Consider the following 57,049-nt stretch of genomic DNA (forward strand, 5'->3'; position numbering starts at 1 on the left):
GCGCGCCTGCGAAGTATTCGGGCGGCAGCGTGGCGAGGAACTCCGAGAAGCCCGAATCGCCGCCCGGGGAATGTTCAGCCATGGCCGCCCCGGCGGCGGCTTCGTCGCCCGACAGCAACGCTTGCGCCAGCTTCTGGTGATCGGCAATTGCCTTCTCGCGCCGGCTTGGCGCCAGAAACGGCTTGGGCCTGTAACGTGAAATCAACCGGCGGATCGAGCGAATCTGATCGGCCAGGTAATCGTTATGGCAAGCATTGCAGATGACTTCGTGGAATGCCGAGTTGGCGCGCGCGAAACCTCGCGCATCATTTTCCTGCAATGCGGCCACGCCCTGGTCAACGGCCTTTTGCAGTGCTGCTCGCTGCGCGTCATTCATGCGCCGCGCTGCCAGGCGCGCCGACACGATCTCCAGCTCGCTGAGCAGCTCGAGCACGTCACGCAGCTGCGGCACCGACATTTTGTTCACGAATACACCCTGCCGCGGCACGATCTGCACGTACTGCTGGGCAGCGAGCTGCTGCAGCGCCTCGCGGATCGGCGTGCGCGACACATTGAAGCGCGCCGCCAGCGCCCGCTCGTCAAGCGTCGCGCCCGGGACCAGTTCACCGCGCTCGATTTCCGCTTCGAGAAGCGCCTTGATTTCGGCCGATCGGCTCAATTTCGGGACCTGATTCATCGAATGAGAATCACAAACATGAGAAGTTGAACGAGATAATGCGCACGCGAGCGTGCACTCCTATGATACTCCATTGGTATACCAGATGTTGAGTGCCATCCGATCGAACATGCAAAACGGCGTCGTGCCTGGACACGACGCCGTCGGGCAATGCTCGCCGAGAAAGCTTAGCTGTTCTTCAGATGACGCTGCGCGCAGAAGTAATGCACGGCCGACCAGAGCAGCACCACGGTCACCGCCAGCATGGCATAGCGCACACCATTAGCCGAGGCGTCGTGACAGGCCATCGCGAGCGGACCCTGCAACGTGGCCGCGGCACCATGCACCCCCTTCGGCACAGTGCACACCTCATGGAAATTGCCCTGCGTGAACAGGTGCGAAGCAATACGGTCGCTCAGGAAACCGACCACCGGCGTACCCAGGCCCTGTCCAATCAGGTTCATCAGCAGGAAGACAATTGCCGACGCGGTAGCGCGCATGCGCGGCTCGACAATGCTTTGCACCACGGCAAAGGTCGGACCGTTCCACAGGTTGAGCGCGATCGTACCGACGAATAGCAGAGCGACGCTCACCTGCCACTGGTTCGAGATAAACGCCAGCGCCAGCGCCGGGAAACCCAGCGCGGTGCCGATCGCCGGGATCCGCGCATACCAGCGGCGGTCCTTGGCGCTGGCCCAGTCCGCGGACACGCCGCCGAGAGTATTGCCGATGATCCCGCCCACGCCGAGCACCAGACCGAAAATCAGGCCGGCCTGAGCAAAGCTCATGTCGTAGGCGCGGATGAAATACATCGGGATGAACAGGTTGATGCCGTACTGCGCAAATGCACCGATCACCGTACCGAGCAGCATCTGCACGAAGGCGCGGCTGGAGATCAGCAGCTTGAACACCTGACCCATCGGTGGAGCACTGGTACTCGTATCGGCAGCAACACCATCAGCGCCGCCGCGCTTGGGCTCGCGCAGCGTGAGCCACGCCAGCAGACCCAGCACGAGACCCGGCAGCCCCACCACATAGAACACCGGACGCCAGCCGAGATGCTGCACCAGCCAGCCGCCGCCAAGCGCGCCGGCCAGCACGCCAATGGGCGGGCCCAGCGCATAGATCGCGAGCGCGCTTGCCCGGCGGCGCGGTCCAAACTGGTCCGCGATCAGCGAATGCGAGGTCGGTGTGCTGCCCGCTTCGCCGATCCCCACGCCGAGGCGGTACAACATCAGCTGCCAGAAGGCGCCTGCCGTGCCGCAGAGCGCAGTCATCGCCGACCAGGCGATGATCGAGATCGAGATCAGTACGACGCGGTTGAATTTGTCAGCCAGACGCGCGATTGGCAGGCCGAGCACCGAATAAAAAATGGAGAAAGCCAGGCCGCCGAGCAGGCCGACCTGGAGATCGCTGAGGCTCATCTCGGTCTTCACGGCCTGCCCAACGACCGCCACGATGATGCGATCAACGAAGCTCGACGCATAGATCAGCACCAGCACCAGCAAAAACCAGCTGCGATACCAGCCGCTGCCCGACCTCGCACTCACTTCCTGGGCAGTAAGTTCTCTCATCTAGATGTCTCCATAAGCTCCGGCAATCCCGCTGGCCCTGCCAGCTTGACGGTTGTCGCTGAGCTATTTGTATACCACGGAAACCTATGTGGAATTATAGGTCGATTTTCATGCATAAATCCCAGCCACGCAATAACCAAGCAGAGGCGCACGCGTCAAGGTTCCCACCTGGCCACGCGTGCTCGCATGCACCGGCCCGCGCGCACCGGCGCGCCGCGAAACGTTAGAAGAGGTGGCGGATGCCGACCTGCACAGCCAGCTGGTTGGCCGTGGTGGAAGCGTTGTTGCCAAACAGCGCGCCGCCAGGGCCCGGCACGGAGTAGGGGGTCGACACGAGGAAGTTGTCCGCGTGCTTCTGCCCCGCGAACGCGTGCTGCAAGACGCCAAACACGTACACGTCGGTGCGCTTCGAGAGTCGATAGTCCACGCCTGCCGTGTAGAGGTCGTACTTGCCGAGCTTGTGCTGGTCCACGTAGGTGAAGCCACCGCCCACCGTAAGCGCCGGCCCGAACCTGTAGGTCGTCCCCAGTTCGTAGGCGCCTACGGTCACCACGCCGCGCGGGCTTTGCGAAGCATTCGTGTAGGTGTACACGCCATTGATCGACCACGCATTGGTCAGGCTATACATGCCGCCCGCCGCGATCGTATAGATCGATTGCGCGTCGAGCGCGACCTGCGCCATCGTGCCCACGCCGCGCGCCGCGTTGCCACCCTGCGTCTTCGTGAAGGTGAGCGCCCCCGAGTAAGGCGCGTTGAAGTTGCCGGTCGGGCTGTACTTCACGCCAGCGCTGATCACGCGCGGGTTGCCCGTCGGCGTACCGCCGAAGGCGCCAGGAATGTTACTGAAGCCGTACATCACGCCCGCGGTGACGCCGTGCCAGGTCGGCGTTTCGTAGCGCACCATGTTGCTCACCGGCTCGCCCGCGAGACGGTCGATGTCGTACGCACCGTGGAACGCGTAGGACGGCGCAAACTGGGCGACGTTGGTGTAGTAAGAGGCGTAGTCGTAGATGAAATCGTAGTCGTAGCCGGCGATCAGCGTGCCGAACGTCGAACTCTGCAGCCCCACGAAAGCGCGTCGCCCGAACAGCGCGCCGCCGTGGCTCGCGGTACCCGTGTTCAGCGAAAAGCCGTTCTCCAGAGTGAAGATCGTCTTCAGACCACCGCCGAGATCCTCAACCCCGTGCAGGCCCCAGCGTGACGCCTGGTTGATGCCGTCATCGAGCTTCACGAACGAATGGCCACCCGCGTTGTTCACATAGGTGAGGCCATCGCTGACGATCCCGTATAGCGTCACACTGCTCTGCGCGTGCGCGCCTCCCGCCACTGCGGCCGCTATCGCGCCCGCCAATACCTTCTTCTTCACTTGACGATCTCCGTGTATTGCGGGCTTTGGCGCCCGCTTTTATTGCCGGTCTATTTCCTTCGGCTGCCGACAGCTACGAACGACTTGCTGCAAGCGCGGTGACGCGAGGCACGGAAGTCATGCGCGGCCGGCCACACCGCACCACGCCTACAGCCAGCAACGCGTAGCGAATTCCGTATGCCGGGGCGTCATGGCACGCCGCTGTGAACGCTCCCAGCGGCGCGAGTGCCGCGCAAACCAACTTGAACTGTCCCTCCGTCCCGAAGCGCGAGGCAGGTCGATCGATCTGGAATCCTGCCTTTCTGCGGCCAGCAAAGCCCCGGTCCTCGAAACTCACGAGCGGTAACACGCGGGTGAATTCCGTGGCTCGCATATCCGGCGCGACGATGCCGTGCACCACGGCGAAGGTCCGACTGTCCAGCATGTTCAGCGTGACCGCGGCGATGAAAATCCGCGTGACGGTAAAGGCCGAGTAGCCAATAGAGCTTCAGATTGACCTTCGTTGCTTGATCCGCGACGGCAATGACGACCCGGTCGACGAACCGGGCTGCGAGATTCTGCGCTGTCAGCTCTTTCATTTGTGGTGTCTCCGAGGCGGGTTCCAGGTAGCTTACGATTCGCTTTTTGTATGCCACAGATCGTTTGTGGGATTTTTTTACGGATTCTGAAGCATAAATTTTCGAGGCGCAAGACTATCTCGCGTCGAAGGCATACTCGTTTTCACCAGGAGAACTTGTCTGATCAATGCATCGGCTAGAGCCAGGGACAAGTCGGAGCGGGCGAGCGCCCGCGGGCCAAGGCGCTAACGGCCGCAAGGCGCGAGGATCGAGGTTGCAAGCCACGGCTAACAGCAATTCGTTGTTCGCGCAACTAACATGGTGCGTGGACCGAGTCGCTTATCTGGCACTACTTCATGCGGCTCTGTCGCGGTTGATGAGAAGCCTGCTGTGATGCGCGTTTTCGAATGTCTGCATTACGCGCTGGATGTGAACCTGATACGTGCGTGATGGTCTGTGCGTCAAACAGATCCGGCGACCCGGCTTTACACGGACCGCCGGAATCCCGCCGTGAGGGAGCAGGTCATCGGCGGGATAAAGCGTCAACCCCTAGCCTGGCTGACCGCGTAAGTCGAAACGAAGACCAGACGCACCGTGTCGCCGGGGCGCACATGCCCAAGATCCACGTCCTTCGCGACTTCAACCGTCACCGGTTGGTAAGCGCCGCGAATCCGCAGCGTCCGGTCCTTGAGGTTGACCGCCTGCACCGTCGCCTCAGCCTCGATCTGATGGGCGACCTCATAGCCCGATGCCTGAAGCAGGAAGACGCCGGTGTCGACACGCTTACGAATACCGTTGACAGGTTCGTCGAGCTTTTACACGTCGACCGCCACAGCGTCCTTGTAATGAACGTCGATCATGGCGCCCGGGGTCACGGCTGCTGTACCCGCCTTTGCCGAAGCCAGGAGTGGCATCTGCACCAGGTTGCCCATCGGTCCGCGAACAGTCATCGTGTTCGATGCGTGATCCACGGCGACGACCTGACTGCGAATCGGAATAGCGGGAGACTGGGCGACGACCTGCTGAGTCGCTGTGGCAAGCGCATCCTGTGCGCAAGCCGATACGGCAACGGACACGCCAAGCAGCAATGCGGCGGCAATGGTGGAAATTTTCATTTCGAACTCCTTGATAAATGGACTGGATTCAGCGCTGGCGAAGGGTCAGCCCGGCGTGGGCCGGCCAACACGCGCGTTAGTTCGCTGCAGGGGTCTCGCAAGTGAATGTAATTTCGCGCCGGTCTGCTTCGGGCTTCGAATCCCCGGTGGCCGGCTGGATCGACGCCAGTTCGTGCACGGCCTTGTCGCCGCAGACTTTCTCAGCCTGCTTTACACACGTCTTGCTGCTTTCGAATAGTCCATGGCACTGCACACGAAACAACTGCGTGCCGTTCTGCGATTTGAGGATGTCGGTATTGTGTGTCGGGCCCGACGCTGTCGAGCAACCCGCGGCCAAAGCCACGCACGCGGCGACGAGCAGGATTCGGATGTTCATGATTCTCTCGCTAGAATTTTCCGATGCCACGACAAAGCGCGTAGCATCCCTGGTGTTCTTTAACGGCCTGGCTGTGCGCAGTCCGGCATCGCTGTGCAAACTGCGCCACATGGCCACGTATGTTTTCCTACCACTGATACGAGGCGCCAATGCCCACCGTCGTACCTCCGGAACTCAACCCGGCGCCAACCCGCAACTTGATGTTCTGCGTGACGCGTGCAGTCGCTCCTAGCGCCGTTGCCTGGTAGCCCCTATAGGTTGCAGCGCCAACACCTACCGCGATCATCTTGCCGAGATCGACATCGGGGATCATGGAAAGCGCAGTGGCCGCCGCAACTCCTGAATAGGCGTTACGTCCAACGTCGTTGATCGCCGTGCGCAGTCCGCCGACCTGCTGGTCCGTGTACCGCTGGGACTGGGCAGAGGATGCCTTCAACTGGTTCACGTTCACGGCATCGGTACCTTCCGTGCCGGCAGCGACATTGGCCACCTGCCGCTCGCCCCCGGCGCTGCCGACCGATACCGTGTTCGAACGGTCCGCCACCGAGTTCGCCCCGAGCGCGACCGAGTTGTCGGCGTTCGCTGCCGCATTGGCGCCCATTGCCGTGGAATGCGTGCCCGTTGCGCTTGCCGCTTCGGTCTGCCGGTCACCATCGCCCACGAACAGGGGATTCGTTGCGCCGGCCAACGAATTGTTGATCACGCCAAGTGCGTTGTTCAGCTGGTCGACGTTCACCGCATCCGTGCCCTCGCTGCCGGCCGCCACATTGTGGATCTGGGTACCGCCCGTTCCACCGCCAGCGTCACGTTGCTGTAGTCCGTCGAACCATCGGGATTCGTGTCGTAAGTCACGGCGGTCTTCGTCGTGCCGTCGCCGTTGACGAGGCCTGCGCTCTTCAGCTGCGAAACGTTCACCGCGTCCGTATCGGCTGTGCCGGCCGCGACATTGGTGATCTGCCGCTCGCTGCCTGCGGCACCGACCGATACCGTGTTCTCGCGGTCCGCGACCGAACCCGTGCCAAGCGCAACCGAGTTGCTCGCACTCGCCGCCGAGTCCGAGCCCAACGCCCAACGCCACTGCACCCGAGCCGCTCGCGATTGCCGCGCCGCCCGCGGCAACGGAATTCACACCGATTGCCTGCGAATCCGCTTGCGATGAGTTCGCATGGAAATACTTGATGCCGCCACCGTTGTTGATGTTGTTGATCGTGCCGTTGATCGCGTAGAGCTGGGAGCCGTTCACCGCATCGGTGCTGGTCTCGCTCACGTCGCCCTCAGCCACGTTCGTGATCTTCCTGCTGGCGGCGTCGATGCCACGCTTCGTGATGCTCGGGCCGCCGCTGATGGTGACGCCATTGCTATCGATGACCGTATCCCCAGTCGTCACGGAGTCGAAATCCGGATTGGCGGACACGTCGATCTTCAGGCTCTTCGTGTCTGGGTCATAGCTAGCGGTCGTGTTGCTTCCGTCGACCACATTGAGTGTTTCGTTCGGACCAATCTTGTCGGGCGAACCGTGACTTGCGCTAATGTTCCAGCCCGCGTTCGCCACGTCGCTCACAGCATCGAGCTGAGACTTGTTCACGGCGTCATCGCTGTTCGTGCCGTCCGCAACGCCGGAGATCCTGCCGCTGCCGTTCCTGTTGATTGTGATATCGCCGAACTTCGGCGAATCGGCCATCTGCAGCTGCATATCGCCGTTCCCGTCGGTCACGGTTTTCAGATTGCCGCCTGAATACGCGCCCGCGGTCGTCGCGGTGCCGGCGATGCTCATGGTTTCGCCGAGCTTGCGCGACGCCGGCGCGCCAGCATTTCCGGCGAACACGAGTGGCTTCGAGACCGCATCGTTGAGTAAATCGAGTGCCTGATTGGTCACATAGAGCTGCGAACCGTTCACGGCGTCGGTGCTGGTCTCGCTCAAGCGCCCTGCTGCAACGTTCGTGACCGTGCGTTCGTTGCCCGCTCCGCCTACACTCACCGTGCTCTGGGGATTGCTGCCGGCGAAGGTGTACGCATTGCCTGCGATGGTTGCGCCTGGCGTTGCGGCGGCAGCAGCCGTAGTCGAACCCGAACCTAGCGCCACGCTCTGGTCGTTGCTCGCAACTGCACCTGCGCCGAGCGCCATCGCCGATGTCGCGCTCGCGCTTGCACCGGTACCCACCGCTATCGAATCCGTGCTGGATGCGACAGTCGCTGTGCTGTCGCTGTCGCCGCCGCCAATGGCCAGCGACCGCGTGCCGGACGTGCCGCTCAAGGTGGCCGCACTGCCGATCCGCATGCTGCCAGTCGGGGTGCCCGTCTGGCCGCCGCCGAGACCCAGGTTTCCACCATTGACGAAAAGTTCGCCGCCCAGCGAGAGGGACGTACTCGAAGCATCCTGCCCGCCTTTGGGGTCGCTGTAAAAAAGTACACGGTTAGTTTGTGAAGCTTTGTCGCGCGAAAGGCAGGCTGAATTCGAGGTTATGTTGAGAAGTCTGCTATTTGCGCCGAAGCTTACTGTGCGGCCGCTACCTGTCCCGGTGATCGAAGCATCATTCGGCAACGAATAGGCTTCGTCCGTAATTAGCGTGCAGCCGTTGTCGCTGCCATCATTGATGAAGATTCCAGTACCCGCAAATGCGGTCTGTGCAAGAAACGGTGAAGCGATTAGCAGCATCGAGGCGATTGCGCCGCTGATCGATACACGGCGAATCGTGTCCACCACGTCACTGTGCTTGCCGCTGCCTTTTCCCATTGCGCGCGAAGACTCGCTCGCTACCCCATAAGCATTGCGCTTCCTGTTCCATACCAGTCGATAGATCTTGTTCACGACGCTTGCTCCGATGAAAGTTGCCAGTGGCAACGAACTTCGGCTCTTCCGGTTCAATGCCACGTTGATGACGGAACGCGTCGTTGGTGAGGAGAGCTGCTCGCCAATGCGGCAATAGCCAGTTCACACGGGACGTCCGTCGATGCAACCGAACGTCACGCTCACTGAGTGAATGGTCCGTATCGGTTGCTTGCGAAAAGGATCGCACCTGGCAAGTCGGACTTATATTGGGCAAACGCTGTGATGGCGCCGGGATAATGCTTAAGCGTGAACTGCGCGACGCGCGGGCGCGGGTGCATGAACCGGCTCAAAGGGCTTTCGTGGTGAGCGGCGATGGGCGGTTGACGCCGGTGCGCCTTCGCTAGCGGCCCCGTTCGCTATTTCGCCGGAGAACGGGAGGACGCGTCTGCTTCCTCATGCAGCGGATACGAGAAAACGCATCGTGACGCTCGAAGTGCCCTGTTTGAATTCTGTCGTTGTCAGCGAGCCGCGCATGAGCTCGACAAACCTGCGGCAAAGGAGCCAGGCAAGATGGCTGCCGGCCTCGCGAATCGGCTCATCATGTTGAGGGGCTGCAGCGACCGGTGACTGTGTGATTTCAAGCGTCATGCGGTAGGTACTGGACGTCCAGTTCCGCACGTCGAGGTCTACCCTCACGGCACCGCCCATACACGTGACGATCTGACGCCCGAGAAGCAGATAAAGGGCCTTGAAAAACCGCTCGCCGTCGAGCATGACGGGTACATCGGCATCCGCGTAAGCGTTGAGTGTCAGGGTGCAGCCGCGAGCACGCGCGCCAGGCTGCAAGGCATCCACGACGTCGCGCACGACGGTCTGTGGCGAGATCTTGCCGAATACGAGCCTATGCGCGCCGTGTTCGAGCGCAAGCAGGTCGGTGATGGACGGAACGAGGCGTTCCAGCCGCCCAGCGGCAAACGCCGTTTGTTGCTCGAGCGCCGAATTCCCAACGCCACCTTCCACGAAAATCACCTTATGCAGCGTTCTCAGCAGCGCGCCGATCGTGCCGAGTTCTTCACATAGCGCTTCGAGCATGCGTGTGGCCCCTTCGGCGACCGCCTCGGCGCCATCCCGTTCCAGCGCGAGGAGACTTGCAAGCTCTTCCCGTCCCGTCAGGTCGATCGATCCGCATATCATGCCCAGCAGTTCACCGCGTTCGTTTCGATACGGGGTCATCCAGACATGCATCGATGTTTGCTGGCCATTGCGCCCCCACCGCCGGTCGGCCGCCATGGGCTTACCCGCTGCGACATAGGTTTGATAACGCTCATCCATCTCCCGGGCGGTCGACTCGTCGAAACTCGACAGGTCTCCAAAACGTGTTCCCGCCGCAGCTTCGAACGTGGTGTGATGCAAGTCCAGGAACGTCTTGTTACACGCCACAAGCCGCCCTTCGGTATCGCGAACATGAAGCGGGAGCGGCGTGCCATCCAGCAGATTTTGCAGGACAGCGTCATCCCGTTCGGAAACGCCATGGAGTTGCGGGCCGCCTACGGCAGCGGCCGCATTTTCGCCCACCAGGCCAAAACGTTGAGCGATTTGAGCCAGATCGATTATAGAACGCACGCCAAGCTTTGCGATCAGGCGGCTGCGATGCGCGCTCACCGTCTTGTGGCTCAGCGCAAGCTCGTTGGCAATCTCTCCATTGCTCATGCCGCGTGCGAGGTAGGCCATGACTGTCTTCTCGCGCTCCGTTAGCACGGCAAGAGGGTCAGCCGCATCGTTCGGTTTGCGTCTCGTACCAGCCAGGCCGTCGCGGCGCGGAAAATATCGATGACCGCTCAGAATCGCGGCCACAGCCCGGCGCAGTTCCTCAACGTTCTCGTGGCGACCGACAAAGCCGTCAACGCCGGCGTCAAAGGCCCCCCGAACCAACAGCTGTGCTTCCTCGTCGCCGTAGAGCAGCGTCCTCGCTCTCGGGCCGGACGCTTCCAGGCGACGCACGAAATCGGGCGCGTTGAACATGGGCAAATCGGCGGAAACGACGATCAGAGCAGGGTTCAGGTACCGCTGGAGCGAGAGTGCTTCGCGCGCGGTATCGGCTTCTCCGACGACTTCGTGACCTGTCGCCCGAACGATGTCAGCAAGCGCGTTGAGTTCGACCGGCCGACCACTCGCGACGATGATTCTTGCCATTTTCCTTCCTCCGTGGACCCTGCGCGTACCGGGGGAGCGTGAGCGCCCGCGTACAGGTCGGGCGCACTGAAAACCATCGGAAAAGATCTTAGCGGAACCCTCGAAATGGCGAATCGCACTGGCCAGGAAAGGCCTCGGTCGCCTGAGTACGTCAAGCAGTTCTGTACGCAACGAGGACAATCGATTCTTGTCGCTTTGAAGGGCAAAACCGATAACTCGCTGTTACGAATCTCGCATCGCCGTTTCACCTGTGTCCAGGTCCGCCACCTACACTCCGAACCGTGCTCACCAACAGGGCACGCAACTGAGCAGGAGTAGCGGAAATGAACAAGGCGATTCTCGGGATGGTATTGGGCGCGGCCGCATTGGCGGCGTCGACGGCGGCAAGCGCGCACGTGGATGTCGCATTGGGGCTTGGCGTTCCCGGCATAGCCTACGCTCCAGCTCAACCGGTATATGTTGCGCCTCCGCCTGTTGCTTATGCACCCGCTCCGGTTGCGATAGCGTATCGCGACGATGATGGCTGGCGCGCACGCGAGTGGCGGGAACATGAATGGCGGGAACACGAACGCCGCGAGCACGAATGGCGCGGGCGCGAGTGGCACGAACGTGTCCGCTGGGGCTATTAAATCGACTCAACATGTCATGCCACGCAGGTGTCAATCATGAAACTGAATCACCAGGTTAGTACGTTCGTTGCGGCTGCCGCCTTGGGACTGGCGCTTGCCGGTACCGCCAAAGCCGCCGGCTGCCTGAAGGGCGCAGTCGTCGGCGGTGTAGCCGGTCACTACGCGGGCCACCATGCGGTCGTTGGAGCCGTCGGTGGCTGCATTGTCGGGCATCACGTCGCCAGGAAAAACGCGGAGGAACGTGCAGCCCAACGTCAGGCAATCCGTGAGCAGAAGCTGGCCACGTGATAACTGGCCGCGCCCTTTTTCCGCCCTCGCCCACCCTGCATGAATCATCCGGCGCGTCACCGTGGGACCCGGTGTAAATTAACTCTTCGCATAGAATGAACTCATCTGAGCAACATGTGAGGCGGTCGTTCTGCAATGGAACAAGAGAAGTACAAGGGTTGCCTGTTGTGGGGGCACGCCATCGCGCAACGGGAAGAACTCCTGGAGCCGGAACGGTATGCCGCAAGCGGCACCATCACCCGGGACAACAAGCTGATTGAAGCGTCAGGCGTACTCGGCTTGTTCGATACAGAGCAGGAAGCCCAGGAGGTTGGCCTTGCCTGGGCCCGCGCGTGGGTCGACGCCCATCTGTAATGAGGGTTACCCATGGCTAAGGCGCAGGAAGACGATGTGTTATTCTGACTGCATCCGGCTTGCATTTATCTTCTTACGGTATGCATGCCGAGCGGAGCATATCTGGATGGACGAAAGAAAACGTGAAAGCATTGTCGCCTACCTGCGGCGACGGATGGCAGAATTTGGGATCAAAGCGGACGACGTTGCCGCTTCCATTGCGGCAGACCAGGAGCGGCAGCGAGCTGCGCGATACCGCGATGCATTTGGCCACACATGGGACGGCAAAGGCTCAGCACCTCAATGGGTTGTGCAAGCGACCAGCGCCGGGCAGTCGCTCGAGCATTTTGCTATCAACAGGTCGCCGGAACCGGACTCAGGCAAACGCCCCCATGTGGATTGGCGTGATGACCCATTTGCTGGCACCAGACTAGCGACAATAAAAGCAGAACCCCTCAGAGCCGCCTGACCGACCATTTTCTCTCGCCGGGCGGCATCGCTCGACGCTGGCATTTTCGAGCGGTTCACGGCGCCCTTCGACTGCACGCTTCATTCTCGTGCCGCTAACTCTGTGATTCAGTCAGTCTGCGATACGCACTCAGATGCCGTATCAGGCCCTGCCTGTCGCCACGCGTCTCGAGCAACATAGCCAGGTTGTGGTGTGCGTCCGCATAAGACGGATCGAATTCAAGACACTTCTCGTAACTTCGCTCGGCATCCTCGAGTCTGCCCACTTCTTCAAATGCAACGGCGCGGTTGAAATGCAGGACAGCGTCTTCGGGGAAGTGGGATAGCGCTGCCTCGAATACATGAAGCGCATCCTGGCAACGTCCCTCAAATTCACACAGAAGCGCGCCCAGGTCAACGTAGGCGGCATAATAGGGTTGCGGCGAAAGCTCTATCGCCTTTCTATACGCGCGTTCCGCACCATGCACGTCGGTTGTTCTTAGCTGCTCGCCGAGGTCGTACCATTCCTCTGCCTGGTGCACCAGGTTCTTTTGCACAGGTGCAGTATCAAGGAACACGACATCGCCCTTGATTTCAGCTACTTCGAAGTCGAGCAATTGCTGCCCTGTAATCGCATCCCACTGTGAGGGGCCCGTCCTCACGACCACATCGTTGCCGACCGCAGATACTCGAATTCCCGTCAATGGCAACTCATCTGGCAATGCTTCTCTCAGCCGTGAAAGGGCCATGATGATTTTGCGCGGCGGTATGCGCGCGGCGCGCAACTGCAAGGCGGTGCGCAACAGGACGACGTCCTGGAACGTGAATCGATATGCGTTCCTCGGCCCGCGCGATGGGTTCACGAATCCGGCCGCAACCAGACCGGAAACCACGCTGCGGGAGACCCCGAGCATCGCTTGCAGCTCGCGCATCGAAATCTCGCGCGCTGTGACTTGTGGTGTCACTTGCGTGCCCGGACCTTTGCGGGTGCTTCGTCAGGAGCTTTGCTCGCGCGCGCCGCCGGCTTGCGCGTTTTGGGCGCTACAGGAATCTCAGCAACGGGTTCAGGGCTCTTGCGCCTCGATGCCGGAGCGGCTTTCGTTTTTGCATCACCCTTGAGACTGGCGCGCAAGGCGTCCATCAGGTCAATGACCTGCCCACCGCCACGCGTGGATTCCACGGCCTCCTGAGTGACGACCTGCTTGCCCTCGATTTTTTCGTCAATGGCGGCAAGGATGCGCTTCTTCTCTTCGTCCTCGTAGGCTGCCGGGTCGTAGTTGTCTTCAGCGCCCTGCTCGATAATCTGCAATGCGAGCTTCAGCTCGGCATCGGACACCTGGATGCGTTCGACGTGCAGGTCACTCAGTGAGCGAACCTCATCCGCATAAAGCAACTGCTGGAAGACGAGCCCGTCTTCTTCGGGGCGCACCTGCACGATCCGCGTCTTGCCTTTGAACGCCCATTTAGCCAACGCACAGCGGCCGCTTTGAGCGAGCGCCTGCTGCAGCAAACTATACGGTTTGCCGCCTCTTTTGTCGGGCGCGATGTAATACGCCTTGTCGTAGAAAACGGGGTTGACCGCCTTCTCTGGAATGAAAGCGAGTATCTCGACGACGTGACTGGCGCCATCCTCCAGCGCCTTCAACTCATCGCTGGTGAAAACCACGAATCTGTCCTTGTCGAATTCGTAGCCCTTGTTCATGGCCGAGCGCTCGACGACCTCCCCCGTTTTCTCGGAAACGTACTGCTGCTTCACACGCGAGCCGTCGGGCGCGAGCATGTGAAACCTGACGTCGGACGAACTCTCAGTCGCGGTGTAGAGCTTCACCGGTATCGAAACAAGCCCGAAAGAGAGCGACAAGGAAGCGATTGAGCGGGCTGGCATGGACTTCTCCTCGCGGATAGGCGCGTTCAGCACGTCGCTCACGCAAGGCGCGTGCCGCCGCCAGCGATGAAAAATTTCATTTTAGGCGCTTTATGGCCGACGCCAACGACTGGCTCGCCGACCAGTACGCTGCCCACGGGTCCCGAGACTGGAAGCTCAGGTACTCGCGTGCCGTCTGCACCGTCCACTGCGCCCCACTCTTCAGGTCGGTCAGTTGCTCCCAGGAAACCGGCATGGAGACACCCATCCCCGGCCGCGTCCGTGCAGAGAATGCGGACACGGTCGTTTGCCCCATGCCGTTTCGCAAGTAGTCGACATAGACCTTGCCAATTCGGTTCGAAGCGCCAGCGGTTGCAGAAAAACGCTGTGGAATCGTTTTTGCGAGGTGCCGAACGAATGCCTGCGAGAATGCCTTAACCGCCTCGTAGCCAAGCCGCGGCGCAAGCGGCACAACGACATGCAATCCCTTCCCGCCGCTCGTCTTCAGCCAGGCCTCGAGGCCGAGCTCCGACAACAGCGTGTGAACAAGAAGCGCCGCCTCCTGAACGTGTCCCCATTTCACACCTTCGCCCGGGTCCAGGTCGAAGATGACCCTGTCGGGCTTCTCGAGTCGGCGAACCGTCGAATTCCACGTGTGGAACTCGACCGTATTCATCTGCGCTGCCGACAGCAAGGCATCCGCCGTATCAACCGTCAGCAGCGGCGGATGTTTTGGCCACAAGTCCCGGTCGTGAACCATCAGCCCTGGCATGTTCGTGCTCTCCGCATGCTTCTGAAAGAACAGTTCGCCGGCGATGCCGTCAGGCGCTCGAACCATCGCAAGGGGTCGTGCCTTCAGATGGGGCAGCATCCACTCCGCGACGCTCGCGTAGTAGCGAACGAGGTCGGCCTTCGTGACGCCAGTCGAGGGGTCGACGACGCGTTCCGGATGGGTAATTTTCAGCTGCGGCAGAGCACTCGGTGCCTGGGTCTTTCCTCCTTCCCGGACGACACCGCGCGCGGGCTTGTCGACGCGCAGTCCCTTAAACGACGCCTGTCGCACCAGGCCATCGGTGGTCCAGTCTGCGAATTCCACTTCCGCGACCAGCTCGGGACGAACCCAGCGCTCACTGCCCGCGGCACGCCGTGACCATCGGCGCTGCTTGGCTGCAGTCACGTCAAAAGGTGCCGCATCCATCTCGAGCGGCGTGAGGCGCGCCCACAGATTCCGCGCGGTCCTGGCGTCCCAGCCGGTGCCGACGCTGCCCGCGTCGTGAAGCTGGTCGCCGACGTAATACCCGAGCATCAGGCTGCCGATTTCACCGGGCTTGCCGCCTCGCGCAGTGAAGCCGCAGATGACAAGCTCTTGCCGCAACCGGCACTTCGCCTTCAACCAGGTCTGCGTTCTGCCCGATTCATACCGCGCGTCGCGGCGTTTGAGCATGAGGCCTTCGAGGCCCAACCCGGCGGCAGCTTCAAACACCTGGGCCGGCGGCGCCTCAAAGTCCTGGCTGAAGCGAATCCGTTCGCCGCCACTCTCGAGCAACTGCGCAAGCAGCGCGCGCCTCGCCCACAGCGGGACGTTCCTGAGGTCCTTTCCGTCGACGTACGGAAGGTCAAAAAGGAAAAAGACAATGCCCTGGTTCCTGGCATCGTCCATCGCATCCTGAAGAGCACCAAAATTGGGGATGCCGTCCTTGAGCACGACGATTTCGCCATCCAGCCAAGCGTTCGAAACCGGGAGTTTTTCGACCTCTGCAGCAAGACTGGCGAGCGTCTTCGTCCAGTCGTGCCCGCCGCTCGTGAAAAGCCTCGCGCGGCCCTTATCGACACGCGCGAGCAAGCGGTATCCATCCAGTTTGGCCTCGGTTATCCAGTCTCCCCGCGTCGGCAACGAGGGGGCGAAGGTCGCGCGCTGCGGTTCGAGCTTCGCGGGAAGCGGCGCCAAGACGGCCGCCGACAGGTCAATCATCGGTGACTCCTCACGGCGCGCGGGTCGCGCCACCCTCGGCTCCCGTTCTTCGATGAGCCCGAGCGGCTTTGCGGTGACGCTGTCGGGAAGCGCCTTGATGACATCGTATTCCGCCAATGGCTGCGCCCACTCGTCGCGCTTCTTGAAGAGCATCCACGGGTCTTGCTTGTCGTCGGGCTTCGATATTCGCACCAGTTCCCACAGTCCCGCGAGCTTCTCGCCATGAAGGCGAAAGACGAGCTTGCCCGACTTCATCCCTTCCTGCGGGTCGCCAACGGGCTCCCATGTCCCGCGGTCCCACACCATTACCTTGCCGGCGCCATATTGCCTCGCAGGAATCGTCCCCTCAAAGTGCGCATACTCGACTGGATGGTCCTCCACGTGTATCGCCATCCGCTTTTCCTTCGGGTCATAGCAGGGACCTTTCGGAACCGCCCAGGACAGCAGCACCCCATCCAGCTCGAGACGAAAGTCGTAATGCAGCCTGCCAGCCCAATGCTTTTGCACGACGAAGCCGAGCTGTCCGCCGCCAGATGGGCTGGCAGCCGCCGGGGCCGGTTCGGGCGTGACCTGAAAATCCCGCTTCTTTTGATAGCGGGACAGCGGCGGAGATGTCGGGTCGCGTGCGGAGGCCATAACACTAGTCCAGGAATAACTTTCGTCTTTTCGGGACGCAAATAAGACACCTGACCTTGGTCGTGGCCTCAATCCGATGTTCGGCCGCCTGACTATCAAGCTCTAATTTTCTGCGTGCTTTCTATCCCGCCCGCAGCACAATGCCCACGCTCGCCGGCCAACTTCGGCACGACACGCGAAAACGAAGCTATTCTGGAGGATCGTCCTTCAAAGGATAGGCAATGCTGCATACGCTAGAGGCATCAGTGGTCGTTCTGGTGGACCTGCAAAGGCGACTGATACCCGCAATACATGAAGGAGCGATGGTGGTAGCTCAGGCTGCCCGGCTGGGAAGAATCGCGCAGTTGCTCGACGTGCCCATCATCGGCACCGAACAGAGTCCCCAGAGGCTCGGTGAGAATGCGGAGACTATCAAGGACCTCTGCTCGAACACGGTCGTCAAGGACCATTTCGATGCGACCGCTGAAGGACTCGTCGACGCGTTGCCTGCAGGGCGAACGAGGATCATTGTTGCTGGCTGCGAGGCGCACGTCTGCGTACTGCAAACGGTGATTGGCTTGCTGAGCCACGGCTTGCAGGTCACGCTCGTCAAAGACGCAATTGGTTCGCGTAAAACTTCAGACCGTGATACCGCGATAGACCGGCTCGCCCGGGCGGGGGCCGATGTGTCGACCGTGGAAATGGTTGCATTCGAGTGGTTACGCTCCAGTCAGCATCCGCAATTCCGCGACGTGCTGCGCCTCATCAAATAGCAGGCGATGCTTACCGTATCAGGCATTCGTGCCCGGCAGTGCGAGAAATCGAATGTCTCCACTCTTCGCATCCCCGTACACGTTTGTTCGTGCCGCAAGCAAGTATCCAGCGGTCAATGCACGCAGCGCGGCATCGACGTCGTCAATCGACTTCAGCAAGTCGCCCCTCGCCCGCTTCGGACCACAAGCAAGGGGCGTCTATGCGGCCTGCACATTGTCCTCAAGACACGCATCGAGCAAGTCGCGAGGCGCACGGCTCTGCACTTTGAGCAAGATGCCCGCGCCCTGCAGGATGACCAGATGGCAGCCTTTCTTTTGTCCGCCAACATCAATCCCCGCCACCGGCATGCTGCTCACAATACGCTCACACGCGGATATCAGATTGTGGCTTAGACTGCGGCCGGGGCACCCGTGACTTCGGTAGCTGCCGGCGAGACTCCAGCTTCGACCGGCGCGACTGACGGCACAGTTCCCTTCCTGACACGCGCCTTTCGGGCGACGACTGGTTTGACCGCGCCACTCTTCGTTGAAGATTTTCGCGATGCCGGAGCAGCCTTATTGACGGCAGCCTTCTTCGTCGATGTGACCTTTTTCGCGGCCACCGGCTTGTCCGTTTTCGCCTTCTTCTTTGCCGCAGGTTCGGCAGCCTTCTCAATCAGAAATTTGGAGCGGTCTTTGACGTCAGCGAGCCATGCCGGTGCACGACCCCGGCCACTCCACGTCGCTCCAGTTTTGGCGTCCCGATAAAGGGCCGGCTGCGGACCGCGGACGTAGTTGCCAGCCTTCGGGGGATTCGCAGCCGCAGCAGACTTCGTCGGTGCGCCCGCAAGCAGGAACTTGCTTCGGTCTTTGGCTTTGGCAATCCAACTCGGTGCTCGACCGTGGCCTGTCCAGGTGGCCCCACTCCTCGGGTCCTGATACTTTGCTACCGACGAGTTCTGCTTCGTTGCGGTGCTCACGCCAGACTTGCGACCACGTCGTTTTCCGACGAATGCTTCGATGTCGGCGAGCGTCACCGAATGCTTTTCCATCAGACCGCGAATCTTTTCGAGCACAGCAGTGGACTTCGTGGTTGCCAGCGCGGTTGCTTGGGCCTGGAGCTTTGCTAGCTTTGCCTGGATGGAATCGAGCGTCGCCATTCTTTTACTTTTCCCTTGTTAAGTTACTGTGTCGCACTATGCCACATCGCGCGACGAAGGCAACAGAATGTGTTGAATTAGCGGTGTCGCTATTGTCTGGCTGCTAGATAGCGGCAGAGACGTCGCGCCATTTGGCATCGAAAGCGGTAACGACACCAATCGCAATGGCGGTAGCGCAGGAGGTCGGTGGTATTCCTTCGGCTCCGCAATCTTAGTTCAGACGGTTGAACCTTCGTACTCAGAGGAATTGACGCGGCTATTGTGTATCCGTGGGGTTCATCAATTAATGTCGCGGCAAGACAACCAATTCTTGTCGATTTCAAGCCTGAAAGCCACCGTATCGATGACTCAAACAAGGGGGACAGTGGACTCCGTCACGCACCCTGGCGCGTGCGCTTGATGAGGCCGCGCTGGAGCAACGACGGTGCGGACGCGTGTAGCACATGCACGGCAGTGGTTCTGCAGCGGCGGCACCGCGACTCAAGGCGCTTTGCCGTCGACACCGATATCACAGAACTGGTCCCGGCCCACCCGCGTTTTCACGGGGCGTCCGCGCCCGCTCAGCAGGGCGTTTCCTGCGCACAGCCCACGCGTTCGCGCACCGCCACCGCGTCGATCAATCCTGGCGACCGGCACCCGCGAGCCGCCGCACGCCCCGCCATGACGCCGGCGCGCTGGCGCGACGCCCATGAGACGAACTGCTGAGACCCTTCACAAACGAGGATCTCGCCCTCCCATCGCCGCCTTCGCCGCAGGCGAACCGCAATCGCGCGGTCTCGCCGAGGACGCCAACGACGTCGACTTCGTCCCAGTTCCTGCAGGCGCGATCGGCGGGCTGTCGAAGCATACGCTCGCCGCCTATCGTCTCGAGTGCGACCGGATTCTTCCGTTCTCCCTGATCGTCCCCAGGCGTCGAGGGCATGAACCCGCCATAGCGATCCCGAAAGTCCTTAAGCCCAACCACTTCCACTCTCGTCACTAAGCGCCAGTCGCCCCGCCAGGCCCCAGCGAGCAGGGCGGAAGGTTGCTGGGCCCGTCGTCCTTTTCGACCGCTGGCCTCGCACGGCGCGCCTCATGCATCAAAGGTGTTGCGCGGCGGTGCTCTTCCACTGTACCTTGAGCTCGTCCAGATTAGTCACAAGGAGAAACTGTATGTTCAAGTCCAAGCTACGCCGAGCGCTGACCAAAGAGCGGCGAACGACGATGGATAGCAGCCGCCTCGATAGGGAGGCTGCCGCGCGGCGCCAGCCTGATCAGCCGGAGAACGAGCCGAAATCAGAGGTAGCACGCTTTGGTGAACGCCCGTCACGTCACTGAACGCCAACGGTCCCGCGCGCCCGGATTTCTTTGGGACGCGATTCTTGCCGAGATCGCACCGGCGAAAGATCGAGGGCACGCGTGGGCCGGACGTCCAGGCGGCAACGAGTTCCCCCCTGATCGTCGAAGATGATTTTGCGCGCAAACCGGCGACACAGATTGCCGCCTGCACCACGTGCGCTGGAGGCGGTCTTCAGCGCATGTGACGAATATTACCTACACGCAAGTAATCGATGCCGATGAGCTTACCGCGTAACGCGGACGCAAAACACCATGTGTGCCAACCGATCTGACACCTACGTTTATTACCCTTATTACAATGAAGAACGTTTGATCATTATTTATATTGAATGATGTGCGAAAGATAAAGACCAGTGGGCGCAGTGGCTCAAGTCATTCCCCCCGTAGGCGAGCGACCAAACGTGAGCTTTCCGGTACGTCGTAGTCGTCGGTCAGCGCTCGGTAATCACTTCACGCAGGATACCGTCACGTACTACCAACCGAAAAACGCACCCCCGAGCCGGACTTGCGCAACGTCGACTGAAACCACACAACAAATTCGCGCGTCGTCGCGGTCATCATGTCAATCGCAGGATACGCGATGCACATTCTTGCCGTCGGCATCGACTCGGTGACCCGGAGGCGCTTCATTGCCCCCTCTTCCTCGCGCCTGCACAGCGCGTTCATTCCGGCGTCCGCCCATGCAGAGACGACATCGAGACGCCCGGCCAGCTCGATGTACATCGCGAGCGACGAACATTGAATGATCCGTGCCGGGGGTGCCAGCCCGTGCTGCTCGAACAACGTCGAAACAATGCTATGGGTATCGATCACGGGATCCAGTACCAGCCATGACATCTCCCGCAACTCGCGGATGCCGACTTCGCTGGGGCCTCGATAGCGTGAGCTGACCGCAAGCGTGATCCCGAGCACATAGAGCGGCGTAATGTCGAATTGCGCCGAGCGTTCAGGCTGGTGTATTGAGCAAAGAGCGCGACGTCAAGCGTGCCGTCAAGCGTGCCGTCACGCAGGTCGTTCGCAATCAGATGCGGACGCAGTTCGAGCACGCGCAACTGCACGTCTGGATGCGCGTCCGAGAAAGCCGAAATGGTTTCGGCGAAATCCGCCGTCGCTGCGGGCGGCGTAATCGCGATTGTGAGGGATCCATTGAATACGCCGCGAGTGCGTTTTTCCCGACTCACGATCCGATTTCCTCGCTGCTGCTCGCTGTCGGCACGTTCGGCGTCGGCTTTTTTGCGCGGCCAATCGGACGCGTTGCTGCTCGGCAGCTACACCGACCGGGTCGGCAGACGCGACGCCATGACGTTGAGCATTCTGCTGATGGGCAATCGGCACCTGCCTTATCTCGCTGTGCCCGACGTATGCGCAAATCGGCTGGGCCGCAACGGTCCTGATCGTCGGCGGACGCATCCTGCAGGGTTTCGCCGCGGGTGGAGAGGTCGGCACCGCTACGACCTATCTGATGGAGTCAGGCGGTCAGCAACGACGGGGCTTCATGGTCGGGTGGCAAATGGTCAGTCAGGGCATCTCCTCCATAGTCGGGGCGCTATGCGGCTATCTGCTCAGCCATGCGCTCGCCCCCGACGCCCTCGCAGCGTGGGGCTGGCGCGTACCGTTCGCGATCGGCACGCTGATCGCGCCAATCGGTTTCTATATTCGCCGGCATCTGCCCGACTCGCCTCATGACGGCGCACGCGGTGAACATCGGCACCCGCTGGGCGAGCTTTGGGCCCGCCACCGCAGCAACATGCTGGCCGCGATCGGGCTGACGACGGGACAGACGGTGACCATGTACGTGATGGTGTTCTACATGCCCAGCTATCTGACCCGGATCGTTCATCTGCCCGCATCCACCGGTTTTGCGACAGCGCTCGGTGCGTCGATCGCATTCACGATCTTCGCGTTCATCGGCGGTCTTGTCGCTGACCGATGCGCGAGCCGCAAGGCACTCGTGCGGCCAACGTTCATCCTGAGCGCCGCCGCGTGCCTGCCGGCGCTGTGGATCGTGACACGAAACTCCAACTCCATCGTTGTGGTGACGACCGTGATGGTCGTTACCGCGCTGCTCGGCTTCGGCGTCGTCGCCACGCTTCTGCTGATGATGGAGTTGTTCCCGGCGAACGTGAGAGTGACCGCATTCTCGACCACCTACGCGCTCGCCAATACGCTGTTCGGCGGCACAGCGCAGTTCATTGTCACCGCGATGATCGCGAGGACGGGGCAACCGTTCTCCGCGGCGTGGTACGTGGTCGCCTGCGACCTGATCGCTCTGGTTACCGTACTTTTCGTTCGCGAACGGCGCATGAACTGATCGTCTCCCGATTTCCCCGGATAACCCGGTCCGATCCGTGGATCCGGTCCGGTTCATCCTCTGCCGTACTTCCATGACCAGAAACGCTACCTCATGAACAACATTCGAAAACTTGTCTGCATTCTCCCGCTCGCTTACGCGGCCGCGCATATGCGCAGAGTTCCGTCACGCTGTATGGCATCGTCGACGAAGGCCTGACCTATACGAGCAATCAAAAGGGCAGCCATGCGTTGCAACTCACGCAGGGGAGCTATTCCGGCTCGCGTTGGGGACTCAAGGGCTCGGAGGACATCGGTGCGGGTACGCGCGTGATCTTCACGCTCGAGAACGGCTTCAATCCGTTGAATGGCGCTGCATTGCAGAGCGGCAGAATGTTCGGTCGCTCATCATGGGTTGGCGTTACCAATGAAGCGTACGGATCACTGACATTCGGGCGGCAATACAACAGCGTTCAGGATTTTCTGACCTACCTGCAAGCAGGCTCGAACGGCGCATTGGGCCTATACGCGAACGCTGTCTACGATACGGATGGCCTCAATAACACGTATCGGAGCCAGAATTCGGTCAAGTACACGAGCCCCGTCGTCCACGGTTTGACAGTCAGTGGGCTTTACGGTCTATCGAATCAGCCAGGCGGGTTCGCAACCAATCGGACATGGAGCGTCGGGGCAAACTATAGCAACGGACCGTTACGGCTCGACGCGGCGTATGCGCGGCTCGATTCGCCCGGCAGCACGCCTGCCGGGGCAATTGCTTCGGATAACTACTTTTCTACCGCTACGTCGATCATCGCGAACGTGAAGAACAATCGTGTATTCGGCGGCGGCGGCGCCTATACGTTCGGCCCCGCCACGGTCGCCCTGCTCTACACCAACGTTCAGTTCGATATCCTGACCGGTGGCAGTCTGCATTTCGCCAATTACGAGATCAACGGCCGCTGGCTAGTCACCCCCAGCTGGCTTGTGGCAGCAGGCTACATCTATACGAACCAGAGCGCCTCGTCGTCAAGCTATTCGAATGCTCACTATCACCAGCTCACGCTGGGGACCAACTATTTCCTGTCGAAACGCACCGACGTCTATCTGAGTACGGCAATTCAGCAGGCATCCGGTGCCCACGCATGGATCGAGGGCATCGGCGCGCCGTCGAGCAACGATCATCAAATCGTCGTCACCGCGGGTATGCGCCACAAGTTCTGATGAATTGCGGCCCGCAGCTCGGGCCGCACAATACCAAGGAGAGAGTCATGCCAATTATCAAAACCCCCGATGTCAATCTGTATTACGAAGTTCATGGCGAAGGGAATCCCGTTTTCTTCGTGCACGGCGGCGGCAACACGATGTGCTGGTTTCAGCAAGTACCGTTTTTCCAGCGCCGCTACAATGTCATTACCGTCGATATGCGCGGCTTCAAGCAGTCTCACTGCGCGCCGGAACTCGTTCATCCCCGTTATTTCCCAGATGACATGCTGGCGATCATGGACGCCGAGGGCATCGACCGGGCGGCATTCGTGTGCCAATCGCTCGGCGCATGGGCCGGACTCCCGCTCGCGGTGCGTCATCCGGATCGCGCGTCGTGCCTCTTCATCACCGGCTCGCCGACGCCCGCGTGGTCGGAGGAAAACTGGCACGTTCTGAAAACGGCCGGCGACACCTTCAATAGCGACCGCCTCGGCGGCGCGGGTCGCGGCGACGGCGTCGGCTGGAACCGCAGGACGCTGACGGAGCGTCCGGAACTGTTCTTCCTGTACAGCCAGATCAAGCAGCTCAATGGTCCCTTCGATGCGCGCACGATGCAGGACGATTGCATGAAACTGCATCCGGAAGACTTCGCGGGCTACAAGGTGCCGACGTTCATCGGCGGAGGCACGCACGACGACTTCCTGACGCCGACCAGCCATCTGCACGTGCAAACGCTCATCCCGGGTGCACAAACGTATACGTTCGAGCAAGCGGGCCATTCGCCGTACTTCGAGACGCCGGACGAGTTCAATCGGGTTGCCGATCAGTTTCTGAAGCAGTATGCGAGATGACGCGCATCGCCAGGTACGGTGACCGCCTGGTCGACTAGCAGTGTTACGCCGGGCGGCAACCGGATCCGCTCGGCATGCTCACGTCCGGGCGCCAGTTCGATCGTTGTACAGTCATGCGAACTTCTCCGCCAGCACCGTGATTGAGGGTCTATCCAACCCGGCGCAACTGCAGAGGGCGCGGTCACCTCGGACGGCTATGGCTTCGCCGCGGCAAACAAGTGAACGATAGACTGGGTGCGGGCTATGACACCGGCGCGGCGCCCCTCGGCCTGGTCTACAGGCACGTGGAAATCGTGAAGATCATGAAGCACAATTAGGTTGCCTGAATTGGCAAGCCCGACACACCAACGGTGCTCTCGCGTCTGGCTGCCGCGCTTGAGCACCACAATGAGCGCCGCCAGCGATCGTGCCGTTGGCAACATCGCAACGACACGACACCCATTCAGTTCAGGCCTGGGCACCGGAGAGCAGCGCGCCCGCTCCCGGCGCGATCGGCTCCAGCTCCAGATGGTCCAGCATGCGCCTGACGGTGCACACCGCCGTGGACACGGTCCGGATACCCAGCATGTCCTGGATGCGCTCAATGGCCGGCAGCGAAGGCATCTGGACGCACGCCGAAGCCACCACGACATCCGCGCCTTCGGTGTTCAGCGCCCGTACATCCTCCACGAGCCGAAGCGGGTCGCGCCTGCCCACTTCCAGGTTATCCGGAATCTCGAAGCAGAGCGAATCGATTACCTCGATGCCCTCGCTCTCGATGTACTTCACCACGAGATCGGTAAGCGGACGCATGTAGGGCGCCATAAGCGAAATGCGACGGGCCTTCAGGGTCTTGAGGCCATCGATCAGCGCGCCGGCGGACGTCATCACCGGAGCGAGGCACTGATTGTTGCGAGCCACCTCGGCCAGTTGTGCCTCCGTTTCGCGGTGGTACCCCGGCCCCATCGCCATGATCGCAACGAGGCACGCGGTGCTCATCACGTCGACGCGTGCATCGGCCAGTTCCGCCGCACAGCGCAAGCCTTCCCGGTTCATCGCCTCCAGTTCTTCCCTGGTCACCTTGTGCATGCGCATTCTGCTCGAATGGAAGGTGAACCGCTCGGGACGGACCGTTTCCCGCGCGTGAAGCATCGCGGGGATTTCGGTTTCCATGGTGGTATTCGAACTCGGGACGATCTGTCCAATCCGATAGTATTTCTGCATCTTGATCTCTCTTGAACCGTTGCGCGCGTGAAGGATCGCGCCCTTTCAGGCGCTCGTTGTCTGGGCAAGCTCACCCTGCACTGCCTCATAGGCAGCAGCAAACAGCGGATCCCGCGCTTTCAGGTCGTCGTGCGACACCTGCCCCGTGCGCCGCATGTAGTCGTATGCGAAGGACACCGGATCGAGATGCAGCTTCGTGTCGACGTTCTCGTACCAGTCCAGACTCTTGCTGGCCGCGCCCTGAAAACTGTTCGACGCGGGACGCCGTGACGCCTCGAACGTGGCGAACGCCGCCTGGATGTCGCGCGGATGGCAGCAGATGGCTTTATGCAGCGCGATGGCATCCTGCATGGCCATACGCGTGCCCGAGCCCAGCGAGAAGTGCACCGTGCGCAATGCATCCCCAAGCAGAACGATGTTGCGATACGTCCACTGTTCGTTCTTCACGATGTTCGCCTCGAACCAGAGGGAACGGTTGGTCAGCAGCCCGTTGGAGCCGAGATCCTGCCGGAATACCTCGGCGCAATAGCGGCGGCTTGCTTCTTCGCTCACCGCATCGAGCCCCGCCCGCTTCCATGTGTCGGGATCGACTTCGACCAGAAACGTGCTCAACTGCGGGCTGTATTGATAGGCATGAGCTATGAACGTACCGTGCTCGTTGGGACGGAAGATCAGCGAAACCGGGTGGAACCGCTGGTGCGTTCCATACCACGCGAACTTGTTGCGGCGCCTTTCAAAGCTGGGCCGGAAGTGATCGGCAAACTGTGTGCGCACGGCACTATTGCCCCCATCGGCCGCAACGACCAAATCTACCTGGGCAGCGAGGCTTTCGACGTCCTCGATGCGTCGGCCATATTCGATACGAATGCCTTCCCGCTCGCACGCATCCTGAAGCGTCTTCAGCATGCCGACGCGCGACGTGCGCGAGAAGTGGTTGCCATGGATCTGCACATGGGTTCCCCGATGCACGACCTCCATGTAGTCGCAGCGCTCATGATTCGCCGTGAACTCTCGGAAGAACTCGGGGTCGGCCTCCTGCAGAAAACTCAGGCCAATATCCGAGAACACAACGCCCCAACCGTAGGTGGCGCCCTTCGGGTTCTGCTCGAACACCTGAATGTCGTGTTCCGGATTGCTCTTCCTGGCCAGAAGGGAAAAATAGAGGCCCGCCGGGCCGGCACCGATGACAACGATTTTCATGCTTTGTCTCTCCTACAAGATTCAGTCCGCGCAGGCTTGCCGGTATTGCTCCAGCGCCGCACGAAACGATGCCGGTATCTCGATCGATCTGCGTTCGTCCCGGGCCACGCATACGGGCGTGAGATTCGCCTCGAAAACGATGTCGCCTTCAGGCGTGCGGGCCGTGACATCGAGCACATACGTCCTGCTACGGATGTCCTTTACCGAAACCGTCATGTCGAATTCGTCATCCGGATAAAGCGAGCGGCTGAAATCGAAAGTCAGTGCGCGCGTCGGCGTACCGAAACCTTGTTCGCGCTTCGCCCGCTGGGGTGTCGTATCGAACAGCGAACCGTAAAACAGTTCTGCCGCGGAGATGACATAGTCGGAGAAGGTCGCGGTGTAGACCACGCCAGCCGGGTCACATTCGCCCCACTTGACACGGCGGCGAATAACGACCGGCACGCGGCTCACCAGTTGCTCCGTAGCGATCGGCAACGCGCTCACGATTTGACCTCCGGCTTCTCGAGCGTCAGGATGTCGGAAATTCGCTTCTTCAATGCCGGCTTGTCGAGCTTGCCCACCCGGGTCACGGGGAATTCCTCAATCGCCTCGACACGCTCAGGACACTTGAACTTCGCAAGGCCCTTGCCAACAAGGAACGCACCGAGCGTCGCGACATCGAGCGGTTCGGCGCCCGGGCGCGTGACGATGAAAATGCAACCCTTTTCCCCGTAGGTTTCGTCGGGCATAGCAACGAGCTTGGCGTCGACGACGGAGGGATGCTGGCAGACGAAAGCTTCGACCTCCTCACATCCGATCTTTTCGCCACCCCTGTTCACGTTGTCGCGCAGACGGCCTTCGAACGTCACGTAAGTTTTCCCGTCAATGACATGGCGGGTGACCATATCGCCCGTGCGATAGAAGCCGTCCGACGTGAAAGCCGTGACATTCGCCTCCGGGTTGTCGAAAAAACCGCCGAGCGTGGATGGTCCGCGAAAGCAGAGTTCACCCATCTTTCCGGATTCGACCTCGGTCTCGCTGTCGGGGTCCAGAAGCCTGATCTCGTCATCCGGACACCCGGAGGCACCCTGGGTGTGATGCCTGACGAAAACCGGTTCGTCGGCAGGAGACCCCAGCAGCAGCCCCTCGGTAATGCCATACAGGTTCGAGCACGGCACGCCCAGGTGAGCTTCGAGCGCGTCCGCGCGGCTCATCGTTGCGAACAGCTGCAGCGACGACAAGTCGTGCTTCCCGACGTCCTGGTACGCAAGCAGTTGTGGCGCGATCGGTCCAATGGACAAGGCATGCGTGACACGATGCGCCTCGATCAGTTCGAGCATCCGCACGACGTCGGCCTTCGGCATCAGCACGGTCGTCGATCCGAGCACCAGCGGCGGCAGCAGTGCATAGAGCTGGCCCGCGTTGTGAACGATCGGTAACGGATAGATGAACCGGCCTTCGCTCGTCATGCGGTAGCGGTTCATACATGCGCTCGAGTGCCCGATATATTCGGCATGGAAACGCGGAATGATCTTCGGGACACCTGTAGTCCCCCCCGATAGCTGGAAGCTCAGCACGTCCTCGCTACCGAGCTTGACGAGCGCGAGACGCTGCCTGGCGGCTTCGAGCGGCGTGGACGCCACCAGCGTCTCGATATCGCTCGTACCCGGCACAGCTCCGCGCGAGACGATCAGATACGCCAGGCTCGGCGTGCGATCGACCATCTTCGCCGCGAAACCCGCGAGGTCGAAGGCACTGAAGTCGGCCTGAACGAAATAGCCTCTCGCGCCCGCCTGCCCGGCAAGCTGTCCAATTTCCACTTCACGATGCTGCGGCAGCGAACACACCGGGACGATCCCCGCCTTGAAGCAGGCCACGAGCACGATGATCGATTCGACGTTCGTGCCGATTTGCAGGATTGCCCGGTCGCCGGTTTCGAGGCCCAAATCCAGGAGCGCGGCGGCCAGGCGCTCGGTTTTTTCGTCGAGCTCGCGAAAAGTGATCGTTCGCTCGTCGCTGATGAACGCCGGACGGTCGGGAAAACGTTGCGCCGTTGCGCGCAATGCATCGCCTACGGTCGAATCAACCCAGGCTCCACTCGCAAAAGATCGGGCCGCTCTTGCAGCGGTGGGATAAGTAACGCCCTCGATAGGGCTCAATATGCCAGCCATTGTCTCCTCACTTTTTCAGCAAGCGCCGATTACTTGCCGCACGGTGCGATCACGACGCGATCGCGACCAAACTCACTGATGTGGCCTTGCACACCGCCGGTGAAGAGGCCGTACCAGACAGCTGGCTTCAGGGCCAGTTCCTTTCTCAGGAACGCGATCGGCTGGTCCGTTTCAATGCAATCGTAGGCCCCTCGACGAACCACACGGCACCCTTCCCGCTTTTCAGCGTCCTTGACGATCGCGGCAAACTCGTCGAGCTGCGGAACGTAAATCCGCACACCGTTACCGTCGCCGTTGACGTGCTCACGCTCGTTGAGCAACGCGGCTTTTCGCGCCCAGAATTCATCGATGTTCAGAACCCGGCGGCCTTCCGCCGCAGCCATGTCCTCGGCCTCCATTGCAGCCTGTAGCGTCAGCGCAGCATCGTCGGCATCGAGTTCGCCGAGTGGACGGAGCTTTCGCGTGAACTCGATGAAATAGCCGTTCGGATCCCGCACGTAGATCGATTCGATGACTTCGTGACGCGTTTCGACGGAAACGTTGAGTCCCTGTGCTTCCAGCTTCGCCTTCCACGCATGAAGCTCCTCTTCGCTTTCGACCTGCCACGCCGTGTGCGTCGCGTCGAACACGTGGTCTTCAGGAGCCGGTGCGCGCTGGGACCGGCCTTCGAGTTCGGCCGGCTGATCGGAGCCCAGATAGTAGAAAAAGGCGATGGTGCTCCCCTTGCCACTATCGAAAAAAAAATGCAGAAAGTCCGGATGATTCGACGGTCCCCAACCCCGCGCGGAGATCACGTGAATCAGTTGTAGTCCTAATTTGTCACGATAAAACTCAACGGTTTCCCGGAGTTTCCAGGTCGGCCGCGCAGTATGGTCGACACCGTTCAGTTTGAGTTGACGCGGGTTTGCGTGGGCAGTCATGCGGGATCTCCAGATTCAGTATTCTCGGCAGGCTCAGAGAGCGGGAAAAGTGTCCTTGAGCCACGAAGCCAGTTGCCGGCCGGCCTCGAGCCGCCCCGGTTCTTCTTCGGGCGACAGGGCGCGTCCGTGATGGTCGCCTCGTACGCGCAGGTGGCGCTTGTTCGAAGAGGCAATGGAGGCGTAGATCTTCTTCACGTCGCCCGGGAAGCAGGCCTGGTCCCCGGTGTACTCGACGACAAGCACGGGCTGAACAATCGACGCAGCCGTCTTTTCCAGCGTCGCATTGGACGACAGGCCCGACCACGTCGACAGCCAGCTTTCCGGCGTGCATTGGCGCGCAAACCCGACTGCGCCGTAATTGGATACGTAGGGATCGCTACCCCACAGCGAGCCGAACTTGCGGTCGGAGGGGTCGATGGACAGATCGAAGCAACGCAGATCTGCATCGGTACGCCATACGTTGATGATCGGCGTATGCGACGCGATCCGGCGGTCTTCGACCGAAGCGGCGCTGCCCGCCTCGGCCATCCTTTTCCGGGCCGACATGCGCAGCGCGATAAGACGCCGCGCGTGTTCGTCGATGCGGGCAACGCGCTCGCGCTGTGCAGCGCGATAGCGCTCGACGAAGCTCGCGTCATAAGTCGTTGCGCCGGCGCCGGCAAACCCGTTCCCGGGATTGAGTGGATCGAGCGCGGGATCGACTGCCAGCGGGTCGTATTCGCTGACGACGGACGGATCGATGCAGTTCATCAGCAGTGCGCCCTGACCAGGGTGCGGACCGACGAACACGACACCATCGACCTGGGGCATCTGCAGATCAGCCAGGCGCGTCGGCTTGCCGGCTGGGGTGCGGCTCGTGCGCTGCTCGGGCTGACATCCCGACTGCTGCACGTAGTACGCGTAGAGCCCCGCACCGCCGGAATTGCCCAGCAGCACGATGCGGCGGTACCCGCGCGACTTCAGGTACGTCAGTCCCGCGGCGACATCGTGCAACGCGAATTCATGCTCCAGACGCAGATCGTTCCCGACCGAGCGAGGCGACTGCGACCAGGCCGCATAGCCCGCGCCCACGATGTCCGGGATCAGATAGTGGCAGGCCATGAACTCGCGCGGGTGCATGACACACACCACCGTGTCGGTCGGCGTCGACGGCTCGTAGAGCGAGCCGCCCGTCGCGGCGCCGTCTGCCGTGCGCAGCACGACGTTGGTCGTCCGCGTGCCTTGCGGCACGTCTCGCGGGTTCCAGTCGGTATTCAGAAAGCCGGCGGTCGCGCCGGCTGCCGGGTTGCGGGTCGTGGTCATCTGTCTTGCCGCGGCGAAGCGGCACCCTCGTTTGATCGTGAGTCGATCATACGAGAATTAGACACTACCGTCAAATTTTCGACGATCTCGTTAACCCTTCCCGGTTGACGCTACTGTCAACGCGTCCTATTTCGATCCGGATGGCAGATGGCCGATCTGCCGCTCCAGGACGGCCATTGCGTCCCGCATCTGGCTCATGGTCTCCGCGATCGTGACCGGTCGCGCCCGCGGCGCCTTGACCTTGAGCAGGCCACGAAGCCCCAGTTCGGCAATGGTGGCCGCCACCTCGCGTGCCGGCACTTCGCCGCCCGCATCGAACCACCACGCACACCAGTTGCACATGCCGATGATGGAAAACGCGGCGACATGTGCATCGATCGGACGAAATACCCCTTCGCGAATACCGCGCTGGATCACATGGACGAAATGGGCAAGCACCCCGCGCCGCGCATCCTCTGCCGCCTTGCGGTGCGCCTCCGGAAGGCTACTTTCGCTGCGCTCGACTACGCGAAACTGCAGGGGCAGCGAAAGGATGAGTCCGGCGTGCTGGATGATCAGTTGCTGTAGCGCCTCTTCGGCCGGAACGTCGTCGCGCATCGAGATCGATGCCGACAGCTCGCTTGCCTTCTGCGTGACGTCTTCCGTCAGGGCCTCCAGCATGGCTTCCTTGCTGCGGAAGTAGTGATACACCGCTGTTCGTGTCAGGCCCGCCGCATCGGCGACGTCCTGAATGTTGGTCCCGCCAAAACCTTTCGAAATGAAGAGCAGGCACGCCTCCTCGAGGATTGCCTGCCGCTGCGCGGCATTCCGGGTGATTCGTTCCCGTGTCGTGGTCGTGTTGTCGCTCATGTAAATGTCCATTGGTCGTGCCGCATCAAGGCGCTACAACGCGTAAGTCTACCCGCGCGCTGTAAGGCGCCCGGGCGCGAAATGCTCAGCGCACCAATTTCGTCTGGCATTTCAGGGAAAACGATAGTGGTATTGACACTAACGTCTATAAATTTGACTATAGTGTCGAATACAGCCAGAATGCGTCCACACTTCCTTCCTTCGTCAAGAGCTGGTTCGGTCGCCTGGGCAGCGGCGACGCCAATGTCGATGTCGAACCGCCGGGCGAGCACTTATACATGGGTGAGACATGGTATTTCTCCAGAACGCATGGCACATGATCGGCTGGACCAGCGAGCTTAACGAAAAGGGCTTTCTCCATCGCACGATCGCTAACGAGCCGATCCTCGTTTACCGTCTGCAAAATGGCACGCCGGCAGCGATCGCGGACCGCTGCGCACACCGTTTTGTGCCATTGCACATGGGCACGCAGGTTGGCGACCTGATCCAGTGCGGCTATCACGGCCTCTGTTTTGACAAGGCCGGCAACTGTGCAAAAAACCCCGTCGACGGCGCGCCGATTCCCAAAGCGGCAAAAGTGAAGGCGTATCCGGTACTCGAACGATTCGGCGGATTCTGGGTGTGGCTCGGCGACCCCGAGGCGGCCGACGAGAGCGCCCTGCCCGACTACGCGTTCCTCACGGATCCCGCGCGCGCCGCGGTGCAGGGCTACATGGTGACCCAGGCCAACTACCAACTGGCCATCGACAACCTGACCGACCTCACGCACATCCAGTTCGTGCACGGCGAGTATCAGGGGTCCGAAGCGTTTCCACGCATCAAGAACGAGGTCAAGCAGGACGGCAACACGATCTACACCTACCTGACCTTCCCGAACGGCAAGGTCCCGATGTTCTACGCCAATGCCGTCTCGGACCCGGACAAGCTGATCGACCTCGTCTACGAGGTGCGTTGGGATCCGCCGTCGAACGCGAAGCTCACGGTCCGCGGCTATGAAGTCGACGACCGCGAAAAGATGCTCTTCGAGATTCAGAGCGCGCATATCGTGACGGCCGAGTCCGAGTTCACGTGTCACTACTTCTTCTGCAACAGCCGGGATTACGCGGTCGGAGATCCAGAAGCGGATCAGAAGGTGCGTGACTGGCAGCGCATTGGATTCGTCGAGCAGGACAAACCGATGCTGGAAGCCCAGCAGCGGTCCATTGGATCGGTCGACATCATGGATTTGCACCCTGTCTTGCTCGGCACCGACAGTGGCGCGATCCGCGTCCGACGCACTTTGGCGAAGCTGCTTGATGCCGAAGTCGCGGCGCGGAACAGGCCGGTCGCCACAACGACCTGACACAGGCTGGCTCGGCGCATGCAGGCCTCCTCCCGCATGCGCTTGTAGAACCTTACTCAATCTCCATGGAGCGGGCGCGAAAAAACATAAATGCCAAAATAATAATTAGCAAAACGAACTTAAATGAAGTCTGGAGACATCGACAATGAAGAAGCTTCATGCAGTCATCGCAACGCTAGCTTTCGGATCATCCGCGGCATACGCGCAGGTTTCAACTTCGAGCATATCGCTCGTTGGGAGACTGGACGACGGGATCGTTTACCAGACCGGCAAGACCGGGGGTTCGTCGGTAGGCATGGCAGCCAATATGTGGCTTCCTTCGTTGTGGGGTCTGCGGGGACAGGAAGATCTCGGCGGCGGTCTGAGCACGGTATTCAGTTTCGCGTCCACCATCATCGTCAACACCGGGGCGGCTGCGAGCACCCAGAAGCTTTTCGACCGCAACGCTTATGTCGGGCTGACCTCGAATGACTGGGGGACGCTTACGTTCGGACGGCAGGTCAATACGCTCGCCGAACTTTTTTACGTGACGGACCCGCTCAACGCCAACAACTCGGCAACGAACATGAACGTTCGGCTCGGCTACCTGGGCGGACCGGGCACCACGATCCAGAGCAATTTCGGCCCCAATCCCGGGGTTGCCGGCGCCAGTCTTGACCGTGTCGATAACGCCGTGAAGTACCAGATCCGCAAGTACGGTTTCACCGGCATGGCGATGTACGCCTTCGGCGGGATCGCGGGCCAGTTTTCGAATAACAGTGCTGCTGGCGCGATGGTGGGCTACGACGGCGGAGCGGCAACGCTCAGGGCGTCCTATATGCAATACAAGGACAACATCGGAACGCTCTTCTTCGCCTATGCAGGAGGCGCTTCCTACAAATGGGGAGGCTTGACGCTGCGGGCGACGTTCACCCAGAACCGGATCGACAGCGGCTTGAACACGCCCGCCAGACCCTACCGGAATATGCAGACCCAGGTCCTTTCCGGCGGCGGAGACTGGCTCATCACACCGGCATTCGACCTCTACGTCGCTTACTACCGTGGCAAGCGAACTCAGGACGGCGCACCCGATGAGGTCGCCAACAAATTCTATGTCGTCCCCAGCTACTTCCTGAGCAAGCGCACGACGATGCAGCTCGTGGGCGTGTACGAACGTCTCAATGCGAATGGCGCAGCCCTCGACACGGGCACTCCGCTCGCCCAGGGGGCGCGTTCCTCCGTGTACCTCGGCGTCGGCATGACGCACAGCTTCTAGTCGTGCACAGCCGGAATCTCGCAACAAACAGCAGGAGATTGTCTTGAAAGTTACTGTAGTGCGAAAAGTGCAAGAAGCGACCGACATCTGCCGCTACGAGCTGGCGAGAATGGACGGAGCCTCTTTGCCGGCTTTCTCGGCCGGCGCTCACATTGATGTCCATGTCAATGCAGACACTGTGCGGCAATATTCATTGTGCAATCCCTCTCACGAGACGCACCGGTACGTCATCGCTGTGTTGCGTGAGTCCGCTTCCAGAGGTGGCTCGGAGTCCATGCATCGGGACGTGAATGAAGGCGACGCCCTGACCATATCGGAGCCCAAGAATCACTTCCCCCTGGCACGCGATGCCGAACGAACCCTCCTCATTGCCGGCGGCATTGGTATCACGCCGATTCTTTGCATGGCTCACCGGCTCTCGCATATCGGTGCGCCGTTCGACATGCATTACTGCGTGCGCTCGGCGGATCGCATGGCATTCCGCTCGACGATCGAGCAATCTCCGTTTTCATCTCAGGTCGCCTTCCACCTGAGCGACGACGACGAGGCGCAGCAGTTCGATGCATCGACGGCGCTCGCCAGCCCAACGCCTGGCACCCATCTTTATGTCTGCGGCCCGAAGGGCTTCATGGACATGGTCATTCAGACCGCGCGCGCGCAGGGATGGGGTGAAGCCACGATACATCGCGAGTATTTCGCGGGCACCGCTGCCGACACCTCATCGGATCAGCGCTTCAGCGTGAAGCTGGCGAGTTCTGGCCAGGTCATCCCGGTATCGCCCGATGAATCGGTTGTTCAGGCGCTTGCGAAGTGCGGCGTCGAGATTCCCGTGTCCTGCGAGCAGGGTGTATGCGGCACCTGCCTGACACGGGTACTCGGTGGCGAGCCGGACCATCGCGACGTCTATTTGACCGATGTGGAGCACGCGGCGAACGATCAGTTCACGCCTTGCTGCTCGCGGTCCAGATCGGGGCTGCTGGTTCTCGATCTCTAACTCGATCCACACAACCTTTTTACAACAAGCGCAAGAGTGCCAAACGCTCGGAACGGCGCACCCGGAGAAGATGAAAATGGAACTGTCAAAAGCGCGTAGCCGGTTCCCGGACGCGAAATCGATCCATGGCGCGCAGTACATGGTGGTGATGCTGTGTGCACTGTGCATGGTCGTTGACGGCTTCGATGTTCAGGCCATGTCGTACGCGGCACCCGCCCTGATCAAAGACTGGGGAATCGGCAAGGCCATGCTCGGCCCGGTTCTGAGCGCCGGCCTGTTCGGCATGCTCGTGGGCTCGGTCCTGCTCGCAGGTATCGCCGACCGCATCGGCCGCCGGCCAGCATTGATAGCCTCTCTGATGTGGGTAGCAGTCCTTATGGCTTTGACATCCATCGTTCACACGCTCGGACAACTGGTGGCAATCCGCTTCATCGCGGGGCTCGGGATGGGGGTCGTCGTTCCCAATGCGCTCGCGTTGGGAGGGGAATACAGTCCGAAGCGCCTGCGCACGACGCTCGTGATGGTGGTCTCTTCCGGCTATGTGATCGGCGGAGTCGTAGGCGGAGCGATCGCTACGTTTGTGATCAAACCATTTGGCTGGACCGGCGTCTTCTACTCCGGTGCGATTCTCACCGGCTTCCTCGCACTGCTGATGCTGATCCTTCTTCCGGAATCGTTGCAGTTCCGGCTGTTGCGGCGTCCGAACGACGACAAGACGGTCGACCTGATCCGGAAGTACCGGCTCGACGACGAGTTCAACCAGACTGAGCAGTCGGCACGCAAGGAAAGCGCGCTGAAGGTGGTGTTCGGACATGGACGCACGCGCCCCACTGTTCTGCTCTGGCTCGCGAGCTTCTGCAACATGCTCAGCGCGTACTTTCTGGCTGCGTGGATCCCGCTTCTGATGAGCGCAATCGGATTTTCGGCCGGTGCCTCGCTGCTTACCGGCATGGCGTTCTGGGGTGGCGGCCTCATTGGCAACTATCTGCTGGGCTATCTGATCGACCGCTTCGGATATGGCTGGGTCATGTTCGCCAACTTCGTGCTTGGCGGACTGTCTATCGCGGGACTTGCATTCTTCACCCATCAACCGGAAATCGCCGTCCTGTGCATCATGTTCGCTGGCTTTAGTGTCATCGGCGGCCAGTCTGGGCTCTACGGCATCGCAGTGGTCTTTTACCCGACCAAAGGGCGCTCGACGGGTGCCGGACTTGCATCCGGAGTCGGACGTGTCGGGGCGGTGCTCGGTCCGGTTCTGGGAGGGTATTTGCTCTCGCGCTCGTGGACCGCGGACCAGATCATCCTTGCCTCGGCTGGGCCGACGCTCGTGACTGCCCTGTCGATAGCCCTGCTTTCATCCATTTCCCGTTCGGACGACCCCTGCGCCGTATCGGCCCCTTCCGTCGGGACGCAATCGTAGCGCGAGCATCGGGACCATTAGCTGCCTGCAGCGGCGTAAGCGGTAAACGTTCTGGCTCCCTGGTTTATCGCGCCTTGATGGTTCCAGCCTCGCAAATCACGAAACTAGAGGGGCTAGTAAGGAGCAAGTTCGATCGGCGCTAACTACCTCGGCGTTCCCTGTCCGTACGAGTAGTATCGCCACCAGCCGTGAACCTCTAATCCTTGGCGGAAGGCAGACAGAGTCGAACTGTCCCGGGAACGGCTGACGTCCCCAACTGGGTTTGAAGCCCAGCCGCACCACCCGATACGATTGCCTTCCGTTGCAAAACGACGATGAACACGCAACAAACGCGAACCGCGCATCAAACCCAATCACGCATGCGGCTATCGGGCCTCAACACATGTAAATCGCGTTGAAACCGAGTATATCCAACGCGATCGAAGAACTCCAGAATCTGGATCGCGCGCTTGCGGCCGAGTCCCGTAGCATCGCGAAACGCCGCCGCGCTCACGCCTTGCGATTGCGGCGTTTCGGCCAATTGCGCCACCAGACGCGCAAGCTCGTGAATCACGTCGCGATCGTAGAACAGATCGCGCATGACCTGATACAGCTTGCCAAGCCGCGCCAGTTTGCGCAGCAGCGCGCGCACTTTTTCCTCGGATTCCCGTACTTCGCGTGCGAGGTCGCGCACCCATGGCGGGTCGTATTCTCCTTGTGCGAGCAACGGCATGAGTCGCGCGGCGAGCGCTTCCTCACCGGCATCGAGCGAAACCGCATGCGAAGGCAGATGCAGCCACGGCCCGCTGCGCGCGATACGTCCCGCATCGATGAGCGCGTCCACGGCCGCGCGCCAGATCTCCTCGCTTGCAAGCGGCGCCACCATGCGCCGCAGCCGCGCAGCGTCCGGTCCCTGCTCATCGGGTATGCGCGCATGGAATTCGCCCAGCACCTCGACAATGCGCGCAGCGAGGCGTGTCCAGTGCGCGCGCGCGAGCACGACGGATTCTGCGGTCCGCCCTTGCGAAGCGATCACGACCGCGTCGTCGGGCAGTGCAAGCGTGTCCGCGTCGAATCCGGTCAATTGCGTGAGCGTCGCACGTGCGAGCCCGTATGGCGCCTGTTCGATCAGCGCGTCAATGCGGCCTTCATCCAGCCATGCGCATAGCGCGTCGAGCCACGCACGGCGCTCCGGCGTGCGCCTGCGCCGCGCAGGCCCGAATGGGTCGAGCACGCGCCCGCCGCCCACGGTGCGGCTCGCCTGCGCGTTGCGCACGATGAAGCGGTCGCCGGGCATCGCGTGCAGCGGCGCATCGAAAACCAGTTGCACGCGGGCTTGCTCCCCCGCCGCGAGCACATCGCCTTCGAGCAAGGCAATATTCGCCACGCGGTGCATCGTGCCCAGATGCACATGCAGCGGCGACCAATGTTCAAGCCTGATGTCCGCGTCGTCGAGCAATTGCAGGTCGACGTCGAGGCGCGTCGCGGGCTGCGTGAGCCGTGCATCGACGATCCAGTCCCCGCGCGCGATCTGCTCCCGCTCCACGCCATGAAGGTTGAGCGCACACCGTTCTCCCGCTTGCCCCGCCTGCGCCGCGTGATTTTGCGCATGGATGCTGCGCACCCGCACCGGTGCGCCCGCTGGCGCAAGCAGCACATGCTCGCCCGTGCGCACGCGCCCCGCGAACACCGTGCCGGTCACGACCGTGCCCTGCCCCGTCAAGGTAAAGACGCGATCCACGGCAAGACGGAACAGACCGTCGTCGCGGCGAGCGCGCCAGTGCGTGGCGCGCTCGCGCAACCAGGCGTCGAGTTGCGCGACGCCCGGGTCGCCCGCCCGGGTCGCCTGCGTTTCGAAGCACGGCGCGCCCGCCAGCGCGGTTGGCGCGAGCCACGCGGCAATGTCCGCGCGCACCTCGGCAAGGCGCGCCGGGTCCACGCGATCCGTTTTGGTCAGCGCGATCGCACCGTGCCTGACGCCAAGCAATTGCAGGATCGCGAGATGCTCGCGCGTTTGCGGCATCACGCCGTCGTCGGCGGCAATCACCAGCAGCGCGAAGTCGATGCCGCATGCGCCGGCCGCCATGGTGTGCACGAGTTTTTCGTGCCCCGGCACGTCGATGAAACCGAGCACCTCGCCGTTCGCGAGCGGCGTATAGGCATAGCCGAGCTCGATCGAAATACCGCGCGCTTTTTCTTCCTTGAGCCGGTCGGTGTCCACGCCGGTGAGCGCGCGCACGAGCGTGGTCTTGCCGTGATCGATATGCCCTGCCGTGCCGACGATCACAGGCGCAGCTCCGCGAGTTGCGCGACGAAAGCGGCTTCGTCCGCGTGTTCGAGGCAGCGCAGATCGAGCCGCAGCGCGTCGTCGGCAATGCGGCCAATCACGGGACGCGGCAAGCCGCGCAGCGCGCGCTCCAGTTTGAGCAAGGCACGGCCGCCGCCGCCCTTGCCGCTGTGGCGCGCGACCAGACCGTAGCCCGGCAGCACATCGACCGGCAACGCGCCGCTGCCGATCTGGCTCAGCATCGGCTCGACGCTCACCGCATAGCCATCGCCGAGCGCCCGCTGCAGTGCCGGCAGCGCACGCGTGGCCGCTTCGTGCATCTCGCTCGCGGGACGCGTGAGCAGCCGCAGCGTCGTCAGGCGCTCGCGCAGGAATTCGGGCGCCTGGTAAAGCTTCAGCACGGGCTCGAGCGCCGCGAGCGTGAGCTTGCCCACGCGCAGCGCGCGCTTGAGCGGATGCTTCTTGATCTTTGCGATCAACTCCCTGCGCCCGACGATCAACCCGGCCTGCGGGCCGCCCAGCAGCTTGTCGCCGCTGAAGGTGACGAGGTCGGCGCCCGCTTCGACGGTGGCGCGCACAGTCGGCTCGGCCGGCAGGCCCCATTGCGTGAGATCGGCGAGCGTGCCGCTGCCGAGATCCACGGCAACGGGCAAACCATGGCGCTGAGCGAGCGGCGCGAGTTCGTCCAGCTCGACGCTCTTCGTAAAGCCGCTGATCGCATAGTTGCTGCAATGGACCTTCATCAGCAGCGCAGTGCGCGCGCCGATAGCGGCCTCGTAATCCTTCAGGTGCGTGCGATTGGTCGTGCCCACCTCGCGCAGCCGCGCGCCCGCGCGGCTCATGATGTCGGGAATGCGAAACGCGCCGCCAATCTCCACGAGTTCGCCGCGCGAGACGATCACTTCCTTGCGTGCGGCCAGCGCGGAAAGCGCGAGCAGCACCGCCGCCGCGTTGTTGTTCACGACGGTCGCCGCTTCGGCGCCAGTCAATTCGCAGATGAGTTCGTCGATCAGGTCGTCGCGGTCGCCGCGCTTGCCGGTGGCCAGATCGAATTCGAGGTTCGCGGGCTGCGTGAGCGCTTGCACGACGGCGCGCACGGCAACGTCGGGCAGCAGCGCGCGGCCCAGATTCGTGTGCAACACCGTGCCGGTCAGATTGAATACCGTGCGCAGGTTGTTTTGGGCTCGCGCCGCGAGCGTGCGCTGCGCATCGGCAAGCAGGCGCTCGATGGAAAACGGCGCCTGCGAGTCCGCCTCGATCACGAGCGTGCCGGCCTGCGCCTCGCGCCGCCAGCCGTCCAGCGTCGCGCGGATGGCCGCGAGCACCTGGGTGCGTCCATGCTGCGTGATCAGCGCCTGCGCGTGCGGCGCGGCAATCACGCGCTCCACCGCCGGCATTTGCGCAAGCAATGCATTCAGCGCGCTTTTATCGACCTTCTCGCTCGCCCCCATCATTGCTCGGCCGGCGCTTCGGGATAGAGCAGCGGGTTCGCACTCGCCCGCCGGTAGCCCGCTTCGCTCATCAGCAAATCGAGCGTGAGACTCGCGAGATCGTCGGCGAGCGGCTCGAACTCGAGGTCCTTCTCCTGATAGCCGATCTTGCGATAGGTATGGCATTCGTCGCACGACTCCGCTTTCAAGGCCGGATTGCCCCCTTCGATGCCGTGATACGCAATGCCTTTCGTCGAATCGCAGTTCGTGCACTTCACGCGCACGACGTGATTCTCGGTGCCGCACAAGCTGCATTGCACGTAGCGATAGCCCTGGAATGCGCCGCCCACGCGCACGATGCTCGCAACCGGTTGCACGCCGCATACGGGGCACACGCCTGGCGCATCCACGTAAGGCACCTCTTGCACGCGCAGGCGGCTAGCGAGGTCGGTCCAAACCACTTGCAGCGCGGCCATGACGAACGGCGCCGTGGCCGGTGCCACTTCCGCATGGCGCTGCCCGAGCAAGGCGTCGGCTTGCGCGTCGAGTTCGGCGTCGCTCATCGCACGCAGCGTGTCCAGCACCTTCGCGAGCGCGGGTGTAACCACGCCTGCCGCTTCCACGCGATCCGCCAGGCGGCGCAGCACCGCGCGCCATTGCGGGTCGCGTTCAGTACCGAGCGCGGGCAGGATCGGCATCGAATGGCGCTGCGCATGGGCGAGCGCTTCGTGCGGCGGCATTTGCGCTTCGAGATGCGCGAGCGCCTGCTGCTGCGCATCGACGAGCACCGCCATGAGACGCACATAGCCGCCGATGGGATTGCGCTCTGCCAGCTTGCGCAGCCGCGCGGCGCGCTCGCTGAAATGCGTTGCGCGCTCGGGCAGGCGGATGCGCGGAATCGCGGAGGGATCCTGCGCCTGAATCTGCTCGGGATCGAGAATGCGCTGCGTGGGTTGCGTCACGACGAATCGTCTCCCTTCTCTCCATAACAAAAAGCCGCCGCGCCCTCGCGGGCGGGCGGCTTGTGCAGGACCGCGCGCCTGCTACTTGATGTTCTCGCGGAACCAGCGCGGATGATGCTTTCTCGCCCAGCCCCAGGTCACGTACCCGCGCGTCATGGCGCGAATCGAACCTTTAACCCACAGCGCCGCATAAATGTGCACGACGATGCCCACGATCAGCGCGAACGCCGCGCCCGCATGAACGACCGCGGCCCAGCGGATCAGCGTGACGGGAAAGTACAGCGAGAAGTAGCGCCGCCAGATCACGATGCCGCTCACGAGCAGCAGCACGAGACAAACCACCATCACGAAGAATAGCAGCTTCTGTCCCGCATTGTAGCGGCCGACTTCGGGCAGCTTGTCTTCGCGGTTGTTCAGCACATCGCCCATCTGCCTGAGCCATTGCCGGTCATTCGCATCCAGATAGTTGTGATGCCAGAAGCGCAACGCAAGCAGCATGAACGAGATGAACATCACCACGCCGATGAACGGATGCAAAATGCGCGTCCATTGCCCGCCGCCGAACAACGCGGAAAGCCAGAACATCGCCGGATGAAACATCGCGAGACCCGAAAGTGCGAGCAGCACGAAAGTGATCGCGGTGATCCAGTGGTTGGTGCGCTCGTTGGCCGTATAGCGCTGAATCAGTTGCGGTTCATCGTTATTCATCGCCGCGCTCCTCGGGTTCGCCACGCATGCGCCGCGCCTCGTCGCGCGCGGCCTGCTCGTCCTCGGCATTCACATCGTTCGGCCCCACCCGCGTGTAGTGGAAGAAGCCCGCCACCGCCGCGAGCGCGATGCCCGCGAGCGCGAGCGGCTTGGCCACACCCTTCCACAGCCGCACGAGCGGGCTGATGCGCGGGTTGTCGGGCAAGCCGTGATACAGCGAGGGCTGGTCCGCGTGATGCAGCACGTACATTACGTGCGTGCCGCCCACGCCCGGCGGATCGTAGAGCCCGGCCTTGTCGAAGCCGCGCTCCTTGAGGTCGACGATGCGCTCCGCCGCGTGCTGCTTCATGTCTTCCTTGGTGCCGAACACGATCGCACCGGTCGGGCAGGTCTTCACGCAGGCGGGTTCCTGCCCCACGGCCACGCGATCGGAGCACAGCGTGCATTTATAGACGCGATGATCCTGCTTCGACAGGCGCGGAATATTGAACGGGCAGCCCGTGATGCAATAGCCGCAGCCGATGCAGTTTTCCTCGTGAAAATCCACGATGCCGTTCGTATACTGCACGATCGCGCCCGGCGATGGGCATGCCTTGAGGCAGCCCGGATCCTCGCAATGCATGCAGCCGTCCTTGCGGATCAGCCATTCGAGGTTGCCGTTCGGGTTCTCGTATTCCGTATAGCGCATCACGGTCCACGAGTGCTCGGTGAGATCGCGCGGGTTGTCGTAGACGCCCGCGTTGATGCCCACCTCGTCGCGCAGATCGTTCCATTCCATGCACGCGGTCTGACACGCCTTGCAGCCAATGCACTTGGTGACGTCGATGAGTTTCGCGACCGCGCCCGTGGACGGCTCGCGCACGCCGGGCGGCGGCGTGGTGGTGGCCGACTGGCGCTTGATATCGAGCGATTGCAATGCCATGTCGTCCCCCTATGCCTTTTCCACTTTCACGAGGAACGACTTGAACTCGGGCGTCTGCGAATTGCCGTCGCCGACGGGCGGCGTGAGCGTATTCGTCAGATAGCCGGGTTTGGTCAGCCCCGTGAAGCCCCAGTGCAGCGGCACGCCTACGTGATGCACCTTCCTGCCGTCGATGGTGAGTGCCTTGATGCGCTTGGTGACCACCGCCACGGCAATCAGGTAGCCGCGATTGCTCGACACCTTCACGCGAGCGCCGTCGACTACGCCCACCTCCTTCGCCAGTTCCTCGCCGATCTCGACGAACTGCTGCGGCTGAATGATGGCGTTCAGCCGCGCATGCTTGGTCCAGAAGTGGAAATGCTCGGTGAGCCGGTACGTGGTGGCAACGTGCGGGAACGATTGCGCCGTCGAGAACGTCTTGCGGTCGTCCGGGAACACGCGCGCTGCCGGGTTGCTCGTAGCCTGCGCGTTGTTCGGGTGGAACGGGTTATAGCCGAGCGGGTTCTCGAAGGGTTCGTAGTGCTCGGGAAATGGCCCTTCGTTCAGGCCGTCGCGCGCGAAGAAACGCGCGACGCCTTCGGGGTTCATGATGAACGGCCCCATGCCGAGATCGGGCGACTCATCGATTTTGTAGTCGGGCACGTCCGCGCCGGTCCATGCGCTGCCGTTCCAGCCGATCAGCTTGCGGGTGGGATCGAACGGCTTGCCGGACGTATCGCACGAGGCCCGGTTGTACAGCACGCGGCGGTTCGCCGGCCACGCCCAGGCCCAGTTGAGCGTCTGGCCGATGCCGGTGGGATCGGCGTTGTCGCGCCGGCCCATCTGGTTCCCCGCCTGGGTCCACGCCCCGCAGAAGATCCAGCAGCCGCTTGCCGTGGTACCGTCGTCCTTGAGCTGCGCGAAGCCCGAAAGCTGCTCGCCCTTCTTCACGAGCACCTTGGTAGCATCCTTCGGGTCGGTCTGGTCGGCGAGCGCGCGGCCGTTGTATTCCTTCGCGAGCTCCTCGGGCGTGGGGCTCGCCGGATCCGCATATGGCCAGTCGAGCTTCACGATCGGGTCGGGCAGCTTGCCGCCGTCCTTCTGGTACGCCGCGCGAATGCGCAGAAACAGTCCCGACATGATCTCGAGATCGCTCTTCGCCTCGGCCGGCGGCTCCGCACCCTTCCAGTGCCATTGCAGCACCCGGCTCGAACTCACGAGCGAGCCGTTTTCTTCAGCGAAACAGGTCGTGGGCAGGCGGAACACCTCGGTCTGGATCGAGCCGCTATCGACATTGTTGTAATCGCCTACTTTCTTCCAGAACTCCGAAGTCTCGGTGGCGAGCGGGTCCATGATCACGAGCCACTTCAGCTTGCCGAGCGCGGCCAGCGTTTTCGCCTTGTTCGGCGCGGACGCGATCACGTTGAATCCCTGGCAGATATAGCCGTTGACCTTGCCCTGGTTCATCAGCTCGATGGTCTGCATCAGGTCATAGGGCTTGTCGAGCTTCGGCAGCCAATCGTAGCCCCAGTTGTTTTCCTTCGTGGCCGCGTCGCCCCACCACGACTTCATGAAGCTCACGAAAAAGGCGTTATAGCGCTGCCAGTAGCTAAGCTGGTTCGGCCGCAGCGGTTGCAGCGCGCGCTTCTTGATGTAGTCGTCGTAGCTCTGTTCGGCCTCGTTGGGCAGGGTCATGTAGCCCGTGAGCAGATTCGACATCAGCCCGAGGTCGGTGAGCCCCTGGATGTTCGAGTGGCCACGCAGCGCGTTCATGCCGCCGCCCGCGATGCCGATGTTGCCGAGCAGCAACTGAACCATCGCGCCCGTGCGGATCATCTGCGAGCCGATCGAGTGATGCGTCCAGCCGAGCGCATACATGATGGTGCCCGCACGCCCCGGCTCGGCCGTGGTCGCCAACATTTCGCATACCTTGAGGAATTTCTCCTTCGGCGTGCCGCAGACCTTCTCCACCATCTCGGGCGTGTAGCGCGAGTAATGCTGCTTGAGCAACTGATAGACGCAGCGCGGATTCTGCAGCGTGGCGTCGGTATTCACGAAGCCATCTTCGCCGATCTCGTAGTTCCACGACGACTTGTCGGGGTACGCGTGCTTTTGCGCATCGTAACCCGAGTAAATGCCGTCGTTGAACGCGAAATCCTCACGCACGAGGAAGGTGAAGTCCGTGTAGTTCTTCACGTACTCGTGCTGGATCTTGTCGTTCGCGAGCAGCCAGTTGATCACGCCGCCAAGGAACGCGATGTCCGTGCCGGTGCGAATCGGCGCGTAATAATCGGCGACCGAAGCCGTGCGCGTGAAGCGCGGGTCCACCACGATGAGCCGCGCCTTGCGATGCGCCTTGGCCTCCGTGACCCACTTGAAGCCGCACGGATGCGCCTCGGCCGCATTGCCGCCCATCACCAGAATCACGTCCGCATTGCGAATGTCGACCCAATGGTTCGTCATCGCACCACGGCCAAACGTCGGGGCAAGACCTGCCACCGTCGGGCCGTGTCAGACACGCGCCTGGTTGTCAAATGCGAGCAGGCCCATCGAGCGGGCCACTTTATGCGTGAGATAGCCGACTTCGTTGCTGCCCGCCGAGGCGGCCAGCATGCCGGTGGTCAGCCAGCGGTTGACGGTCTTGCCGTCCGCGGTTTTCTCGACGAAGTTCGCGTCGCGGTCTTCCTTGAGCAGCTTCGCGATGCGGTCGAGCGCCTCGTCCCACGAAATGCGCTTCCACTCGTTCGAGCCCGCCGCCCGATACTCGGGGTACTGGAGCCGGTTCGGGCTGTGAATGAAGTCGATCAGGCTCGCGCCCTTCGGGCACAGCGTGCCGCGATTGACCGGGTGATCGGGATCGCCCTCGATATGGATGATGCTCGCGGTGGCATTCTTCGCACCATCGCCGAGACCGTACATGAGGATCCCGCAGCCCACCGAGCAATACGGGCAGGTGTTGCGGGTTTCAGTGGTGCGCGCCAGTTTGTATTGTCGAACTTCGGCAAGCGCATTGTCGGGCGCGAAACCCATCAATGCGAGGCTGGAACCCGCCAGCGACGTTGCCGTGACCTTGAGGAACTGGCGCCGGGACATTTGCAGCATGGTGTGCGTCCTCGGCTTTGGGATTGTGGGTTTTTTCAGTATAAGACGTTTCGAAAGATAGATCCTGTGCCGTGTCCGGGCGCGCTATCCAGGAACCAGGCTTGCTATATTTCCGCAAGGCCCGACGTATTCGTATGAGGCCCGGCGCGGCCATTCCCCCCCGCGCCGGGCACAATGCCGGCAACATGAATCCACCCTTGCCGGAATCCAGGACGTTCAATATGGCAACTCTCCCATCGGAGCGACTCGGCTCCGCCGCGCGCAAGGAAGCCTCCTGGGTCGCGAGCGCGTGCCGGCAATTCATCGCCGACCGCTGCCCATCGCTGGCCGCGAGCATCGCCTTCTATTCGGCGTTCTCGCTCGCGCCCACGCTCGTCATGGTGATCGCGGTGGCAGGCTGGTTCTTCGGCGCCGACGCCGCACGCGGCGAGCTGTACCGCCAGGTCCACAACGTGCTCGGCAACGATGCCGCCGCGGGCGTCACCACCATCGTCGAGAACGCGCACCGTGCGGGCGGCACCGGCAGCATCGCCGCCATGATTTCGCTCGCGATGCTCGCGGTCGGGGCGTCCGCAACCTTTGCGTCGCTCAACTCGGCACTCAATATAGTCTGGCCGCCAATCGGCCCGCGCACCTCCTCAGTGCTCGCACTCGTGCGCCTGCGGCTGATCTCGTTCGGCCTCGTGCTCGGCGTCGCCATCCTGCTGTTCGTCTCCGTCGTGCTGGATACGGTCATCACCTTCGTCGGCCGCTGGCTCTGGGGCGAAACCCCTTTTGTGATCATCGGAAACCTGCTGCAGCTGACAGTCGGGCTGCTCGTGCTCGCCTTTGCATTCGCCGCGCTGCTGCGCTTCCTGCCCGACGCCGTGGTGCGCTGGCGCGATGCCCTGGTGGGCGGCATGGTGGCGGCAGCGCTGTTTTCGGTAGGCAAGAAACTTTTCGCGCTCTATCTGGCGCATGCGGGCATGGCCACGGCGTTCGGCGCGGCGGGCTCGCTGGCCGTGCTGCTGATGTGGCTGTACTTCTCGGCTGCCGTTTTGCTGCTCGGCGCCGAATTCTCGGCGGCCCGCGCACGCCTGCACGATCCACGCGGCGCGTGGGGTTTCCTTGCGCAAACGCCGCCCGGCAGCCGCGCCAAGCTCGCCTCCGTGCTCGCTGCTTCCACGATCGCCCCCATGCGCGAAACCGTCGCGGCCAGCCGGCCGGTCCATGCGGTTCCGATCGGAAACACGGCTCCCGTAGCCGGCTCGCATGCCGGCCGGGATGCCGCCGGGGGGGACGTCCATGGCGCGAGGGCCGCCGATGCACCGCTGCAAGTGATCGGCCAGGTGCGCGCCGAAGGCGGCGCGTTCGCCCGGCACAGCGCCGGCAGCCTGCAGATCCGCCGTTCAGTAGTCAACATGGAAAAAAGCGCCACCGAGGCCGCCGCCCGCACCCTCGTGCGCGCGGGCCGCACGGTGGCCGCCACCAACCGCTATGTCCAGCGCCACCCCTGGCGTTCGGTGGCGCTCGTCGCGAGCGCCGCGCTTGCCGTGACGGCGGCAGCGGGCCGCCGCCGCTCGACCGTCGGGCAGGACTCGCCCCACCCGGGCGATTAACGCCGCCTCTCGTCGGCCCCCGGCCCGGCAACCGGCGGCTCGCGCCGGTACAGCCAGATTCGAAATACGGAGCAACCCGTCCCCGCTTCCAGTTGCTCGGTATTTACCCTTATATGCCTCGCCCGCGGTTGCACGATTTGCGACCCGTTTCGGAACCGGTAATAGCGCCGCACCGGCATTCGCTTCGTTCCGCATCCGGAAGAATCCGTTAGAGCCGGTATTACAACGCGTTCTCCGGATGTGTCAGCTTTTTGCGACAGTCATTTTTTTTCAGTTCTGGAGAATTAGGCCCCTGCGTTATTCTCCGTTCCGCAATGGCATGAATCAATTCAAGCAACAACTAAATATCTGCGTGGAGAAAACCGGATGAAACGAATCGCCCTCTCGACCCTCTCGCTGGCCGTCCTGGCCGTCTCGGGCGCAGCACATGCGCAGAGCAGCGTGACCCTGTACGGCGTGATCGACGAATCGATCCAGTGGGTTGGCAACACGAAGAATGCTGAAGGCCAGAACAAGAACCTGGTCGGTCTGTACGCTGGCAACCTGTCGGGCGACCGCTTCGGCCTGAAGGGCGCGGAAGACCTCGGTGGCGGCCTGAAGGCGATTTTCCAATTGGAAAACGGCTTCAACGTCAACAACGGCAAGATGGGTAACTACAACGGCAACAACCTGCTGTTCGGTCGCCAGGCATACGTTGGTCTGACGAGCGAGCAATTCGGTACGGTCACGCTGGGTCGCCAGTACGACCCGCTGGTTGACATGGTTCAGCCGCTGACCGCCGACAACTACTTCGGCAGCACGTTCGCTACGCCGGGTGACGTCGACAACAACGACAACAGCTCGCGCACGAATAGCGCCATCAAGTACGTGTCGCCGGTGTTCGCTGGCTTCCAGTTCGAAGGCATGTACGCACTGGGCGGCGTTGCAGGTTCGACCGGCTCGGGCCAGAGCTGGGGCGCAGCTGCTACGTACGGCATCGGTGGCTTCAACATTGCCGGCGGCTACTTCCGTCAGGACAACTCGTCGTCGCCGGCCGCCCGCCTCGCAAACGGCGGCTGGGCAGCGAACGCAACGTCGGACAACTTCTTCCAGGACGGCACCCAGATCCAGCAGGCTTACGCTTCGGCGAAGTCGGTTGGCAATGCTTCGGTCGCTGCCCAATACGTCGCAGGTCCGTTCACGTTCGGCGCACGTTACGCCAACGTCCAGATCAAGCCGGACGGCTACTCGGCGTTCCAGTCGACCGAGCGCTTCAACGTTGCTGGCGGCTACCTTGGCTACCAGGTGAACCCGGCTCTGCTGCTCGGCCTGGGCTACGTCTACACGCACGGTGCAGGCGACACGTCGGCTTCGTACAACCAGGTTTCGCTCGGCGCAGACTACAACCTGTCGAAGCGCACAGACCTGTACGCAGTGGCGGCTTACCAGCACGCCAACGGCACGCAGCGCGTCAACGCGACGACGACCCAGACGGCCGGCGCTTCGATCGGCTCGTACGGCTACAATTCGGCTTCGAGCTCGCAAGAAATCGTCAGCCTGGGCATCCGCCACAAGTTCTGATCGGCATGAGCCGGGCTTCGGCCCGGCCAGGCGAAGAGACCATGCAGCAGCTAAAAGCTGCACGCTACACAAGCCAGCCTTCGGCGCAAGCCAAGGCTGGCTTTTTCATTGGCGGCGCGTTTTGCTACGAAAGATCGACGCGCCCGAAAATCCGGCCGCGCGCAACGCGCGGTTCTCGCGGCGCGCCACCAACACCACCATCAACACACCGCCAGCGCAGCCTCATTGCACGTTAGTGCTCCCTTGGAGCACCCTCAGCGCAACCTTGCAAGCGCCGCCCGCGCGTGACGCAAGAACGCCTGCGCCAGCGGCGCCGCGTCCCGGTGCGCGCATCGCGCCACATTGAGCGGCGCCTCCAGTTCCGGCACGAAGCGCTTCACCACCACGCGCGCGCTCGCCCCCGCCGCCGTGAGCGGATCGACGAGCGCGATGCCCATTCCCGCCTCCACCAGCGTCACGAGCGCCTGCGCGAGATCCGCCTCCACGCCAGTCAGACGCATCACGCCGTGCTCCGAGAACAGGCGGTCGATGCGCAGGCGCGCATGCGTTCCCGCCGCATAAGAAACGAAGCGCTCGCCTTCGCAATCGGCGGCGCCAACCGCGCGCTTGCGTGCGAGGCGATGGCCGCGCGGCACGATGCAGCGCATCGGCCATTGCCCAAGACGCTCCAGCCGCACCGCGCGCGGCGCCGCTTCCTCGCCGACGAGCGCCAGGTCGCAGCGCTCCGCCGCCACACGTTCGAGCGCGAGCGCGGGTTCGAGCGTGAGCAGCGTCACCTCCACGCCCGCATGCTCCTGCGCGAACGCCGCGCTCACGCGCGGCAGAAAGTCGGGGCCGAGTTCAGGCGCGCCGGCCACGCACAACACGCCGCGACGCTGCTCGCGGATTTGCGCGGCGGCCTGCACGACGCGCTCGAGTCCGCTAAACGCACGTTCGACTTCCGCATGCAGCGCATGCGCCTCGCCCGTCGGCAAAAGCCGCCCGCGTGCACGCTCGAACAACGCGAAGCCTACGCTCGCCTCAAAGTCGGCGACAAGACGGCTTACCGCGGGCTGCGAAACGCCCAGCGCGCGCGCCGCGCGCGTGACTGTGCGCCACTGCATCAAGGCGCGAAACGCTTCAACCTGGCGAATACTGAGTTCGGAAACTGGCATAACATCAAGGCATGCTATCTTCTTTGAAAGGTCGTTCAAGCATAACTCACCGGAATCTGGCCTGCTGCAAATCCCGTTTTTTATGCAGCATCATGCTCGACGCTCATATATAACATCTGGACATGCCTTGTGCACAGCGTGCTGCGATGCCGTTTCCGCACGCAAATAAAAATCCCCGTGGGCACAAAATGCCAACGGGGATTCTCTGGGTACTCACGCGTGCCGCAGCCAACGCCAAAGCGAGGCCACGGCATGAAGCGTTTAGGCCGCTGCTGCGTCCTTCAGCTTCTTCAGCGCGCGCGCCTTGATGCGCACGGTTGCCGGCTTGGCCGGGAACCAGCGCTCTTCACCCGTGAACGGGTCCTTGCCAAAGCGCTTCTTCTTCGCCGGAACGGCCTGAACGACGATCTTCAGAAGACCCGACAACGTGAACTCGCCGGCGCCCTTCTTGTGGACCGAACCCAGGATCGTGTCTTCCAGCGCAGCGAGCACGGCCTTCGTGGCCTTCGGCTCGACGCCGGCACGCTCAGCAACGTGAGCAGCCAGCGAGGCCTTCGTGAAGGTGTCCTTGATCGGCGACGGTGCGCCGGACGCCTTCACGGCGACCTTCTTTGCTGCGGCCGTCTTGGTGGCGGGCGCTTTCTTTGCGGCAACCTTCTTGGCCGGGGCAGCTGCCTTTTTGGCCACTTTCTTTGCGGAAGTCGGCATGTTTCTCCTACCAGTGTTGGTCAGTGAATCGACGAAGCACAGCGGAATGCAGATGCTTCAACGGCGGATTCTACAAGCGTGCAAGCGTTTTGCGTGACTCTTTTGCATCGTAGATGCAAATTTGTTGCGCGACGCTGACTGCCGAATGCATTTCGATACTTGTTTACAGGGGTGAACGTGCACCGGCTCGCCCCGCTCACGCGCGGCCCGCGCCATCGCGACACGTGCGCGATGCGGCGAAAACGCCACACGTATGGCGGTTTTGGGCAACAACGCCCCCTTCGCGCCACGTCAAAACAAAGTATGGCAGCGGACAAGCGCGTGCATTCGAGCGTCACCGCTGGCAGCTTTTACGTGCTTTTTGGCGCTCCTGCACGGGTATGCGCGCGTAGAGTAACGATGAACGCACCGTCGCCGGCACGGCGCGCGTCTCACTCCTCCTTCATTTCGAGGCATTCTCCATGGCGCTCAAGATCGGCTTTCTGCTATTCCCCAAGGTACAGCCACTCGACCTCTGCGGACCCTACGACGTACTTGCATCGATGCCGGACACGCAGGTTCGGCTCATCTGGAAAACGCGCGAGCCGGTGATGTCGGCGACCGGCATGCTGCTCACGCCCGACACCGTCTTCGACGACTGCCCGCCGCTCGACGTAATCTGCGTACCGGGCGGCAGCGGCGTAGCCGCGCTGCTCGAAGACGATGCCACGCTCGCATTCCTGCGCCACCAGGCGCGCACGGCGCGCTACGTCACATCGGTCTGCACCGGCTCGCTCGTGCTCGGCGCCGCAGGTCTCTTGCACAAGCGCCGCGCCACCACGCACTGGGCTTTTCACTCGCTGCTCGAACCGTTCGGCGCGATCGCGGTGAAAGAGCGCGTGGTGCGCGACGGCAACCTCATCACCGGCGGCGGCATCACGGCAGGCATCGATTTCGCGCTCACGCTCGCGGCGGAACTGGTCGGCGAGAAAGCCGCGCAGGCGCTCCAGCTTGAACTCGAATATGCGCCAGCGCCGCCATTCGATGCGGGCCGCCCGGAAAGCGCGCCGCGCGTCGTGGTGGAACGCGTGCGCGCGCAAAGCGCGGCAACGCTCGAGCAGCGCGCGCGCATCGTCGAGCGCGTGGCGGCAAAACTTCGGGACGCCAGCGCGTGAGCACACCCGCGTCGGCGCGCTGATCTGTTGCGCGATGCGTGAGCCAGGGGCGCATTTACTACCCTCGTTTGCAAGGATCGTATACATTCAATCCGGGGCCGCCGTTCAAACCGGCCCGCCCATGAAGGCGCGGCATCCGCCGCGCTGCGTCGCGCGATCCATGCATTACAAACCCTGAATCCAGCGGTAAAAATCAACCAGGAGGGGTGTTCATGCAGTCCATCACCAGCAAGCTGACTCTCGCCGCGGCCGCCGCCGCATTCCTGCTGGGCGTCACGGCGCCCGCTTTCGCCCAGGACGCCAGCGCACCCGCAGCCACCGCGCAAAGCGCCGCGCCGGCTTCGCAGCCGCTCACCAAAGCCGAAAAACGCAAACAGGCACGCGCGCAACACAAGGCCGAACGCAAAGCAGCGCGCGAGAAGAACAACGCCGAACTGAAGCAACTCGAAGACGCAGGCTACAAGCCCGCCAACAACGACCCGAACTATCCGACGAATCTCCAGAACGCGCAGAAGAAAGCCGCGGCATCCAAGGCGGCAGGCGCGAGCCAGTAAACCGCTTCCTCTCCAGTCTTTTTTCTCGCATGCGGGGACCGGCGCGCAGCTGGTCCTCCCATCGTCCGCCGCTCCCCTCGCTTCTCGTCCCTCGCTCCCAACACACGTTCCAGCGCACCTTCGGCGCACGCCATAACCCGATATGGGACGATCCCGCCCGTCACTGGTCGAGATGGAATCCACGTCATGAACGTACCGAAACCGGAAGCGGGCACGACATTCGCACCCAAGAAACCAGGCTTGCCCATCGGCTTGATCGCGGGCGCCGTCGCGCTCGTCGCCGTGTTGCTGCTGCCGTTGCCCGCGAGCCTGCCCGCAGCGGGTCAGCGCATGCTCGCCATTCTCGCCTTCGCCGTGGTCGTGTGGCTCACCGAAGCCGTCTCCTACGAAGCGAGCGCCATTATCATCACCTCGCTGATGGCGTTTCTCGTCGGCACCGCGCCCACCCTCGACGACCCCTCGCAGCTCTTCGGCACCTCGAAAGCCATCAGCATGGCGCTCGCGGGTTTCTCGAATTCCGCACTCGCGCTCGTCGCGGGCGCGCTCTTCATTTCGGCGGCCATGACCGTCACCGGGCTCGACAAGCGCATCGCGCTCGTCACGCTCTCGCTTATCGGCACCACCACGCGGCGCATCCTGATCGGCGCGATTGCGGTGACCATCGTGCTCTCGCTCGTCGTGCCGAGCGCCACGGCGCGCAGCGCCTGTGTGGTGCCGATCATGGTCGGCGTGATCTCGGCGTTCGGCGTGGACAAGCGCTCGAACATCGCAGCGGGCGTCATGATCGTGGTCGCACACGCCACCAGCATCTGGAACGTCGGCATCCAGACGGCCGCCGCGCAAAACCTGCTCACCGTGGGCTTCATGGACAAGATGCTCGGCGCGCGCGTGACCTGGCTCGACTGGCTGATCGCGGGCGCGCCTTGGGCGATCGTCATGTCGGCCATCCTGTTCGTGCTCGTGCTGAAGATGCTGCCGCCCGAGACCGACGCCATCGCGGGCGGCAAAGAGGCCGTGGAACAGTCGCTGCGCGAGCTCGGCCCCATGACCGGCCCGCAAAAACGCCTGCTGGGCGTCTCCATCGGCCTGCTGTGCTTCTGGGCCACCGAAGGCAAGCTGCACCCCTTCGACACCACCTCGGTCACCTATGTGGGCCTCGTGCTGCTGTTGCTGCCGCGCTTTGGCGTGATGGACTGGAAGACGGTGCAAAGCCGCATTCCCTGGGGCACGGTGATCGTGTTCGGCGTGGGCATCAGCCTCGGCACGGCGCTGCTGGCCACCAGGGCGGGCCAGTGGCTCGGCGACGTCGTCGCGCATCACACGGGCCTCGACAGCGCCGGGCCGTTCATGGCCTTCGCGGTGCTCGCCGCCTTCCTCGTGGTGATTCACCTCGGCTTTGCGAGCGCGACCGCGCTCACCTCGGCCATGCTGCCGATCCTCATCGCAGTGCTGCAATCGATGTCGGGCGACTTCAACCGGCTCGGCGTGACCATGCTGCTCGGCTACACCGTGAGCTTCGGCTTCATCCTGCCGATCAACGCGCCGCAAAACATGGTGTGCCTCGCCACCGAGACTTTCACCGCGAAGCAGTTCGCCCGCGTTGGCATCGTGCTGACCGTGGTGGGCTATCTGCTGTTGCTGCTGTTTGCCGCCACGTGGTGGCGCTGGCTCGGCTGGATCTGATAGCGCCGATCACGTCGCGCTGAAACCGCCGGGGCCTGCTTCCACGAATAACGGGCCCTGGACCGCCACCGCGCCCACGTAGTTTTCCGCCATCGCGGTCGCCGCGGCGCGCGACGTGGTGACGTGCTCGAGCTCCGCCACCTGGAGGCGCTGCTCGAACGGCGACGCATCGTCGAGACGGTGCATCATGCGCGTCATCCAGTACGAGAAGTGCTCGGCGCGCCAGATGCGGCGCAGCGCGGTCTCGCTATACGCATCGAGCGGATCGGTGCAGCCTTCCTTGTAGAACGCCACGAGCGCGGCAGTCAGCACGCGCACGTCGGCGACGGCCAGGTTGAGGCCCTTCGCGCCAGTGGGCGGCACGATGTGCGCCGCGTCGCCCGCGAGAAAGAGGCGTCCGTGCTGCATCGTGGTCGACACGAAGCTACGCATGCCGACGATATTCTTCTGAAAAATCTTGCCCTCGACCACGTGATGGCCTTCGTCCGAATCGACGCGCGCGTGCAGCTCGGCCCAGATGCGATCGTCGGACCAGTTTTCGACAGCGTCGTTGGGATCGCACTGGAAATACATGCGCTGCACGTTCGGCGAACGCGTGCTGACCAGCGCGAAGCCGCGTTCGTGGCGCGCGTAGATCAGCTCGCCGGACGAAGGCGGCGCCTCCACGAGAATGCCGAACCAGCCGAACGGAAACACACGCTCGTAATCGTTGCGCAATGCCGCTGGAATGGCCGCGCGCGAGACGCCCTGCGAGCCGTCGCAGCCGATCACGTAATCGCAATGCAGCGTGTGCTGCGCGCCTTCGTGCTCGAAGCGGATCGAGGGCGACGCCGTTTCGATGCCGTGAATCGACGTGTTCGAGACGTTGAAGAACAGCTTGCCGCCAGCGGCCATGCGCGCCCCGACGAGGTCCTTGAGCACTTCGTGCTGGGCGTAGACCGTGATCGACTTGCCGGTGAGCGCCGTGAGATCGATGCGGCGGCGCTTGCCTTCGAACGCCAGTTCGAAGCCGTGATGCAGCGCGCCTTCGGCTTGCATGCGCGCGCCCACGCCGGCCTCGACGAGCGTATCCATGGTGCCTTGTTCGAGCACGCCGGCGCGGATCGTCGATTCGATCTGATCGCGGCCGCGCCTTTCGAGCACGACCGAGTCGATGCCACGCAGATGAAGCAGTTGGGAAAGCAGCAGGCCCGCGGGCCCCGCGCCGATGATGCCAACCTGGGTGCGCATGAAAGTCTCCTGTGTGTTGATTTTGCGCAAGTTTGGCGGCTGCAAGCGATATCACGCAACGCGATATCGTGAATATGAATTATCTCGATTACGGATAGCGTATCGATTGGTCAGGCGGCCATGCAGACGTGCCGCAGCGCAGCGTAAGGGCATTCAGGGTTAGCCGTGCGTGTGCACGCGTGGCGGCATCGGCGTATGCTCAAACACATGCCCGCAGAGCAATCTGCACTCTGGCCGCCGGCTCGCCGCCGCCCGAAACGCGATGAATGCTTCCCCCCCACCCGCTGGTTCCGAACCCGGTCCCAAGCCCGTCTCCGCAGCCGATACAGGCGCCGGAGCCGTTGCCCACCCCGGCCCGCGCGTCACCGTGATCGTGCTCACGCGCAATCACGTGCGCCAGATCGTCGACACCGTGGCGCGACTCACCGCCTTGCCCGAGCACCCGCATGTGATCGTGGCCGACAACGGCTCCAGCGATTCCACCGTGAGCCTGCTCGCCTCGCTGTTTCCGCAGGTGCGCATCGTCCAGACGCTGGGCGATCATGGCATGGCGGGCTTCAACCGCGCCTTCGCGCTCGCGCTCACCGACTATGTGGCGTGCTGCGACGACAGCACCTGGTTCGCGCCCGGCGCGCTCGCGCAGGCGGTGCAGCGGCTCGACGACCATCCGAACGTGGCGGTGCTCAATGCGCGGGTGGTCGGCGAGGATGAGCGCGAAATCCATCCGGCGTGCCTCATGCTCAACGCCACCTCGCCTGGCGGCGAGGGTCTGCCCGGCCCGGCGCTCGCGGGCTTCATGGCAGGGGCGTGCATCTTCCGCACGAGCGTGATGCGCGCGCTCGGCGGCTACGAAGAGCGGCTCTCGCATGGCGGCGCTGAAGAACTGGCCGCGCTCGACGTGCTGAGCGCGGGTCACGCGATCGTGTACTGCGAGGCGGCGCTCGCGCATCGCGAACCGCTATGCCGCTGGTTCACGCGCGCGCAGCACTGCACGCTCGCGCGCAATTCGGCGTGGGTGGCATGGATGCGTCTGCCGCTGCGCGACGCGCTGGCC

The 57,049-nt window shown here is 62.4% G+C and carries 50 protein-coding genes, 1 tRNA gene and 1 pseudogene (2 of these 52 only partly in view); 20 read left to right on the plus strand and 32 right to left on the minus strand.

The annotated features are described in order from the left end of the window. The 9 genes and pseudogenes from P5W98_RS16850 to P5W98_RS16890 all read right to left on the minus strand — a co-directional run. On the minus strand, nt 1-658 hold the 5' portion of the coding sequence (locus P5W98_RS16850) for a GntR family transcriptional regulator (RefSeq protein ID WP_421026871.1). The gene continues 59 nt to the left of window position 1, outside the view; 658 of the gene's 717 nt are visible here — the first part of the coding sequence; it begins with the start codon at nt 656-658; its stop codon lies beyond the left edge, outside the window. A gap of 185 nt (nt 659-843) precedes the next feature. Then, nucleotides 844-2,157 carry a spinster family MFS transporter gene (locus P5W98_RS16855; RefSeq protein WP_421027097.1) on the minus strand — a complete coding sequence of 438 codons (1,314 nt, stop codon included), beginning with the start codon at nt 2,155-2,157 and terminating at the stop codon, nt 844-846. Between the two features lie 295 nt (nt 2,158-2,452). After that, complete coding sequence (locus P5W98_RS16860; protein ID WP_421026870.1) at nt 2,453-3,595, minus strand: porin; 1,143 nt, start codon at nt 3,593-3,595, stop codon at nt 2,453-2,455. Nucleotides 3,596-3,783: 188 nt separating this feature from the next. Next, on the minus strand, nt 3,784-4,173 hold the full coding sequence (locus P5W98_RS16865; RefSeq protein WP_421073357.1) for a hypothetical protein: 390 nt from the start codon (nt 4,171-4,173) through the stop codon (nt 3,784-3,786). Between the two features lie 794 nt (nt 4,174-4,967). Then, entirely contained in the window at nt 4,968-5,267 is a 300-nt protein-coding gene (locus tag P5W98_RS16870) for a hypothetical protein (RefSeq protein ID WP_421026869.1), read from the minus strand. Between the two features lie 76 nt (nt 5,268-5,343). Next, nucleotides 5,344-5,643 carry a hypothetical protein gene (locus tag P5W98_RS16875; protein WP_421026868.1) on the minus strand — a complete coding sequence of 100 codons (300 nt, stop codon included), beginning with the start codon at nt 5,641-5,643 and terminating at the stop codon, nt 5,344-5,346. A 127-nt stretch (nt 5,644-5,770) separates the two neighbouring features. Continuing rightward, nucleotides 5,771-6,886 (minus strand): YadA family autotransporter adhesin, encoded by a 1,116-nt coding sequence (locus tag P5W98_RS16880; protein WP_434718533.1) that lies wholly within the window; start codon nt 6,884-6,886, stop codon nt 5,771-5,773. Further along, nucleotides 6,878-8,515 (minus strand): annotated as a pseudogene (locus P5W98_RS16885) (ESPR-type extended signal peptide-containing protein); the annotation flags it as partial. The pseudogene P5W98_RS16885 and the gene P5W98_RS16880, both read right to left, overlap by 9 nt. A 351-nt stretch (nt 8,516-8,866) precedes the next feature. Next, nucleotides 8,867-10,606, minus strand: coding sequence for a LuxR C-terminal-related transcriptional regulator (locus tag P5W98_RS16890; protein ID WP_421026867.1), 1,740 nt, complete (start codon nt 10,604-10,606; stop codon nt 8,867-8,869). Nucleotides 10,607-10,929: 323 nt separating this feature from the next. Here P5W98_RS16890 and P5W98_RS16895 point away from each other — a divergent pair, with 323 nt between their 5' ends. The 4 genes from P5W98_RS16895 to P5W98_RS16910 all read left to right on the plus strand — a co-directional run bounded on the left by P5W98_RS16895 (nt 10,930) and on the right by P5W98_RS16910 (nt 12,325). Further along, nucleotides 10,930-11,235 carry a hypothetical protein gene (locus P5W98_RS16895; protein ID WP_421026866.1) on the plus strand — a complete coding sequence of 102 codons (306 nt, stop codon included), beginning with the start codon at nt 10,930-10,932 and terminating at the stop codon, nt 11,233-11,235. Between the two features lie 36 nt (nt 11,236-11,271). Next, nucleotides 11,272-11,523 carry a hypothetical protein gene (locus P5W98_RS16900; protein WP_421026865.1) on the plus strand — a complete coding sequence of 84 codons (252 nt, stop codon included), beginning with the start codon at nt 11,272-11,274 and terminating at the stop codon, nt 11,521-11,523. Nucleotides 11,524-11,658: 135 nt separating this feature from the next. Beyond that, nucleotides 11,659-11,877 (plus strand): hypothetical protein, encoded by a 219-nt coding sequence (locus P5W98_RS16905; protein ID WP_421026864.1) that lies wholly within the window; start codon nt 11,659-11,661, stop codon nt 11,875-11,877. Between the two features lie 106 nt (nt 11,878-11,983). Further along, entirely contained in the window at nt 11,984-12,325 is a 342-nt protein-coding gene (locus P5W98_RS16910) for an H-NS family nucleoid-associated regulatory protein (protein WP_421026863.1), read from the plus strand. A 94-nt stretch (nt 12,326-12,419) separates the two neighbouring features. Here P5W98_RS16910 and P5W98_RS16915 read toward each other — a convergent pair whose 3' ends face one another. The 3 genes from P5W98_RS16915 to ligD all read right to left on the minus strand — a co-directional run bounded on the left by P5W98_RS16915 (nt 12,420) and on the right by ligD (nt 16,775). Beyond that, nucleotides 12,420-13,235, minus strand: a complete 816-nt coding sequence (locus P5W98_RS16915) for a tetratricopeptide repeat protein (RefSeq protein ID WP_421026862.1) — start codon at nt 13,233-13,235, stop codon at nt 12,420-12,422. 29 nt (nt 13,236-13,264) lie between these two features. Beyond that, a complete protein-coding gene (locus P5W98_RS16920) occupies nt 13,265-14,188 on the minus strand; it encodes a Ku protein (protein ID WP_421027095.1) in 924 nt (307 codons plus the stop codon). 76 nt (nt 14,189-14,264) lie between these two features. Further along, complete coding sequence (gene ligD / locus P5W98_RS16925; RefSeq protein WP_421026861.1) at nt 14,265-16,775, minus strand: DNA ligase D; 2,511 nt, start codon at nt 16,773-16,775, stop codon at nt 14,265-14,267. A 221-nt stretch (nt 16,776-16,996) separates the two neighbouring features. Between ligD and P5W98_RS16930 the strand changes: the two genes are divergently transcribed. After that, on the plus strand, nt 16,997-17,527 hold the full coding sequence (locus P5W98_RS16930) for an isochorismatase family protein (RefSeq protein WP_421026860.1): 531 nt from the start codon (nt 16,997-16,999) through the stop codon (nt 17,525-17,527). 389 nt (nt 17,528-17,916) lie between these two features. On the opposite strand, the gene P5W98_RS16935 is transcribed toward P5W98_RS16930, so the two are convergent. Further along, nucleotides 17,917-18,666: an H-NS family nucleoid-associated regulatory protein gene (locus P5W98_RS16935; protein ID WP_421026859.1), complete on the minus strand. Its 750-nt coding sequence runs from the start codon at nt 18,664-18,666 to the stop codon at nt 17,917-17,919. Nucleotides 18,667-18,797: 131 nt separating this feature from the next. Between P5W98_RS16935 and P5W98_RS16940 the strand changes: the two genes are divergently transcribed. Together P5W98_RS16940 and P5W98_RS16945 are read left to right on the plus strand one after the other, a co-directional pair. Further along, nucleotides 18,798-18,881, plus strand: coding sequence for an LrgB family protein (locus tag P5W98_RS16940; RefSeq protein ID WP_434716985.1), 84 nt, complete (start codon nt 18,798-18,800; stop codon nt 18,879-18,881). A gap of 937 nt (nt 18,882-19,818) precedes the next feature. Next, on the plus strand, nt 19,819-19,983 hold the full coding sequence (locus P5W98_RS16945) for a hypothetical protein (protein ID WP_421026858.1): 165 nt from the start codon (nt 19,819-19,821) through the stop codon (nt 19,981-19,983). Between the two features lie 486 nt (nt 19,984-20,469). Here P5W98_RS16945 and P5W98_RS16950 read toward each other — a convergent pair whose 3' ends face one another. Continuing rightward, on the minus strand, nt 20,470-20,916 hold the full coding sequence (locus P5W98_RS16950; RefSeq protein WP_421026857.1) for a hypothetical protein: 447 nt from the start codon (nt 20,914-20,916) through the stop codon (nt 20,470-20,472). After that, nucleotides 20,814-21,185 carry a LysR substrate-binding domain-containing protein gene (locus tag P5W98_RS16955; protein ID WP_421026856.1) on the minus strand — a complete coding sequence of 124 codons (372 nt, stop codon included), beginning with the start codon at nt 21,183-21,185 and terminating at the stop codon, nt 20,814-20,816. Before P5W98_RS16955 ends, P5W98_RS16950 begins: the two co-directional genes overlap by 103 nt. A 146-nt stretch (nt 21,186-21,331) precedes the next feature. Between P5W98_RS16955 and P5W98_RS16960 the strand changes: the two genes are divergently transcribed. The 3 genes from P5W98_RS16960 to P5W98_RS16970 all read left to right on the plus strand — a co-directional run bounded on the left by P5W98_RS16960 (nt 21,332) and on the right by P5W98_RS16970 (nt 24,347). Beyond that, the gene (locus tag P5W98_RS16960; protein ID WP_421027093.1) at nt 21,332-22,315 is read left to right on the plus strand and encodes an MFS transporter; all 984 of its coding nucleotides are present in this window, start codon (nt 21,332-21,334) and stop codon (nt 22,313-22,315) included. 194 nt (nt 22,316-22,509) lie between these two features. Then, nucleotides 22,510-23,514, plus strand: a complete 1,005-nt coding sequence (locus P5W98_RS16965) for a porin (protein WP_434718534.1) — start codon at nt 22,510-22,512, stop codon at nt 23,512-23,514. A 47-nt stretch (nt 23,515-23,561) separates the two neighbouring features. Continuing rightward, nucleotides 23,562-24,347: an alpha/beta fold hydrolase gene (locus P5W98_RS16970; RefSeq protein WP_421026855.1), complete on the plus strand. Its 786-nt coding sequence runs from the start codon at nt 23,562-23,564 to the stop codon at nt 24,345-24,347. A 447-nt stretch (nt 24,348-24,794) separates the two neighbouring features. Here P5W98_RS16970 and P5W98_RS16975 read toward each other — a convergent pair whose 3' ends face one another. The 7 genes from P5W98_RS16975 to P5W98_RS17005 all read right to left on the minus strand — a co-directional run bounded on the left by P5W98_RS16975 (nt 24,795) and on the right by P5W98_RS17005 (nt 31,974). Then, on the minus strand, nt 24,795-25,550 hold the full coding sequence (locus tag P5W98_RS16975) for a maleate cis-trans isomerase family protein (RefSeq protein WP_421026854.1): 756 nt from the start codon (nt 25,548-25,550) through the stop codon (nt 24,795-24,797). A gap of 45 nt (nt 25,551-25,595) precedes the next feature. Then, nucleotides 25,596-26,750, minus strand: a complete 1,155-nt coding sequence (locus tag P5W98_RS16980) for an FAD-dependent monooxygenase (protein ID WP_421026853.1) — start codon at nt 26,748-26,750, stop codon at nt 25,596-25,598. 21 nt (nt 26,751-26,771) lie between these two features. Further along, nucleotides 26,772-27,236, minus strand: a complete 465-nt coding sequence (locus P5W98_RS16985) for an acyl-CoA thioesterase (protein ID WP_421026852.1) — start codon at nt 27,234-27,236, stop codon at nt 26,772-26,774. Further along, the gene (locus tag P5W98_RS16990) at nt 27,233-28,903 is read right to left on the minus strand and encodes an AMP-binding protein (protein ID WP_421026851.1); all 1,671 of its coding nucleotides are present in this window, start codon (nt 28,901-28,903) and stop codon (nt 27,233-27,235) included. Before P5W98_RS16990 ends, P5W98_RS16985 begins: the two co-directional genes overlap by 4 nt. Before the next feature lie 29 nt (nt 28,904-28,932). Beyond that, nucleotides 28,933-29,823, minus strand: a complete 891-nt coding sequence (locus P5W98_RS16995) for a VOC family protein (protein WP_421026850.1) — start codon at nt 29,821-29,823, stop codon at nt 28,933-28,935. 33 nt (nt 29,824-29,856) lie between these two features. After that, the gene (locus P5W98_RS17000; RefSeq protein WP_421026849.1) at nt 29,857-31,125 is read right to left on the minus strand and encodes an alpha/beta hydrolase; all 1,269 of its coding nucleotides are present in this window, start codon (nt 31,123-31,125) and stop codon (nt 29,857-29,859) included. Between the two features lie 126 nt (nt 31,126-31,251). Further along, nucleotides 31,252-31,974 (minus strand): TetR/AcrR family transcriptional regulator, encoded by a 723-nt coding sequence (locus tag P5W98_RS17005; protein ID WP_421026848.1) that lies wholly within the window; start codon nt 31,972-31,974, stop codon nt 31,252-31,254. Between the two features lie 289 nt (nt 31,975-32,263). On the opposite strand from P5W98_RS17005, the gene P5W98_RS17010 reads away from it, so the two are divergent. The 4 genes from P5W98_RS17010 (at nt 32,264) to P5W98_RS17025 (ending at nt 36,985) form a co-directional block, all read left to right on the plus strand. After that, nucleotides 32,264-33,316 (plus strand): Rieske 2Fe-2S domain-containing protein, encoded by a 1,053-nt coding sequence (locus P5W98_RS17010; RefSeq protein WP_421026847.1) that lies wholly within the window; start codon nt 32,264-32,266, stop codon nt 33,314-33,316. Between the two features lie 145 nt (nt 33,317-33,461). Continuing rightward, nucleotides 33,462-34,571 (plus strand): porin, encoded by a 1,110-nt coding sequence (locus P5W98_RS17015; RefSeq protein WP_421026846.1) that lies wholly within the window; start codon nt 33,462-33,464, stop codon nt 34,569-34,571. A gap of 43 nt (nt 34,572-34,614) precedes the next feature. After that, complete coding sequence (locus P5W98_RS17020) at nt 34,615-35,565, plus strand: PDR/VanB family oxidoreductase (protein WP_421026845.1); 951 nt, start codon at nt 34,615-34,617, stop codon at nt 35,563-35,565. Nucleotides 35,566-35,641: 76 nt separating this feature from the next. Next, the gene (locus P5W98_RS17025; protein ID WP_421026844.1) at nt 35,642-36,985 is read left to right on the plus strand and encodes an MFS transporter; all 1,344 of its coding nucleotides are present in this window, start codon (nt 35,642-35,644) and stop codon (nt 36,983-36,985) included. Nucleotides 36,986-37,189: 204 nt separating this feature from the next. Here P5W98_RS17025 and P5W98_RS17030 read toward each other — a convergent pair. The 7 genes from P5W98_RS17030 to fdnG all read right to left on the minus strand — a co-directional run bounded on the left by P5W98_RS17030 (nt 37,190) and on the right by fdnG (nt 46,354). Next, nucleotides 37,190-37,285, minus strand: a tRNA-Sec gene (locus P5W98_RS17030). A 43-nt stretch (nt 37,286-37,328) separates the two neighbouring features. After that, complete coding sequence (selB, locus tag P5W98_RS17035; protein WP_421026843.1) at nt 37,329-39,251, minus strand: selenocysteine-specific translation elongation factor; 1,923 nt, start codon at nt 39,249-39,251, stop codon at nt 37,329-37,331. Beyond that, nucleotides 39,248-40,705 (minus strand): L-seryl-tRNA(Sec) selenium transferase, encoded by a 1,458-nt coding sequence (selA, locus tag P5W98_RS17040; RefSeq protein ID WP_421026842.1) that lies wholly within the window; start codon nt 40,703-40,705, stop codon nt 39,248-39,250. Before selA ends, selB begins: the two co-directional genes overlap by 4 nt. After that, nucleotides 40,702-41,643: a formate dehydrogenase accessory protein FdhE gene (gene fdhE, locus P5W98_RS17045; RefSeq protein WP_421026841.1), complete on the minus strand. Its 942-nt coding sequence runs from the start codon at nt 41,641-41,643 to the stop codon at nt 40,702-40,704. Before fdhE ends, selA begins: the two co-directional genes overlap by 4 nt. Nucleotides 41,644-41,724: 81 nt before the next feature. Next, entirely contained in the window at nt 41,725-42,351 is a 627-nt protein-coding gene (locus P5W98_RS17050) for a formate dehydrogenase subunit gamma (RefSeq protein ID WP_421026840.1), read from the minus strand. Beyond that, entirely contained in the window at nt 42,344-43,273 is a 930-nt protein-coding gene (gene fdxH / locus P5W98_RS17055; RefSeq protein WP_421026839.1) for a formate dehydrogenase subunit beta, read from the minus strand. Before fdxH ends, P5W98_RS17050 begins: the two co-directional genes overlap by 8 nt. Before the next feature lie 9 nt (nt 43,274-43,282). Next, on the minus strand, nt 43,283-46,354 hold the full coding sequence (fdnG, locus tag P5W98_RS17060) for a formate dehydrogenase-N subunit alpha (RefSeq protein WP_421026838.1): 3,072 nt from the start codon (nt 46,352-46,354) through the stop codon (nt 43,283-43,285). A gap of 221 nt (nt 46,355-46,575) precedes the next feature. Here fdnG and P5W98_RS17065 point away from each other — a divergent pair, with 221 nt between their 5' ends. Both P5W98_RS17065 and P5W98_RS17070 read left to right on the plus strand, forming a co-directional pair. After that, complete coding sequence (locus P5W98_RS17065) at nt 46,576-47,952, plus strand: YihY/virulence factor BrkB family protein (RefSeq protein WP_421026837.1); 1,377 nt, start codon at nt 46,576-46,578, stop codon at nt 47,950-47,952. A 366-nt stretch (nt 47,953-48,318) separates the two neighbouring features. Beyond that, entirely contained in the window at nt 48,319-49,512 is a 1,194-nt protein-coding gene (locus P5W98_RS17070; RefSeq protein WP_421026836.1) for a porin, read from the plus strand. A gap of 254 nt (nt 49,513-49,766) precedes the next feature. On the opposite strand, the gene P5W98_RS17075 is transcribed toward P5W98_RS17070, so the two are convergent. Together P5W98_RS17075 and P5W98_RS17080 are read right to left on the minus strand one after the other, a co-directional pair. Beyond that, nucleotides 49,767-50,615: a LysR substrate-binding domain-containing protein gene (locus P5W98_RS17075; protein WP_434718529.1), complete on the minus strand. Its 849-nt coding sequence runs from the start codon at nt 50,613-50,615 to the stop codon at nt 49,767-49,769. A gap of 312 nt (nt 50,616-50,927) precedes the next feature. After that, nucleotides 50,928-51,374 (minus strand): HU family DNA-binding protein, encoded by a 447-nt coding sequence (locus P5W98_RS17080; RefSeq protein ID WP_035529715.1) that lies wholly within the window; start codon nt 51,372-51,374, stop codon nt 50,928-50,930. 461 nt (nt 51,375-51,835) lie between these two features. Here P5W98_RS17080 and P5W98_RS17085 point away from each other — a divergent pair, with 461 nt between their 5' ends. The 3 genes from P5W98_RS17085 (at nt 51,836) to P5W98_RS17095 (ending at nt 54,765) form a co-directional block, all read left to right on the plus strand. Beyond that, nucleotides 51,836-52,528, plus strand: a complete 693-nt coding sequence (locus tag P5W98_RS17085; protein ID WP_421026834.1) for a DJ-1/PfpI family protein — start codon at nt 51,836-51,838, stop codon at nt 52,526-52,528. A gap of 212 nt (nt 52,529-52,740) precedes the next feature. Then, nucleotides 52,741-53,082, plus strand: coding sequence for a DUF4148 domain-containing protein (locus tag P5W98_RS17090; protein ID WP_421026833.1), 342 nt, complete (start codon nt 52,741-52,743; stop codon nt 53,080-53,082). Between the two features lie 186 nt (nt 53,083-53,268). Next, complete coding sequence (locus P5W98_RS17095; RefSeq protein ID WP_421026832.1) at nt 53,269-54,765, plus strand: DASS family sodium-coupled anion symporter; 1,497 nt, start codon at nt 53,269-53,271, stop codon at nt 54,763-54,765. Nucleotides 54,766-54,774: 9 nt separating this feature from the next. Here P5W98_RS17095 and P5W98_RS17100 read toward each other — a convergent pair whose 3' ends face one another. Then, the gene (locus P5W98_RS17100) at nt 54,775-55,995 is read right to left on the minus strand and encodes a 4-hydroxybenzoate 3-monooxygenase (protein ID WP_421026831.1); all 1,221 of its coding nucleotides are present in this window, start codon (nt 55,993-55,995) and stop codon (nt 54,775-54,777) included. A 262-nt stretch (nt 55,996-56,257) separates the two neighbouring features. On the opposite strand from P5W98_RS17100, the gene P5W98_RS17105 reads away from it, so the two are divergent. Further along, nucleotides 56,258-57,049 carry the 5' portion of a glycosyltransferase family 2 protein gene (locus P5W98_RS17105; RefSeq protein ID WP_421026830.1) on the plus strand. The gene runs 222 nt beyond the window's last position, so the window shows 792 of its 1,014 coding nt (coding positions 1-792); its start codon is at nt 56,258-56,260; the stop codon falls past the right edge of the window.

It is taken from the genome of Paraburkholderia sp. A1BS-2L (assembly GCF_051125205.1).
In the GTDB taxonomy this organism is placed as follows: Bacteria; Pseudomonadota; Gammaproteobacteria; order Burkholderiales; family Burkholderiaceae; genus Paraburkholderia.

What these genes read in the sequence shown, in the direction of transcription:
- P5W98_RS16865 (WP_421073357.1), bottom strand. Translation starts at nt 4,173, where the DNA reads ATGAAAGAGCTGACAGCGCAGAATCTCGCAGCCCGGTTCGTCGACCGG.
- P5W98_RS16870 (WP_421026869.1), bottom strand. Translation starts at nt 5,267, where the DNA reads ATGAAAATTTCCACCATTGCCGCCGCATTGCTGCTTGGCGTGTCCGTT.
- P5W98_RS16875 (WP_421026868.1), bottom strand. Translation starts at nt 5,643, where the DNA reads ATGAACATCCGAATCCTGCTCGTCGCCGCGTGCGTGGCTTTGGCCGCG.
- P5W98_RS16890 (WP_421026867.1), bottom strand. Translation starts at nt 10,606, where the DNA reads ATGGCAAGAATCATCGTCGCGAGTGGTCGGCCGGTCGAACTCAACGCG.
- P5W98_RS16895 (WP_421026866.1), top strand. Translation starts at nt 10,930, where the DNA reads ATGAACAAGGCGATTCTCGGGATGGTATTGGGCGCGGCCGCATTGGCG.
- P5W98_RS16900 (WP_421026865.1), top strand. Translation starts at nt 11,272, where the DNA reads ATGAAACTGAATCACCAGGTTAGTACGTTCGTTGCGGCTGCCGCCTTG.
- P5W98_RS16905 (WP_421026864.1), top strand. Translation starts at nt 11,659, where the DNA reads ATGGAACAAGAGAAGTACAAGGGTTGCCTGTTGTGGGGGCACGCCATC.
- P5W98_RS16910 (WP_421026863.1), top strand. Translation starts at nt 11,984, where the DNA reads ATGGACGAAAGAAAACGTGAAAGCATTGTCGCCTACCTGCGGCGACGG.
- P5W98_RS16915 (WP_421026862.1), bottom strand. Translation starts at nt 13,235, where the DNA reads ATGCGCGAGCTGCAAGCGATGCTCGGGGTCTCCCGCAGCGTGGTTTCC.
- P5W98_RS16920 (WP_421027095.1), bottom strand. Translation starts at nt 14,188, where the DNA reads ATGCCAGCCCGCTCAATCGCTTCCTTGTCGCTCTCTTTCGGGCTTGTT.
- ligD (WP_421026861.1), bottom strand. Translation starts at nt 16,775, where the DNA reads ATGGCCTCCGCACGCGACCCGACATCTCCGCCGCTGTCCCGCTATCAA.
- P5W98_RS16930 (WP_421026860.1), top strand. Translation starts at nt 16,997, where the DNA reads ATGCTGCATACGCTAGAGGCATCAGTGGTCGTTCTGGTGGACCTGCAA.
- P5W98_RS16935 (WP_421026859.1), bottom strand. Translation starts at nt 18,666, where the DNA reads ATGGCGACGCTCGATTCCATCCAGGCAAAGCTAGCAAAGCTCCAGGCC.
- P5W98_RS16945 (WP_421026858.1), top strand. Translation starts at nt 19,819, where the DNA reads ATGTTCAAGTCCAAGCTACGCCGAGCGCTGACCAAAGAGCGGCGAACG.
- P5W98_RS16970 (WP_421026855.1), top strand. Translation starts at nt 23,562, where the DNA reads ATGCCAATTATCAAAACCCCCGATGTCAATCTGTATTACGAAGTTCAT.
- P5W98_RS16975 (WP_421026854.1), bottom strand. Translation starts at nt 25,550, where the DNA reads ATGCAGAAATACTATCGGATTGGACAGATCGTCCCGAGTTCGAATACC.
- P5W98_RS16980 (WP_421026853.1), bottom strand. Translation starts at nt 26,750, where the DNA reads ATGAAAATCGTTGTCATCGGTGCCGGCCCGGCGGGCCTCTATTTTTCC.
- P5W98_RS16990 (WP_421026851.1), bottom strand. Translation starts at nt 28,903, where the DNA reads ATGGCTGGCATATTGAGCCCTATCGAGGGCGTTACTTATCCCACCGCT.
- P5W98_RS16995 (WP_421026850.1), bottom strand. Translation starts at nt 29,823, where the DNA reads ATGACTGCCCACGCAAACCCGCGTCAACTCAAACTGAACGGTGTCGAC.
- P5W98_RS17000 (WP_421026849.1), bottom strand. Translation starts at nt 31,125, where the DNA reads ATGACCACGACCCGCAACCCGGCAGCCGGCGCGACCGCCGGCTTTCTG.
- P5W98_RS17005 (WP_421026848.1), bottom strand. Translation starts at nt 31,974, where the DNA reads ATGAGCGACAACACGACCACGACACGGGAACGAATCACCCGGAATGCC.
- P5W98_RS17010 (WP_421026847.1), top strand. Translation starts at nt 32,264, where the DNA reads ATGGTATTTCTCCAGAACGCATGGCACATGATCGGCTGGACCAGCGAG.
- P5W98_RS17015 (WP_421026846.1), top strand. Translation starts at nt 33,462, where the DNA reads ATGAAGAAGCTTCATGCAGTCATCGCAACGCTAGCTTTCGGATCATCC.
- P5W98_RS17025 (WP_421026844.1), top strand. Translation starts at nt 35,642, where the DNA reads ATGGAACTGTCAAAAGCGCGTAGCCGGTTCCCGGACGCGAAATCGATC.
- selA (WP_421026842.1), bottom strand. Translation starts at nt 40,705, where the DNA reads ATGATGGGGGCGAGCGAGAAGGTCGATAAAAGCGCGCTGAATGCATTG.
- P5W98_RS17050 (WP_421026840.1), bottom strand. Translation starts at nt 42,351, where the DNA reads ATGAATAACGATGAACCGCAACTGATTCAGCGCTATACGGCCAACGAG.
- fdxH (WP_421026839.1), bottom strand. Translation starts at nt 43,273, where the DNA reads ATGGCATTGCAATCGCTCGATATCAAGCGCCAGTCGGCCACCACCACG.
- P5W98_RS17065 (WP_421026837.1), top strand. Translation starts at nt 46,576, where the DNA reads ATGGCAACTCTCCCATCGGAGCGACTCGGCTCCGCCGCGCGCAAGGAA.
- P5W98_RS17070 (WP_421026836.1), top strand. Translation starts at nt 48,319, where the DNA reads ATGAAACGAATCGCCCTCTCGACCCTCTCGCTGGCCGTCCTGGCCGTC.
- P5W98_RS17075 (WP_434718529.1), bottom strand. Translation starts at nt 50,615, where the DNA reads ATGCAGTGGCGCACAGTCACGCGCGCGGCGCGCGCGCTGGGCGTTTCG.
- P5W98_RS17080 (WP_035529715.1), bottom strand. Translation starts at nt 51,374, where the DNA reads ATGCCGACTTCCGCAAAGAAAGTGGCCAAAAAGGCAGCTGCCCCGGCC.
- P5W98_RS17085 (WP_421026834.1), top strand. Translation starts at nt 51,836, where the DNA reads ATGGCGCTCAAGATCGGCTTTCTGCTATTCCCCAAGGTACAGCCACTC.
- P5W98_RS17090 (WP_421026833.1), top strand. Translation starts at nt 52,741, where the DNA reads ATGCAGTCCATCACCAGCAAGCTGACTCTCGCCGCGGCCGCCGCCGCA.
- P5W98_RS17095 (WP_421026832.1), top strand. Translation starts at nt 53,269, where the DNA reads ATGAACGTACCGAAACCGGAAGCGGGCACGACATTCGCACCCAAGAAA.
- P5W98_RS17100 (WP_421026831.1), bottom strand. Translation starts at nt 55,995, where the DNA reads ATGCGCACCCAGGTTGGCATCATCGGCGCGGGGCCCGCGGGCCTGCTG.